This window comes from Nonomuraea sp. NPDC049750, from assembly GCF_040659625.1.
Taxonomy (GTDB): domain Bacteria; phylum Actinomycetota; class Actinomycetes; order Streptosporangiales; family Streptosporangiaceae; genus Nonomuraea.
The window spans coordinates 55,691-109,764 of sequence record NZ_JBFANB010000033.1; the positions used below are offsets into that span (position 1 = coordinate 55,691).

Here is a 54,074-nt window from a genome sequence, read left to right on the forward strand (position 1 = left end):
CAATCTGCGCCAGATGATCGACAAAGGCCAGCCCCAGATGCACGAGCCGGCCTTTCACCCTGACCCGGCCGACTACGTGACCTGGGAATACGCCAGAGGCTACGTCGACGGTGTCATCGACACCGAGGAGCGCCGCTGATCCACGTCGTCCAGCAGCGCGGCGAGCAGCCGCGCGGCCGGATCGCGTGAATCGGGCAGCTCGCCGCGGGCCAGCACGTCGAGGAGCGCGTCAGTCTGCTCCTCCGGCGTCAAGCCGACTCCAGTTCGGCCATCTGCCGCAGCCTCGCCAGCGCTCGATGCTGAGCAACACGGACCGCACCTGGTGACATACCGAGTACATTACCGGTCTCCTCCGCCGACAGCCCCGACACCACCCGCAACAACAGCAACTCGCGCTGGTTGTCAGGGAGCCTGGCGAGCAGCCTGCGGGCGTACTCCACCTCGATGTAGCGGACCACCGTCTCCTCGGGCCCCGGTCCGTCGTCGGGCCCGTCCGGTAGATCCTGAGTCGGTACGGCCGAGCGGACCGAACTCCGCAACGCGTCGGCCACCTTGTGCGAGGCGATACCGAAGACGAAGGAGGCGAAAGGCCGTCCCATGTCGCGGTATCGCGGCAGCGCGGACAGGACCGCGATGCACACCTCCTGGGCTACGTCATCGGCAATGTGATATTGCCCTGAAACCCTGCCCAGCCTGGCGCGGCAATAGCGCACCACCATCGGACGCAACTCGCCGAGCAGGGATTCGATCGCACTGCGATCTCCCTGTACGGCGAGGCTCGTCAGTTCCCTTAGGTCGGAGTCATCCGTCCGTGCCGGAAGTCTCGACGCGAGCCTTACCCCAATTTTGGCGTCGGCGACGCTTCCCTCGCTCACGATAGGCATGATGCCCGCACTGATCGGGCCTGTCGTCATCGCGAACGGCTACGGATTGGTCACATTGACGCGGCGATAACGGGCAGTAATCAACCGGCCACACTAAGCCTTTATTACGGAAGAATATTTCATCCCATAACCCAAAATGTGCAGAAATTGTCAGACGCCTAGACGCTTAAGCCACACATCCGGTTTACCCGAATAAACCACTTTCCCGGTTCATCGCCCTTCGCTCACCCTCTCAGCAGCATCGACTGGATTGCCCGTATGTCATATGCCATACATGGCTTTGCGGGGGTAGGAGGCCAGGGGCGCGCCGGAGAAAGCACACGACCCGCACCTGTAATCAGGCACGGGTCGGGTGAGGAAGGAAGGGCTCAGTGGCCGTGGCCGTGACCGTGGCCCTGACCGGCGGCGGCCGGCTCCTCCTCCGGCTTGTCGACGACGAGCGCCTCGGTGGTGAGGAGCATGCCGGCGATCGACGCGGCGTTCTGGACGGCCGAACGGGTGACCTTGACCGGGTCGATGACGCCCTGGTCGAGCAGGTTGCCGTACTCGCCCGTGGCGGCGTTGAGGCCGTTGCCCGCCGACAGCTCCGAGACCTTGTGGGTGACCACGTAGCCCTCGAGACCGGCGTTCTCGGCGATCCAGCGCGTCGGCTCGACCAGCGAGCGGCGGACGATGGCGACACCGGTCGCCTCGTCGCCCGTCAGGCCCAGGTCGTCGAGGTCCTTGGCGACGTGGATCAGCGCGGAGCCACCGCCGGAGACGATGCCCTCCTCGATCGCGGCGCGCGTAGCGGAGATCGCGTCCTCGAGGCGGTGCTTCTTCTCCTTGAGCTCCACCTCGGTGGCGGCGCCGACGCGCAGCACGCACACGCCGCCGGCCAGCTTCGCGAGGCGCTCCTGCAGCTTCTCGCGGTCCCAGTCGGAGTCAGACTGCTCGATGGCAATCTTGATCTCCTTGACCCGGTCCTCGATCGCCTGCTGGTCGCCGCCGCCGTCGACGATGGTCGTGTTGTCCTTCGTCACGACGATGCGGCGGGCGTTGCCGAGCACCTCAAGGCCGACGTTCTCGAGCTTGAGGCCGACCTCCTCGCTCACGACCTGGCCACCGGTGAGGATGGCGATGTCCTGCAGCATGGCCTTGCGGCGGTCGCCGAAGCCCGGCGCCTTGACGGCGACCGAGGTGAACGTGCCGCGGATCTTGTTGGTGACCAGGACGGCCAGGGCTTCGCCCTCGACGTCCTCGGCGACCACGAGCAGCGGCTTCTTGGTCTGCGCGATCTGCTCGAGCAGCGGCAGGAAGTCGGAGATCGAGGAGATCTTGCCCTGGGTGAGCAGGATGTAGGCGTCTTCGAGGACGGCCTCCATCCGCTCGGGGTCGGTCACCATGTAGGCCGACAGGTAGCCCTTGTCGAACTGCATGCCCTCGGTGAACTCGAGCTCCATGCCCATGGCGTTGGACTCTTCGACGGTGAGAACACCGTCCTTGCCCACCTTGTCGAACGCCTCGGCGATCAGGTCACCGATCTTGGCGTCCTGAGCGGAGATGGTCGCGACGTTCGCGATCTCCTTCTTGTCCTCCACCGGGCGCGCGCTGGCCAGCAGCTTGTCGCTGACCGCCTTGGCGGCCTTGTCGATGCCGCGCTTCAGCGACAGCGGCGAGGCGCCGGCGGCCACGTTGCGCAGGCCCTCGCGGACCATCGCCTGAGCCAGGACGGTCGCGGTGGTGGTGCCGTCACCAGCGACGTCGTTGGTCTTGGTGGCGACTTCCTTGGCGAGCTGGGCGCCGAGGTTCTCGTAGCGCTCCTCCAGCTCGATCTCACGAGCGATGGTCACGCCGTCGTTCGTGATCGTCGGAGCACCGAACTTCTTGTCGATGACGACGTTGCGGCCACGGGGGCCGAGGGTTACCTTCACGGCGTCCGCGAGGGCGTTGACGCCACGCTCAAGCGCGCGGCGTGCGTCCTCGTCGAACGCTAGGATCTTCGCCATGCTGAAAGTCCTCTCCTAGCGTCGAAAGCCCCGGCCGCACGCGCTCAGAGGAGACGCGCGCCCGGGGCCTGACGCATCCGGCTTACTTCTCGATGATCGCGAGAACGTCGCGGGCGGAGAGCACGAGGTACTCCTCGCCGCCGTACTTGACCTCAGTGCCGCCGTACTTGCTGTAGAGGACGATGTCGCCCTCAGCGACGTCGAGCGGAATACGCTTGTCGCCGTCCTCATCCCAGTTGCCCGGGCCCACCGCGAGGACCTTGCCCTCTTGCGGCTTCTCCTTGGCGGTGTCAGGAATGACCAGGCCGGAAGCGGTCGTCTGCTCGGCCTCAAGCGGCTGAACCACGATGCGGTCGCCGAGCGGCTTAACGGGAACCTTGGTGGCGGTCGTCACGATCGGACCTCCCCTTCAGATTTGAATGATCTAGAAGAGGCGACCAGCGGGGCCTGCCGTCGCGGGTGTCAGACCTGCCTCGTCGCACGTTGGCACTCTCAAGGGGAGAGTGCCAACAGGAAACATATGCAAGAGGGGCTTGACAGTCAACACGAACGCGTCTGCTCAGAGCGATAAGGCCCAAGAGCTTGCCCAAGGTTGAGGGTAATTGGGGTGACACGGGCTGTTGGCGCAGGCGAACGCCTGAGCCCCCACCTCCGCGTACAGCGGACCTTCCAGCCACCGCGCCCGCGCATGGCGGCCGTTCCAGCCGTCCGCCGTACGCGCACGGCGAACGTTCCAGTCCACCACCGTACGCGCACGGCCGCAGGCTGGAGTGCGGCGGGGAGACGCTAACGTCGGGTGACGTGGATCTCGACGCCTTCACCGAGTTGCTCACCCCGCGCGGGCAGCGCGCACTCGCCGAGGCCGTCGAGGTGGTGGGCGCCGATCCGGTGGTCGCGGCGACGAGGCTGCGCAGGTCGTACGACGCCGACCTCACTTCGGCCGCGCTCACCCAGGCGGCGCTGCGCGAGCGCGCCAAGGCCAAGTTCGGCGCCGACGCGGCCCACATGTACTTCACTCCGCACGGTCTGGAGCAGGCCACCCGAGCCGAGGTCGGCGCCCACCGGGCCCGCCGCCTGGCCGGAACCGCCGGCGGGACGCGGGTCGTGGACGTCTGCTGCGGCATCGGCGGCGACTTCCTCGCCCTGGCCCGCGCCGGCTGCGTCGTGGACGCCGTGGACCTCGACCCGCTGACCGTCGCCGTCGCCCGGGCCAACGCGGAGGCGCTCGGACTCGCGGATCGGGTCACCGTACGCCAGGCGGACGCCGCGACGGTCTCGCCGGAGGACTACGACTGGCTGTTCGCCGACCCCGCCCGCCGGACGAGCCGGGGCAGGACGTTCGACCCCATGGCCTACTCGCCGCCGTGGCCGGTCGTGCTCGACCTGGTCGCCAGGGCTCGGCGGGCCTGCTTGAAGGTGGCTCCGGGCATCCCGTACGAGTTCATCCCGGGCGAAGCCGAAGCTGAGTGGGTGTCGTACAAGGGCGAGGTGAAGGAGGCAGCCCTCTGGACCGGCCCCGCCGAAGGGCCGGCGCAAGCCGAAGGGCCGGTGCGAGGCGAGGGGGCGGCGCGAGGCGAGGGGGCGGCGCGAGGCGAGGGGCCGGTGCGGCGGGCGACGTTGCTGCCCGGCGGCGAGACGCTCGTCGCCCGCGGGGCCGAGGCGCCGACCGGCCCCGTCGGCCGCTTCGTGTACGAACCCGACGGGGCCGCGATCCGCGCGCACCTCGTCGGGGAGGTCGCCGAGATGGTCGGCGGCCGTCTCCCCGACCCGATGATCGCCTACATCACCGGCGACGAGCCGTTCGACACCCCATGGGCCGCGCGTTACACGGTGGAAGAAGTGCTGCCGTTCTCTCTGAAGCGCCTCCGCGCCACTCTCCGCGAGCGGCAAGTCGGAAATGTCGTCATCAAGAAGCGAGCCTCGGCGGTAGACATCGAACGACTCAGAAATGACCTGCGACTTTCGGGTGACAAATCTGCGGTAATCATACTTACCCGCATCATGGATAAGCCTTCCGTCCTGATTTGTCACCCATCCCCACCTGCGCAAATAGCAAACTAGGGCATTATCGGGTCAACCCCGATCTTTTACTTCGCTCCTGACGGACCTTGATCGAGCGGCTAAGGTGAGCACGCGGGAGTCCTCCCCCTTTGGCGGTTAGCCGCGTTCTCGTTTCATCTGCAAACCGGACCTGTCCCACCGCTGCGCGGCAGACCGTCGGCGAGCGAAGGAGCCTTTCGGTGGATCACGCCAACCACACCACCCTTCTACAGGCAGGCGGCGATTCCGCCATCTCCGAAAGGATGCGGGACCTGCTCGCGCGTGCGTCCCAGGACCACGTCTACGAGCAGCGGACCCAGGGGGCCGTCCTCGACGAGATCCGCCAGCGCCTTGAGGGTATGGAGTGGCTGCTCAGGGAGGTTCGCGAGCGGGAGCTGGGGGGTCTGAGCGGCACGCTCGAGACGGTGAGCGGGCGGCTTGACGACATCGCGGCCAAACCGCCGATGTGGGCGGAGGGCCTGGCCCAGCATGTCGAGGCGGTGCGCGACCATGTCGACGCCGTCGGCGAGCAGGTGGGCACCGTTGACGCGCATGTGGAGTCGGTTCACCAGCGGGTCGCGCCGGTGGCGGAGCTGCCGGGGCTCTGGGCCGAGGTCGGCACCGTCGGCGACAACGTGGACGAGGTGCTCAAGAAGCTGCAGGCGGTCCTCGACTTCACGGAGGGCATCACCAAGCGAATGAGCGACCTGGGTGTCAGGCTGGGTCACCTCAACACGGGCATGGAGGCCGCCGCCGGCCGCTTCAGCCGCATCGACAAGTCGCTCGCCGAGCTGACCGCCCGTACGGACCGCATCGAAGGCGCGCTGCTGGAGCTGCCCGACAGCTTCGACGGCAAGCTCGCCGCCAACGCCGAGCAGCTCGACGGCAAGCTCACCGCCACCGCCGAGCAGATGACCGAACAGCTGGACGGCAAGCTCGACGCGGCCACCGACCAGCTCGACAGCAGGCTCACCGCCGCCGCCCACCAGCTCGGCGGCAAGCTCACCGCGGCCACGGACCGGCTCGTCGCCCAGGTGGACGGCACCGAGCAGCGCCTCTCCGTACGCCTGGGCGAGACCGAGGGCCTACTGACCGACCTGGACCAGCGGCTCACCGGCCGCCTGGACAGGACCGAGCAGAGCCTGACCACGCACCTCGACCGGGCCGAGAAGGGGCTCACCGCCCGTCTGGGCGAGTCCGAGCAGGGCCTGGCCGACCGCCTGGACGAGGCCGAGCAGGCGCTGACCGCCCGGCTCCACGAAACTGGGCAGACCCTGACCGAGCACCTGGACGACACCCGGCAGAGCGCGGCAAGCCGCCTCGACCAGACCGAGCAGCGCCTGGCGGGCCGCCTCGACGAGAGCGAGCAGCGCGTGGCCGGGCGCCTCGACAGCGTCGACGGCAAGCTCCTCGACGTCCACGGCGCCCTCGACAGCCGGCTCGGCGGCGTCGACGAGCACCTGGCCACGGTCGACGGCCACCTGAGCACGGTCAGCGGCCATCTGACCACCGTGAACGGCCACCTGTCCCGCCACGACAACCGCTTCGACACGCTCGACGGCCGCGTCGACGGCCACTTCATCCGGCTCGACGAACGCCTGGCCGCCGCCGACCGCCACCTCATCGACTCCGCCACCCGCAACGAGGGCCGCTTCAACCAGCTCGACAACGGCATGGACACGCTCGACGAACGCCTGGGCGAGGTGGAGGAGCGGGTGACCACCCGCTTCGACGGTCTCGGCAGCCAGCTCAACGGCGTGGAGACCCACCTGACCGGCCTCGCCCAGCACGCCGAGCAGGCCGGCGAGCACCTCGAAGCCGTCGACGACCGGATCGAGGCCGTCAACCAGCGCATCGGCCAGTTGCCCGCGACGCTCAGCATCGGCGAGCGGGTGGGCGAGCTCCTCGACTCCCAGACCACCCACCAGGGCGAGCGCCTGGCCGCCGCCGCGGCGGTGCTCACGGAGCTGGTCGCGGCGCGCCCTGACCGCACCGAGCTCACCCAGACGGTGACCGACATCGTCGAGCCCGCCACCACCGACCTCACCAGGCGTCTGGGCGCTCTGGAGGAGACCATGCTCGCCCTCGCCGAAGCCCTCCTCCGCCCTACGCGAAAAGACTGAGCTACCCGTCCGGCACAGCCATGGCGCGCGACCCAACGCGAGCAGGTCGACGCACATGTGCAAGTTTGTCCGGGTTGACCAGCGCATACAGCCCGCCCGCCCGAGTGCCCGTTTCGTCCGGTTCCACGGTGAGCGCGACCCGGACCTGGCCCCCGGCCAGCAGCAGGAACATCGGCCCAGCCGTCCAGAGGAGGTCCAGGTCCACGTACCTGGGCGCGATTCCCATGAGTACGCGGGACACCCTGTCCGAGCCGTGAATCGGGCGTAGTGAGGCGTGCACGCGGCCACCGCCGTCGTTCCACATGGTGACGTCCGGAGACAGCACCGCCAGCAGGTCGGCGAGGCTGCCGCCCGCCATCGCCGCGACGAAGCGCTCCGCCACCTCGCGCGCCACCCGGGGGTCGGCCGGGTAGCGCGGGCGGCGGGAGCGGACGTGTTCGCGGGCCCGGCGGGCGAGCTGGCGCGCCGCCGCCGGTGTGCGGTCGAGGATGCGGGCGATCTCGGCGTGCTCGAACCCGAACGCCTCCCGCAGCACGAACGCCGCCCGTTCCAGAGGCGACAGCGTCTCCAGTACGACCAGCAGGCCCGTGGTGACGTTCTCAGCGGCCGTCACCGGGTAGTCGGCGGTCACCACCGGCTCGGGCAGCCACGGGCCGGTGTAGTCCTCTCTGGCGGCGCGCAGGCCGCGCAGCCGCTCCAGGGACCGCCGGACGGCGATGCGGATCAGGTAGGCCCGCGGATTGCCCACCTGGGCCAGGTCGACACCGGCCCAGCGCAGCCAGGTGTCCTGCACGACGTCCTCGGCGTCCGCCACGCTGCCGAGCATGTCGTAGGCCAGCGTGAACAGCAGGCTCCGGTGCTCCCCGAACACCGCCTCAGCATCGGCCACGGTCCCCTCCAGATCCCCCTGCGGCTCCGCGGGAGACGGTTTCGGCCCACCGTAACGGGCACGTGGACCAGACGCGCAACGGGCATCTGGGCCACATACGAAAGAGGCCAGTGGGCCACATGACGGCTCGGCATGTCACATCCGGCACCCCGCCACGCATCCGTTGAAAGAAGACCCCACACCGCACAAGGAGACAGAGCAGGCATGAAGGTACTTCTGGCAGGAGCCACCGGCACCGTCGGCACCGAGCTGATCCCCCAGTTGCTCGCCGCCGGCCATGAGGTGCTCGGCCTCACCCGTTCCGAACGCGGCGCCGCCAAACTGGCGGAGGCGGGCGCGACGGGCCTGGTCGCGGACATGATGGACCGCGACGCCCTGCTCGCCGCGGTGCGGGGCCACCAGGCCGACGCGGTGATGCATCAGGCGACGGCGATCACCGGCCTGCCGCTGTTCCACCGCCAGCTGTATCCGACGGGCGCGCTGCGCGACCGGGGCACGGCCAACCTGATCGCGGCCGCCAAGGAGGTCGGCGCGCACCGCTTCGTCACGCAGTCGTTCTTCCTCGGGTACGGCTACCGCGACCACGGCCCGGAGCCGGTGACCGAGGACCGGCCGTTCGCCGAGCCCGCCAGAGGCCCCTTCGGCGTGCACATGAGGACGATTCGGGCCAACGAGGAGCAGGTGTTCAATACGCCGGGCATCGACGGCGTCTCCCTGCGCTACGGCCTGTTCTACGGCCCCGAGGTGACGACGCGGAAGATGATGGCCATGGCGAGGCGGCGGATGCTGCCGGAGGTCCACCCGGCCAGCGTCATCTCGCTCGTGCACGTCCACGACGCCGCCTCGGCCGCCGTCGCCGCGCTGGACCGGGGCCGGGCCGGGCGGGCGTACAACATCGCGGACGACGAGCCGGTGAGCTTCGACGCCTATGTCCGGGCGCTGGCCGAGGCGGCGAACGCGCCCGCGCCGCTTCGGGTGCCCGGCTGGCTGCTGCGACCGACGCCGTACATCCACGCCTTCATGACCGGCGTACGCATCCGGCTCTCCAGCGACCGCGCGAAGCGGGAACTCGGCTGGACCCCCGCCTACCCCACCTATCGCACGGGGCTCAAACGTGAACGGTCGTGATCGGCATCGACGAGTCGGCGGGGATGTCCAGCCTCGACGGGGTGATGCCCGCCGCGACCAGGTCGGAGCCCAGGGCGGCGACCATGGCGCCGTTGTCGGTGCACAGTCCGGGCCGGGGCACGCGCAGGCGTACGCCCGCCGCGTCGCACCGCTCCTGGGCCAGGGCGCGCAGCCGGGAGTTGGCCGCGACGCCCCCGCCGATCAGCAGGTCATGAACGTCGTACTTGCGGCAGGCCTGGAGTGCCTTGCGGGTCAGCACGTCGACCACGGCCTCCTGGAAGGAGGCCGCCACGTCGGGTACGTGAATGGACTCACCGGCCGACTCGCGGGCCTCCACCCAGCGCGCCACGGCGGTCTTCAGCCCGGAGAAGGAGAAGTCGAGCGTGCCGTCGTCGATCTTGCCCCGGGGGAAGGTGACGGCCGTGCCCGACCCGGAGGTGGCGGCCTTGTCGATGTGCGGGCCGCCGGGGAACGGCAGACCGAGCACCCGCGCCACCTTGTCGAACGCCTCCCCCGCCGCGTCGTCGACGGTGGAGCCGAGCGAGATCACGTCTTCGGCCACGTCGGGCACGAGCAGCAGCGACGAGTGGCCGCCCGAGACCAGCAGGGCGATGCACGGTTTGGGCAGCGGGCCGTGTTCGAGCTGGTCGACGGCGACGTGGGCGGCCAGGTGGTTGACGCCGTAGAGGGGTACGCCGAGGCCGAGCGAGTAGGACTTGGCCGCGGCGACGCCGACGAGCAGCGCCCCGGCCAGCCCGGGACCGGCCGTGACGGCTATGGCGTCGATGTCGGAGAACTTCAGCCCGGCCTGCGCCAGCGCGGCCTCCACCGTCGGCGTCATCGCCTCCAGGTGGGCGCGTGAGGCGACCTCCGGCACGACGCCGCCGAACCTGGCGTGCTCCTCCATGCTGGAGGCGATGGTGTTGGCCAGCAGCGTGTGACCCCTGACGATGCCGATGCCGGTCTCGTCGCAGGACGTCTCGATGCCCAGAACAAGAGGGCCCTGAGCCAGCGGTGCGTCAGCCATCCAGCTTCCTTCTCATCATGATCGCGTCGGTGCCGTCGTCGTAGTAGCGGCGGCGCCGGCCGATCACCTCGAACTCGAAGTGCTCGTAGACCCCCCGCGCCTGCGGGTTGTCGGCCCGTACTTCCAGGAAGATCTCCCGCACCGCGCGCCGACCGGCCTCGGCCAGCAGCTCCGCCAGCATCGCGCCGCCGACGCCGGTGCCCTGGTTCGGTTGGACGACCGCGATGGTCTGGACGTCGGCCTGGTCGGCCGCGGCGGCCAGGCCCGCGTAGCCGACGATCTCCTGATCGACCAGGGCCACCACGTAGTGCCTGGTCCGCGGCTGGTCGGCCAGCTCGCCGCGGAGCATGGCCTCGCTCCACGCGTCGAGCGGGAAGGTGTCGCGCTCGATCGCCATGACCGCCGGCAGGTCGGCCTCGGTCATCTGCCGCAGCCGCACGTCCACCTGCCGGGGTTTCACGCCGTCACCCTCTTGGGGGCGCCGGGCACCACCGCGTCGGGCCGCCGCAGGTAGATCGGGCGCGGCGGGCCGAGTGGCTCCCCCGCCGCGATGCGCTCGGCCGCCAGGGCGGCCAGGAATCCGGCATAGGGGTACGGCGGAGCGTCGGACTGCCCCAGGATGTCGGGGTAGAGCCCGGCACCGGCACCCACCACGGGCAGGCCCTCCACCGGCACCTCGGCGGGCCGGTCGACGAACGGCCCGTCGAGCCGGGTGCGCGCGTCGGAGTAGCGGGCCCAGAACACCTCCTTGCGCCGCGCGTCGGTGGCGACCAGGAACGGCTCGGCGAGCCCGCTGCCGTAGGCGACGGCGTCGAGGGTGCAGATGCCGTACGCGGGGACGGCCAGCGTGGTGGCGAGCCCCTGCGCGGTCATCAGCCCGACGCGCAGCCCGGTGTAGGGGCCCGGTCCGCTGCCCGCCACGACGGCGGTGACCTCGGACAGGGCCGCACCCGCCTCGCGCAGCACGGTCTCGATGGTGGGGATGAGCAGCTCACCGTGTCGCCGGGCGTCGATCGTCGTCGACTCGGCGAGGACACGCCGCCCGTCGTGGAGCGCGGCCGTGACGGCGGGCGTCGCGGTATCAAAGGCCAGGACCAGCACGACTGTTTAGCCTACCCGCCCGCCGGGTCACGCCCAGCCGGTGCGCTGTTTCAGCCAGTCAAGAGCCACGGCCCCCTGCGCCCGCTGGAACGCCCTGACCGTGGGCAGGCCGGGTGGCGGCGGCTGCCGGCCCTGCCGTACCAGGTAGCCGGTGAACGCCGCGATCACCGCCGTGGCGGCGGGATCGGGGTCGGGGAAGAGCTCCTGCGACGCGGGGCCGCCCTGCATGGCGACCGAGGGCAGCATGGCCACGGGGTCGAACCAGGCCGCGCCGACGCAGGCCCACGGCCAGTCGACCACGTAGACGCGCTCCTCGGTGAGCAGCACGTTGTCAGCCCGCAGATCGGCGTGGAGCAGCGTGTCGCCGGCGGCGGCCGCGGCCCAGCCGGACTCCAGCTCGGCCAGCGCGCCGAGGTGACGCAGCGCCCACGGATCGAGACCGGTGGTGTCCTCCCCGAGCAGCCTGTGCCAGCCCCGGAACGCCTCGCCGAACACCTCCGCGACCGGCGGCGCCTCGATCGGGGCGGGCGTGAGCGCGGCCGACATGCGCCGCACGGCCTCCCTCACCCGGTCGAGCTCGGCGCGGCGCCAGGGCAGCTCGGGGTGGCGGCCCTCGACGTCCTCGAAGACGAGCACCACCCAGCCCTCGATCTCGAAGGAGGTCAGTAGCCGCGGCGCGGGCACGGACGCGGGGAGGGCGGCGGCGATTTTGCGCTCGGCCTGGTAGATGCGGACGCTGTCGGGGTTCGGTTCCGGGCCGACGGCCTTGACGAAGACGCGCCGGCCGTTCGCGGCGCGCAGTCGTACGGCCGCCGCGGGCGAGAACCCGCCCGGCTGCGTCACGGCCTCGGTCACCGGGGCGCCGAGGAACTCCTCGACGGCCGCCCGAGCCGCCGGATGCACCTCCGGCCAGGGAACGCGCGCGCCCGACGCGGGCGGATGGGTCTGCTCGCTCACGCTCTGGAAGCGTAGACGATGATGTTGTCGACGTATTCGCCCTTGGCGTAGTCGAACTTGCCGCCGCAGGTCACCAGCTTGAGGCCGTCCTCGATGTACACCCGCTTGGCCGGGAAGTGGTCCTTCGACACCTGCTCTACCGAGTCGACCTTGTACTTGACGACCTTGCCGTCACTCCGCTCGACCTTGACGATCTCGCCCTTGCGTACCTGCCTGAGCTTGAAGAACACCGCCGGGGCCGTCTTGGTGTCGACGTGGCCGATGATCACCGAGGCGCCCTTGTCGCCGGGCACCGCGCTGCCGGTGTACCAGCCGGCCATCTTGGGCTTCTCGTACGGCGGCAGCTCGACCTCGCCGTCCTTGCTCAGGCCGAGCTTCATCAGCGGCGCCTCGACCTCGATCGACGGGATGTCGATGCTCTCGGGCACGACGGAGCCAGCCGTCTTGGTGGTTTCCTGATAGGTCTTGCCGAACGCGACCAGCACCAGGCCGGTCACGGCGCCCGCGATGACCACCCGTCCAGGGCGGGCCATCGGCTAGCCCCGGACGCGGCGCTTGATCAGCAGCCCGGCCGCCGCCAGCACGGCCGCGCCGACCAGTACGCCACCGACCGGCATGCCCGAACCCTCGTCCACGTCCTTGCCGAAGGTGCCGCCGCCGCCCGCTCTGGGCGCCTTCGTGGGCGCCTTGGTGGAGCTGTCGTCGGAGGTGTCAGCGGTCGCGCTGACGACGCGCAGGGTGGCCTTGCCGGTGTCGTTGGTGCCGTCGCACTTGACCTCGACCGGGTAGTTGCCGCGCTTGACCGTGCCCGACACCTGCGCCTCGCCGCGTACCCACGGGTTGCCGGCCGCGGTGCCGGTCGGGGCGGGCGTGGCCGTCGAGGACGTCGGCGCGGTGGTCAGCGACACGCCGTTGATGAACGCCTTGGACGTGGCGGTGCCGGTGTGCGCGGGGCCGCCGCTGGGGACGGGGCAATTGGCTAAGATCCACACCTTCGAGGTCTCACCCGCGGTGACCTTGGCGGGGCTGAGCTCGACCAGGATGGGTTTCCTGCTCACGGTGGCGGTCGGTGTGGCGCTGACCGACCCGGTGGCCGAGGCCGAGGGTGTGGGTGTGGGTGTGGGTGTCGATGAGGTCTGCGCGGAGGCCGAGCAGCCGACCGCACCGATCATGACGATGGCTCCCGCGTACGCGACTCGCCTGACCCTGAGCACCGCCGCACCCCACTCCGCGCCGTCCTGCACCAAGCATCCACCAAAAAAGTGGACGCCGCCCCTCCTGATACCCAGAATTTCTGGGCGAATCCCTTACCAATGATCATGTTTTCTATCGATGGTGAGGTACGTCAAGGGTGGCAGCTTTGCCGGAAGACAGGGCGGATTTTACTTTTCCGCAGGTTCGGACGGCGTGTCGGCCCACCGCGCGCCGACGCCGCGCAGCGTCACCAGGCGGGCGTCGTCCCCGCTCTCGCGGTCGATGTGGATCTCCAGGCGGTCGTCGGAAAGCCCCTCGACCAGTCCCTCGCCCCACTCCACGACCGTCACCGACTCCTCCAGCGAGGCGTCGAGGTCGAGGTCGTCGACCTCCAGGTCACCGCCCAGCCGGTAGGCGTCGGCGTGCACGAGCGGCGGTCCCTGGCGCAGCGACGGGTGCACTCTGGCGATCACGAACGTGGGCGAGGTGATCGGGCCGCGTACCTTGAGCCCTTCGGCGATGCCCTGCACGAGCGTGGTCTTGCCCGCGCCGAGCGGGCCGGACAGGATCAGCAGGTCGCCCGCCCGCAGCCCGGCGGCCAGCCGGGCGCCGTAGGCGAGCATGTCCTCGGCGGTCGCAAGCCTTTCGGCCACTACAGCTCCACTCGCTTGATCAGGTCGCGCAGCGCGTCGTTGACCACGCCCGGGCGCTCCAGCTGGATCAGGTGCGAGGTGTCGGGCACCTCGGTGAGCTGGGCGCTGGGCAGCGCGGCGGCGATCGCCTTGCTGTGCTCGGGCGGGGTGAGCCAGTCCTTGTCGCCGACCAGGATCGCGGTCGGGACCGGGTCGAGCACGTCGAGGGCGGCCAGTTTGTCGTGGTTCATCAGCGCGGGGTAGAAGTTGGCGAACACCTCGGTCGGCGTCGCCCTGATCATCGTCTCGGCGAAGTCGACCAGGGTGGGGCTGACGTTCTTGGAGTCGCCGAAGCCCATGTAGCGGGTCATCAGGAACGCGATGTCGCTGCCCGCGCTGCGCGTCTTGTCGACGAACGAGCCCCGCCGGCCCAGCAGCGAGATCGTCGACGGGGCGACCTTGTGCACGGCCTTGGACAGCAGCGCCGGCAGGCCCAGGGTGAGCTCGGCCAGCTTGCCCGCCGAGGTGGCGATGAGGGACACCGCGCGGATCTTGTCACCGAACAGCTCGGGGTGGCGGTCGGCCAGCGCCATGATCGTCATGCCGCCCATGGAGTGGCCGACCAGCACGCATGGGCCGGGCACCAGCTGTTCGATCACCTCGGCCAGGTCGTCGCCCAGCCGGTCGATCGTGCAGTCCTCGGCGGTGGCGCGCTGCGAGCGGCCGTGTGAGCGCTGGTCCCACAGCACCATGCGGTGGTTGTCGCGCAGGTCGCGGCGCTGGTAGTGCCATGACTCCAGGCTGAGACAGTAGCCGTGGCAGAACACGATGGTCAGCGGCGCGTCCTCGGGCCCGTCGATCTCGACGTGCAGCTCCGTGTTGTCGGAGGTGACCAGCGTGAGGTCCCTGCCGCGCAGCTCGCCGAACGGCTCGCTCGCCTCGGCGTCGGGGCGCAGCCTCATGCGGCCCACCGCGTAGCGCTTGGCCAGCGCCGCCGCCGCGACACCGGCCGAAGCGGCACCGACGATGGCGCCGGCGATCCCGACCTTCCGCCGTGTTGTCGTCGTCATGTCCCTGATCCCCTATACACCCGCGGCACCCGCGAACCGATCCTGGTCACGATCTCATGCGTTATCGTGCCGAGGTTATCCGCCCACTCCTGAGCGGTCGGCTCACCCCTCCCACCAGGCCCGAACAGGACGACCTCGTCCCCCGCGGCGAGCGGCTCGTCACCCATGTCGATCATGAACTGGTCCATGCACACCCGACCGGCTATCGCCCTTCGGCGACCTCCCGCCAGAACCTCTGCCCGCCCCGTCGCGTGCCGGAGGATCCCGTCTGCGTACCCGAGCGGCACCAGGCCAAGCGTGGTCTCGGAACTCGTGACATAAAGGTGCCCATAGGACACTCCCGAGCCCTCCGGCACCCGCTTGGCCAGAGCGATCCGCGCCACGAGCGTCATCGCCGGTCGCAGCCCGAAGTCGCCCAGCTCGGGGACCGGGCTGAGCCCGTACATGGCGATGCCGGGCCGGACCATGTCGTAGTGGGTGCGCGGCAGCGTCAGGATCGCGGCGGAGTTGGCCAGGTGCCTGATGACGTGGGACCCGGCGGCGCCGGCCTGCTCGGCCTGCTTGAGCGCCGCCTCGTACGCCTCGATCTGCCGGTCGATCGAGCCATGCCCCGGCACGTCCGCGCAGGCGAAGTGGGACCACAGGCCGACGATCTCGATGACGCCCTCGGCCTGGAGGGCGAGCGCCCTGGCCAGCAGCTCCGGCCAGGCGGCGAGCGGGGCGCCGCCCCTGCTCATGCCGGTGTCGGCCTCCAGGTGCGTCTTGGCGGTGCGTCCGGTGCGCCGCGCCGCGGCGGCGATCTCGTCGAGCACCGGCACGTCGGCCGCCGACAGCTCGATCTCGGCTTCTAGCGCCTCGTCGAGCGGCTCTCCTGGTGTGATGATCCACGCCAGCAGCGGCGCGGTGATGCCACCGGCGCGCAGCGCGAGCGCCTCACGGATGAAGGCGGTGCCGAGCCTGCTCGCGCCACCCCCCAGCACGGCCTCGGAGGTCGGTACGAGCCCGTGCCCGTAGGCGTCGGCCTTGACGGCTCCCAGCACTTCGGCGCCGCCCGCGCGCTCCTTGAGCAGCGCCACGTTGTGCCTGATCGCGGCCAGATCGACCTGCGCCTCCGCGGGCGTCGCCATCGGGGATGTCATCCCTCCAGTCTGGCAGCTCGCTCACGTGGTCGAGCGCGAATCGCCCCTGTCGAGGTCAGCCGACCGAACGGGATTCGCCCCCTCGACGGGAAAGCCGCACGACGTGCTCACCGCGAAGACCCGCGCGACGTGCTCACTTCGAAGAGCCGCGCAGCGCCCGGATGGCCGCCGGAACCGCCGAGGCCACGTCCGCGGCCGTCAGGGGTGCGTCCTCGGCCGCGATCCGGCCGGCCAGCCCGTGCAGGTACGCCCCGCACGAGCCCGCGTCGAAGCAGTCGAGCCCCTGGGCGAGCAGCGCGCCGGCCACCCCGGACAGCACATCCCCCGTGCCGCCCGTGGCCAGCCAGGCCGTGCCGGTCGGATTGACCCGTACCGGCCGGCCCCGCTCGGCCACGACCGTGGTCGAGCCCTTGAGCAGGACGGTCACGCCCAGCTCCGCCGCCGCCTGGCGGGCGTACCGGAGCCGGCCCGCCTCGATCGCCTCGCGGTCCACCTCAAGCAGCCGCGACAGCTCGCCCGCGTGCGGCGTGATCAGCACCGGGGCGGTACGCCGGAGCAGCGCCCGGTCACGGGCGACCAGGGTCAGGGCGTCGGCGTCGACCAGGACGGGCACATCACTGGCGAGCACTCTGGCGGCCAGCTCGCGCGCCCAGTCGCCGGTGCCGAGACCGGGCCCCAGCACCCATGCCTGCACCCGGCCGACGTCGTCGATCGACGGCTCGTTCAGCTCGGTGATGACCGCTTCGGGCCAGTGGGTGCGTACCTGGGCCACCGGCTCACTCGGCCCCACGTAACGCACCATCCCCGCGCCCGCGCGCAGCGCGCCGCCCACGGCGAGTACGGCGGCGCCCGTGTAGCGGTCGCTGCCCGCCGCGACGCCCAGGACGCCCCTGCGGTATTTGTCGGACTCGCCCATCGGCTGCTTCAACCGGCCGTCGACGTCGCGGTGGGTGAACGCCACGACGTCGGGGTCGGGCAGGTAGGGGCCGAGCCCGATGTCGATCAGCTCGATCTCGCCCACGTTGCCCGCGCCCGGATCGACGAGCAGCCCGGTCTTGGGCGCGCCCATGGTCACGGTCACCTGCGCCGCGATGGCCGCCCCGTCCACCTGACCGGTGCTCGCGTCGACGCCGCTGGGCACGTCCACCGCGACGACCAGGCCGGGCGCGGCGTTGGCCGCCTCGGCCAGCCCCGCGTACGGCTCCCGCAACGCCCCGGTCGCCCCGATCCCCACCAGCCCGTCGACGATCAGCTCGGCCCGGTCGACGGCGTCGGGCCCGGCGATCGTGCCGCCCGCCCGGAGGAATGCCTCCAGTCCCGCCTCATGGGTCTTGGAGCCCGCCAGGACGGCCTCGACCCGGGCGCCACGCCCGGCCAGGCGGGCCCCGGCGTACAGGGCGTCGCCGCCGTTGTCGCCGCTGCCGATGAGCAGCAGCACGCGCGTGCCGTACACCCTGCCGAGGAGGCCGGCGCAGACGGCGGCGAGGCCGGTGGCGGCGCGGTCCATGAGCGTGCCGTCGGGCAGCCGCGCCATCAGCGCGCGCTCGGCGGTCCTGATCTGGTCGGCGGTGTAGGCGGTACGCATGATCTGAAGCTATCCCTCCGCGATCACGTAGGCCATCGCCACACCGGCGTCATGGCTGAGCGAGATGTGCCAGCGCTTGACGCCCAGGCCGTAAGCGACCTCGGCGGCCTTGCCGGTGACGCGCAGCTCGGGTTTGCCGCTCTCGTCGCAGCGCACCTCGGCCTCCAGGTGCCCGAGCCCCTTGGGCGCGCCGAGCGCCTTGGCGACGGCCTCCTTGGCGGCGAACCTGGCGGCCAGCGAGTGTACGGCGAGCGGCCGTTCGACCTCGGTGAACAGCCGCTCGCGCAGCCCCGGCGTGCGTTCCAGCGCCGACTCGAACCGCGCGATGTCGACCACGTCCACGCCGATGCCCAGGATCATCCCCTCAGGTTAACCGGGCGCGCTCCTACAGCCAGCTGGCCCGCACGCTGTCGGTCGGCCCGTCACCGGGCGCTCTGCCGAGCTCGCCCTTCGCCACCCTGGTGAGCAGGCGGCTGACGCTCTCGACGATCTCGGGGACGCACACGCGCAGCTCGGCCACGTCCGCGGCGATCGACTCGTCACGCTCCACCCCCGCCCTTTCCAGCACGGCGTCCAGGTCCGCCAGCTTGCCCGCCAGCCACTGCAGGGGATCACTCGACAGCTCCCTGTCGAAGACACGCGGGCCCGGGTCCCATCCGGTGAAGGCCGGATGGTGGTGGGTGCGGTCAAAGCTGCCGGGGCTGCCGTCGACCGATTCCAGCAGGTCGACGCGCCAGATGGGCCGGTCGAGGTTGATGGGCCGCGCCGAATAGATGGAACCCTTCAGCTGCCCTGGTTCGAGCATCCGCACTTCGAGGCGGACGCCGTGCTCGGCGCCCTCCTGGCCCTTCATCGGTTTGGGGTCGACGAAGTAGAGATCGCTCACGGCTACGCCGATCCGGTCGAAGCCGAAGATGTACAGCACGAGGAGCCCTCCTGTCGCGAGTGTCCTCTTCGAGTATCAACAACCTCCTGGGCGGCTTCAATCAGGGGGTCTCAGCCAACGGATCTCCGCCGTACGCGGGGTCGGCCTCAGCCTACGTAGGGGCGATCTCAGACGCGGGCCAGCCGCCGTACGCCCTCGACCAGCTCGGCGGCGTCCGCCGTCTCGGCGAACCCGAGGCGCAGCCACGCGGCCGGCACCTCGGTGGCGAAGTAGCGGCTGTCCCTGCGCCAGCGCTTCGGCGTGCGCGTCGTGCACGCGCCGGACGCGCCGGAGGGCGGCGTGGACGTGGCGGCGATGGCCGCGCTCATGCGGGAGCACCGGCCCCGGCTGGTGAGCGCCACCCACATCCCCACCAACTCCGGGCTGGTCCAGCCGGTCGCCGAGATCGGCCGCCACTGCCGCGAGCTGGACCTGCTGTACATGGTCGACGCGTGCCAGTCGGTCGGCCAGTACCCCATCGACGTGGCCGCGATCGGCTGCGACCTGCTCACCGCCACCTGCCGGAAGTTCCTGCGCGGCCCGCGTGGCTCCGGCTTCCTCTACGTGTCGGACCGGGTGCTGAAGGCGGGGTACGAGCCGCTGTTCATCGACATGCGCGGCGCCCGCTGGACCGGGCCGGGCCACTACCAGCCCGCCGAGTCCGCCGCGCGGTTCGAGGAGTGGGAGTTCCCCTACGCGACCGTGCTGGGCTGCGCGGCCGCCGCCCGCTACGCCCGCGAGGTCGGCGTCGAGGCCATCGCGCGCCGCTCGCCCGTGCTGGCCGCCCGGCTGCGCGTCCTGCTCGACGCCGTTCCAGGGGTACGCGTCCTCGAAAAGGGCCCCGAACTGGGCGCCATCGTCACCTTCACCATCGAGGGGTGGCGGCCGGAGCCGTTCAAGGCGGCCATGGACGCGAAGGGGATCAACTCGGCGCTCAGCTTCCGGGAGTTCGCCCAGTTCGACTTCGGTGACAAGGACGTCGACTGGTGCCTGCGCCTGTCACCGCATTACTACAACACCGACGAGGAGGTGGACCAGGTGGCCGCCGCGGTCGCGGAGCTGGCCGGCTAGAACGAGCCCCGCTGCCAGGGCCCCCAGATGGCGAACGAGGTGCCCTCTTTGGACTGGACGTTGACGTACAGGGTGTGACCGCCGGGGCCGAAGGTGGAGCCCGCGAACTCCGCGCCAGGGTCGCCCGCCACCGGCTCCAGGCGGCAGAAGTCGAAGATCTGGCCCTGCTTGGTGAGGCCGCGCAGGAAGTTGTCGCCGTCGCCGTCCTCGCAGAGCACCAGCGTGCCGCGGGTGCTGGCCGTCACGTTGTCGGGCAGGTCCAGCACCGACGAGCGCGGCGACTCGTACACCAGCCGGAGCCGCCCGGTCCACGTCTCGTACGCCCACACCTGCCCGCGTCCCTGGCCGAACCCGGACGGCGGCGTGTCACCCTCGGCGGTGGCGCCGCCCTGGGTGGAGCAGAAGTACACGGTGCCCTGGTGGTAGATGGCCCCTTCGAGCCTGGCGAAGATCGCCGCGCCCTCGGCTCGCCCCTGTTTGCCGACGGCCTGGACGGCCTCGTCGTTCGACGGCTTGCCGGTGAAGGTGGGGTCGGGGTCGTCGATGGTCACCCATACGGTGTTGTACGTCGCGCCGGGCCGCTGTCCCTTGGACAGGTCCTTGCGCGGCGAGCCCTTGATCGCGAGCATCTGCAGCCGGCCGCCGTCCAGCAGCCGCCCGGCCTTGAGCGGATGCTTCGGCGGCGTGTAGCGGTAGAAGCCGGAGGCGAAGGAGAAGCAGTCTTCGGTCAGGTAGAGCGCCCCCGCCTGCGGGTCGAACGCGGCCGACTCGTGCGCGAACCGGCCTGCGGCCTTGATCGGCTTGGCGTTGGAGGTGCCCGACACCGGCACCTCGAAGATGTAGCCGTGCTTGCGGGTCAGCTTGCCGTTGTCGCCGCCGGAGAAGTCGTTGGCCACGTCGGGGCCGTTGACGGTCTCCTCGCAGCTCACCCAGGCGTTCCAGGGCATCGGGCCGCCCGAGCAGTTCATCATGGTGCCGTTGAGCGACGGGGCGCTCTTGAGCACCTCGCCGTAGCGGGTGACGTGGAGGGTCGAGGTGCCGCCGCCGGCCGCGGGGTCGTAGGCCTTGGCCTTGTCGCCGAAGGCGCCGACCGCTCCGCTGACCTCGTGGTTGCGCACCAGGATCGCGGTGTCGCGCGGCCCGCGGAACGCGGCCATCCCGTCGTGCCTGCCCGGCACGATGGAGCCGTCGGAGTATTTGCTGCCCGCCGGGCTGAAGGAGCGGTATTTGAACCCGTCGGGCAGGTGCAGCCTGACCTTGCCGTCACGCGCGTCGCGCACCGCCTTCAGCGGCCCGTAGCCGGTCGCCCGCGTGACCCCGCCCCTGGCGCCCGCGCAGGCCACCCCGGCGAACGGCCCGGTGATGCCGGCCGCGGCGGCCAGCCCTGCTCTGGTCAGAAAGCGACGACGGTCCACAAGCCCTCCCGAAGGTCAGGTCTCCGAACAGTAGCCGCTGACAAATCGCCGCATGCCCGGTTTGATGAGATCCCCGGGCGCAGGCCACCGCCTTACCCCAAACTGGTCATAAGTAATCCCATGTATTTATCCACAGGCTGTGGATAGAGAGTGCCACCCGGTCGGGAGCGCGTTTGTCGGCCGTCGATACGCTGCCAAGGTGAACAACGGCTACGTTGAACTGAGCAGGGAGCAGTGGAGCGAACTCCGCAAGAACACGCCCTTGACTCTCACCGAGGCAGAGCTGGAAGAGCTGCGTGGCGTCGACGACCCCATCGACCTCGCCGAGGTCACCGACATCTACCTCCCCCTGACCCGGCTGCTGAACCTCCACTACACCGGGTCCAAACAACGCAGTAGCGTGCTGAGCGCTTTTCTCGGGCATCCCGGGCAGCACGTGCCGTACATCCTGGGCATCGCGGGCAGTGTCGCGGTCGGGAAGTCGACGACGGCGCGGCTGCTGCACACACTGCTGGCCCGCTGGCCCGAGCATCCGCACGTGGAGCTGCTCACCACGGACAGCTTCCTCTATCCCAACGCGGTGCTGGAGTCCGAGGGGATCATGCATCGCAAGGGCTTCCCCGAGAGCTACGACCGCAGGGCGCTGGTCAGGTTCGTCGCCGAGGTCAAGGCCGGGCTGCCTGAGGTGCAGGCCCCGGTCTACAGCCACCTCGAATACGACATCGTCCCCGGCGCCAAACAGGTAGTGAAAAATCCGGATATCTTGATCATTGAGGGGTTGAACGTGCTGCAGCCCGCTCCGCCCACATCCCTGGCGGTCAACGACTACTTCGACTTCTCGATCTACGTCGACGCCAAGGTGGAGGACATCCGGGCCTGGTACGTCGACCGCTTCCACAAGCTCCGCCGCACCGCCTTCGAGGACCCCAAGTCATACTTCAAGTACATCGCCGACCTCTCCTACGAGGAGGCGACGGAGTTCGCGGTCAACGTCTGGCGCGACATCAACGAGCGCAACCTGATCGAGAACATCGCCCCCACCCGTGGCCGCGCCGGCCTGGTCATGCAGAAGGGCGCCGACCACTCCGTCAGGCGGGTACGGCTTCGCCGTACCTGAACACCTCCTCGAACAGGTAGGTCGCGAACCTGCCCGAGCACCCCTGATCGTCTATGTCGGCGAACCAGCAGTCCTCGCCGTCCTCGTGACACCTGAACGTCTGCCTCATGTGAGAGACCCTCGCGTACGGTAGTCAACGCCCCATCAACATCCAATGGACAAGAATGACCCAGTGCTACATCTGCGATTGATCACCCCGTCCACCCGTACGGGGGAGGTGACGGCCGTGCTCGACGAGTGCACGGGCGTCACCAACGTCGCCGTGCTGCCCGGCGCGGCCCGCGAGCCGAAGGGCGATCTGATCCTCTGCGACGTCGCGCGCGAAGCGGCCAACGAGGTGATCGACCGGCTCAAGTGGGTGCAGGACGAGGGGTCGATCGCCGTCGAGCAGGTGCATCTGGCCCTGTCCAAGGTCGCCGCGGACGCCGTCGAGGAGGCCCCCGGCGACCCCGACGACGCGGTCATCTGGGCGGAGCTCGCCCAGAGGGTGCAGGCCGAGTCGCGCATCACGTGGGCGTACCTGGCGTTCCTCGCGATCGCCACGCAGCTCGCGGGCATCGGCGTCCTGCAGAACTCACCCATCCTGATCGTCGGCGCGATGGTGCTCGGCCCCGAGTTCGGCGCCATCGCGGCCATCTGCTTCGGCCTGCTCCGTGGCCGGGGCCGGCTGATCATCACCTCGCTCAAGACCCTGGTCGTCGGGTTCGCGGTGGCGATCGCGATCACGTTCGCCTGCGCGCTGGTCTCGCGCTGGATGGGCTGGATCGACCTGAGCAACCTGCGCGTGAACCAGGAGGTCCAGTTCATCGTCAAGCCCGACCGCTGGTCGTTCATCGTGGCGCTGCTGGCGGGCGCCGCCGGGGTGCTGTCGATCACGGCGGGCAAGTCGTCGGCCCTCATCGGCGTCTTCATCTCGGTCACCACGGTCCCCGCCGCTGGCTACGTGGCCGTGGCGCTGGCGCTCAGCGATTGGGGCGAGGTCGGCGGGTCGGTCGCGCAACTCGCGCTGAACATCGCCGGCATGATCATCTCGGGCACCGTCACCCTGGCCATCCAGCGGAAATTCTGGCCTCAAGTAGGACATCGTTCATCCGTGTGAACGAGGCCACACCTCATGTCCGGCCGGTAGGGTCCGGACCATGCACATCCTCGCTACCGAGGGGCTGACCAAACGCTTCCCGACCGTCACGGCACTCGACCAGCTGACGGTCACCGTCGGGTCCGGTGTCACCGGCCTGGTCGGGGCGAACGGCGCGGGCAAGTCGACGCTGATCAAGATCCTGCTGGGCCTGCTGCCCCCGACCCAGGGCGGCGCGCGGGTGCTCGATCTCGACGTGACCACGCAGGGCGCCGAGATCCGCAGGTTCGTGGGCTACATGCCCGAGCACGACTGCCTCCCCCCTGACGTGTCCGCCACCGAGCTGGTCGTCCACCTCGCCCAGATGTCCGGGTTGCCGCGTACGGCGGCCCGCGAGCGCGCCGCCGACGTGCTGCGCCATGTCGGCCTGGCCGAGGAGCGCTACCGCGCCATCGGCGGCTACTCCACCGGCATGAAGCAGCGGGTCAAGCTGGCCCAGGCGCTCGTGCACGACCCCAAGCTGGTATTCCTCGACGAGCCGACCAACGGGCTCGACCCGCGCGGCCGGGACGAGATGCTGGCGCTGATCAGGCGCATCGGCACCGACTTCGGCATCAGCGTGCTCGTCACCTCGCACCTGCTCGGCGAGCTGGAGCGGATCTGCGACCACGTGATCGTCATCGACGCGGGCCGGCTGCTGCGCTCCTCCGCGATCGCCGAGTTCACCCAGGCCACGCAGACCGTCACGGTCGAGGTCGAGGAGGGCACGCAGCCGCTCGCCGAGCGGCTGTCCGAGCTCGGCCACAACGCCGTCCAGCACGGCCGCCTGCTGCTGGTCAAGGTGGCGGGCCCGGAGACGTTCGACGCGATCCGCGACGCGGCCGTCGATCTCGACCTCTGCCTGATCCGGCTGGAACAGGGCCGCCACCGCATCGAGGACGTCTTCAGAGAGGAGGTCGACGCGGGTGTCTGAGATCTATGACATCGGATACCGCCATTACGACGGTCCGCGACTCGGCCGCGGCTACTCGACGCGCGCACTCACCGTCCACAGCCTGCGTGGCGTGTTCGGCCTCGGGCGTACGGCACGCAGCAAGATCATTCCGTTCGCCCTGGTAGTCATCATGCTGCTGCCCGCGGTCGTGTCGATCGCGATGATGGCCCTGTTGAAGCAGCGCGGCATGGCCTACAGCGGCTTCGCGGTCTACATGCAGACGGTCGTGGCGATCTTCCTGGCCTCACAGGCGCCGACGGTCGTCGCGCCCGACCTGCGTTTCCGGGTGCTGCCGCTGTACCTGTCACGTCCGGTCACGATCGCCGAGTACGTGGCCGCCAAGGTCATCGCCATGACCGCGGCGCTGTTCCTGCTGCTCGCCGTGCCGCTCACACTGATCTACGTGGGCGAGCTGCTCATCGACATGGACGGGCCGCCGCAGACCAAGGAGTACTTCGGGGCCCTGGCCATGGCGCTGGTGCTCGCGCTCCTGCTGTCGTCGTTCGGCCTGGCCATCGCCGCGCTGACGCCCAGGCGCGGGCTCGGCGTCGCCTCCGTCATCGCCCTCTACCTGCTGACCTCGGCCTCCGCCACGGTCATCTTCGCCACGCTGTACTCGTCGGGCAACGATACGGGGGCCGGCTGGGCCTGGCTGATCAACCCGTTCTGGCTGGTCGACGCCGTACAGGTGTGGCTGTTCAGCACGACGGCCAACGTTCCGGACGGTACCTACCCGCCGGGGCCCGTCCCGGCGATCCTCGTGCTCGTGCTCATCGGGATCGGCCTGGCGGCGCTCGCGGCGCGCTATCGGAAGGCGGCCGCCCAATGAACATCGAGCTCGCACAGGTCTCTCGCTGGTACGGCAACGTGGTGGCGGTCAACGACGTCACGATGACGATCGGCCCCGGCGTCACCGGGCTGCTCGGCCCCAACGGCGCGGGCAAGTCGACGCTACTGCACCTGATGGCCGGGTTCCTGGCCCCCTCGGGCGGCACGGTGACGATGGACGGCACCCAGATCTGGAAAAACCACCACATCTATAAGAACATCGGCCTGGTCCCTGAACGGGAGGGTGTCTACGGGTTCCTCACCGGCTGGCAGTTCGTCCTGTCCGCCGCCAGGCTCCACGGTCTGCCCGACCCGATCGAGGCCGCTCGCAAGGCGCTGGCCACGGTCGAGATGGAGGAGCCCAAGGACCGCCGGGTCGAGACCTACTCCAAGGGCATGCGGCAGCGGGTGAAGGTCGCCGCCGCGCTCGTCCACGACCCGCCGGTGCTGCTGCTCGACGAGCCGTTCAACGGCATGGACCCGCGCCAGCGGCTGCACCTGATGGACCTGATCCGCGCCATGGGCACGGCGGGCAAGACGATCCTGTTCAGCTCGCACATCCTGGAGGAGGTCGAGCGGGTCGCCCAGCAGATCGAGGTACTGGTCGCGGGCCGGCACGCCGCCTCGGGCAACTTCCGCGAGATCCGTCGGCTGATGACCGACCGGCCGCACCTGTTCAGAATCCGGTCGAGCGACGACAGAAAGCTCGCCGCCGCCCTGATGCTCGACAACTCGGCGGGCGGCGTCTCGCTCGGCGCGGGCGGGCTGGAGGTCCAGGCGGTCGAGTTCCGGCGCTTCGCGTGGCTGCTGCCGCGCGTCGCCCGCACCGAAGGGATCCGCCTGCACGAGGTCTCCCCCGCCGACGAGGACCTGGAGAGCGTCTTCGCCTATCTGATCAACCGGAGCACCTGATCCAGGCGACTGAGGCGCCGAACGGAGTGAGGCAATGAATACAGTCGTCGCAGGTATTACCTACCGGGCTCTGCTGGGCAGGCGGAGGATCTTCCTTCTGCTCCTGCTGCCCCTGGCGCTGATCGGGTTGGCCGTCATGCTGCGGGTGTTCGCCGGCTACGACCCGCGCTCGGCGGCGCTGCTGATGGACAAGTTCGCCATCGGCACGATGCTCCCGCTGCTCGGCCTCATCGCGGGAACCGGGGTGATCGCCCCGGAGATCGACGACGGCACGATCATCCACCTGATGTCCAAGCCGATCTCGCGGCCGGTCATCGCCCAGACGAAGTTCCTGGTGGCCGCCTCCCTGCTGGCGGTGTTCTCGGCGGTCCCGACGTACTTCGCGGCCTGGCTGCTGGTGGGCAACGAGGACGGTCTCGCGGTCGGCTTCGCGCTCGGCGCGCTGGTCGCGGGCATCGCCTACGCCGCGGTGTTCCTGCTGCTCGGCATCCTGACCCGGCACGCGGTCACGATCGGGATCATCTACGCGCTGCTGTGGGAGACGCTGGTCGGCACGTTCGTACCGGGGGCGCAGAAGTTCTCCATCCAGCAGTGGGCCAAAACGATCGCCGACCAGATCTCCGACACGCCGTTCCTGACGGCCAACGTGACGCTCGGATTCGCCGTACCAGCGCTGATCATCGTGACGCTGGGCGCGGTGCTCTTGGCGGGACAGCGCCTGCGGGTCTTCACGCTGACGGGCGACGAATAGCGCCTCGCCTGCGGGCGACGCTCACAGGCGTCACCCGCAGGTGACGAACAGCTCACGGGCGGCCGATGGCCGCGCGCAGCGCCGCCCGGTCGAGCTTGCGCCGGCTGGATCGCGGGAAGTCCGGCAGCACCGCGATCCGGTCGGGCAGCGCGCCCGCGTCGACCAGCGCGGGCAGCCGGGCGCGTACCGCCGCCTCCTGGAAGCCGTCGCCGGGCACCAGCGCCAGTACGACCTCCTCGTCCCCGGTGACCGGATCGGCCAGGCCGACGATGGCCGCGTCGGCTACGCCGGGCAGTGCGGCGATAGCCGGTTCGTACAGGCTCGGGTAGATGTTGAACCCATCGCGAAGGATCATGTCCTTCTTCCGGCCGAGCAGGACGAGACGGCCCTGTCCGTCCAGGCGGACCAGGTCGCCGGTGGCCACCTCGTCGTGCGGCGGCTCGCCCAGGTAGCCGCGTGCCACGTGCGGGCCGCTGACGACCAGCTCCTGGTCCTCGGTGAACCGCACGCCGACTCCCGGCAGCGGCGCGCCGAGCAGGTCTCCCTCGGCGCAGGCCAGCTTCTCGGCCGCGCTCGCCAGCGCGATCGGCAGCGCCTCCGTCATCGCGTACACGCTCAGCACCTCCGCGCCGGGCGCGGCGGCGATCGCCTTCCGCAGTACGGCCGGGGGCGCGGGAGCCGAGCCGAGCAGCAGGTGGCGCAGGCTGTGCGGCAGCCGTTCCACCCGGGCGACGAGCCCGGCCAGCTCGACCGGCACGCAGTACAGGTGGGTCACCCGGCGTTCGAAGATGAGCTTGGCCGGGCCGGGCATCGACCAGGTGGCGCCGCCGATGAGCGCGGGCAGGCCGAGCATGAGGCCGTCGGTGTGGACGACGTCGCCGGGCTCGACGGGGAAGCGGTCTCTGAAGATCTCCAGCCCGGCGGCGAGGGACGCGCGAGTGTGGACGACGGCTCTGGGATGCGCGGTGGTGCCGGAAGTGAAGATCACCGCCGCCGGATCGTCCACCTCACCCCGGCTCGCGCCGGCCGTCGGCATCGGACCGTCCAGGCCGCGTAACCGTACCGCCGCGCTCGGCACGCCGGGCAGCCACCGGCCGGTGTAGGCGTGGCGCAGTTCCAGCTCCGGCAGCGGATCGCGAAGGCCGGGCAGGAGCACGCCCCGCCTCCTGGCCAGCGCGCGCAGCGGCGCGAACGACGTGACCGCGTACAGCAGCGACCCCGCCACCACCCAGCGCGGCCGGGCCAGCCGGAGCCGGGCCCGCAGGATCTCCGGCGCGAGGCCGGGATCGGCCAGCACCAGCACCCCGCCCGCGGCGACCACGCCCAGCGCCACGGCGATCGCGTCCGGCGAGGGCTCGACGGCGTACAGCACGCCATCCCCACGCCCGAGCCCTTCCGCCACCAGCCGGTCGCGGATGCGCAGCGCCCGCTCGCGCAGCCCGCCGAACGTCAGCTTCCGCCCGCGCGCCCCCACGATCGCCGTCGCCCGGGGCGTACGCTCGCACGCGGCGAACACCTGAGCCAGCAGATCACTCCGCATCCCACTCCCTCAAAAGCCCTCAAAGCTCGTAACGCCGCATGATCGGCACCGCGACCCGGTCGAGCAGCCAGGCCAGCACCACCCACCCTGTACGCCGCCGCCACGGCAGATGCCCGACATACACGGCCCGATACTCGATCTCCGGCACCGCCCCACGCAGCCGCTTGAACTCCCCCGCACCCGCACTGTCGTTGACCGACAGCCTCTCGTCCACAGCGATCTGGTAGACCAGCGCGCTCAGCATCCGGTACAGCCCGATCCCCTGCGGCAGCGCGGTGTCGTAGCCGAAGATCGGCGTGGTCAGCGTCCCGTCGCGGTGGAAGTAGCCGAGCACCGCGTCGATCCGCCCGTCCCTGGTCAGCGCCCAGTAGGTGATCGTCCCCGCCCGCATGGTCTCGCGCACGAACCGCTCGGTGAACTGCGGATTGTTCCGTGAGTACTTATCCAGATAAAGCAGGTCATAAAGCTCGACCACCCGAGCCGCGTCACCCTCGCCCGGCCGCACCACCTCGTACCCCCTGCGCCCGACCAACCGCAGATCGCGCCGCCACCGCTTGCGATGCCGGGCCTCCTGATCCCCCGGCCGCACCAGGTAGATCCGCCGCCCCGGCACCATTACGCAGCCGTCGATCCGCCGGTTCACCGAGCAGAACCCGACGGCGTGCCCGGGGAACCGCTCCCGCAGGAAGCGGATGGCGGCCTGCTCATGGGCGGGCTCGATGGCCGGATAGAGGTTCGTGGACAGCAGCCAGTTGTTGACCAGCACCACCCGGTCCAGCTCCGCCCACCGGCACAGCGCGCCCAGCGCGGCCAGCGCCGCCGCCAGCACCGCGCGCAGCGCCCCGCTGCCGAGCACGCGCAGCTCCTCACCGGCATAGGTCACATAGTGCGTGTACGGCGAGCACACCCACGCGTTCCCCTGTTCACCGTCGTTGACCGACACCGGCAGGACAATGCGCCCGTCCACCAGCAGCACCCCGTAGGTCGTGGTCACATTGGCGACGAACGCCTCGGTCCCGTGCTCGACCAGCGGCACCAGGTAGTCACGCGCGTAGGCGCCGTCCTCGGTGTCGGGCCAGGGCAGCTCGCCGAGGGTGTCCTTCGTGAACAGCTCGGCCTTCACCGGCCGTCCCACTCGATGTCGTACGTCGAGCACTCGATCAGTGACCGCCGCGTCCACAACGAGCGGATCCAGTTCTCCCACAGCACCCCGAACTGCGCCAGGAACGGCCCCCGGTCCCCGTCCACCGCGATCACGTCGTCAGCGGCCGACACCACGCTCGCCCACCGGCGCAGCTCCGGCCAGGACCGTACTCCCGCCAGGCCGAAGCCCAGCATCGCCAGCCCGATCATCGCCCGCGTGCCCGGCGCGGGCCGCAGCGGCCGGTCGGGCACGTCACCGAGCAGCACCCCGGCCAGCTCGTCGCCCAGCAGATGGACCCCGCTGGTGGCCCGTGGATTGCACTCCATCGGCAACACCCGATCGCCGGCCATGAAGTCGAAGGCGATCTGCCCACTGAACCCGACTCGCGCGACGAACTCCGTCACCCAGGCGTCCACCTCGGCATGCTCCACCGGCTCGAAGCTGACACAAGCCCCGGAAGCCGTGAACTCCACCGCGTAGGCGGCATGAGCCACCAATCGCCCCTTCACCGCCACGGAGTAGGTGCAGACCTGCTTCCCGTCGAGCAGTTCCTGAGCCACCCAGGGCCCCTCGCCCGCCCTTAACGCGATATTTCCCCGAACAACCCGCACTTTCGTACCAAAGCGCGAAAAAACAGGCTTCAGGATGAACGGGCGCCGGATCCCGGCCAGGTCGGCCTGCGACGTCACCAGCGCCGTCTCGGGCGCCGGCAGCCCGAACCCCTTCGCCAGCTGGACGAACTCCCACTTGCTGTGCAACGCCCGCAGCGTCCCGAGCGGCTCGGCCAGCACCTCACAGGGCAGCCGCTTCCGCCCCCGCGCCACCCAGAAGATCTCCTCGCACGTGGGCACGACCAGCCGCACGCCCTCCAGCTTGACGATGTCGGCCAGCGCGTCGGCGAACGCCTCGGGCGCCCGGTTGGGCGGCGGCACCCGATAGCTGACCGCCACGGCCGAGGACCGCGCGCAGAGCTGCGCCCGCGAGCTCTCGGCCACCACGACCCGCGCACCCGACCTGGCGAACTTCCTGGCCAGGTCCAGCGCCACGGGCGCCCGCCCACCGGTGATCAGCACAGTCACGCTCACCAGCCGCAGGATACGCGTGAGGGGCACGGCGCCGCCGTGCCCCTCACTGGAAAAGCCTCAGACGCAGGCGGCCCGGACCACGTCGGCCAGCCGGCCGGCGACCTCGGAGGCGTGCTCCTCGGACGAGGCCTCGACCATCACGCGGATCATCGGCTCGGTGCCGCTGGGCCTGATCAGCACCCGGCCCGTCTCACCCAGCTCCTTCTCCGCCAGCGCCACGGCCTCGGTGAGCTCGGGCACCGACGCCTTGCCCCGGTCCACGTCCTTGACGTTGATCAGGATCTGCGGCAGTGGCGTCATCACCGCGGCCAGCTCGCGCAGCGACTTGCCCGACCTGGCCACGACCGAGAGCAGGTGCAGCGAGGTGAGCAGGCCGTCTCCGGTGGTGGCGTGGTCGAGCATGATGACGTGCCCCGACTGCTCACCACCCAGGTTGTAGCCGTCGGACTTCATGCGCTCCAGCACGTAGCGGTCGCCCACCGCGGTCTCCACGACGTGGATGCCCGCCTCGCGCATGGCCAGCTTGAAGCCCAGGTTGGACATCACGGTCGCGACCACAGTGTCCTTGGCCAGCGTGCCCTGGGCGTGCATGTCGGCCGCGAGGATCGCCATGATCTGGTCGCCGTCGATGATCGCGCCGGTGTGGTCGACCGCCAGGCAGCGGTCGGCATCGCCGTCATAGGCGATGCCGAGGTCGGCGCCGCGCGAGACGACGACCTGCTGCAGCTTGGGCAGGTGGGTGGAGCCGTAGCCGGCGTTGATGTTGAGGCCGTCGGGCCGCGCGCCGATGGCCTCCACCCTGGCTCCGGATCGCACCAGCGCCTCGGGGGCGACCATGTGAGCGGCGCCGTGGGCGCAGTCGACGACGATGTCGAGACCGTCGAGCCGGCCACTGACCGTGGTCAGCACATGGGAGATGTAGCGGTCGGCCTCACCGTAGGCGTCACGCACCCGGCCCACGGCGGAGCCGACGGGAAAGGTCCAGTCCTCGCCGAGCCGCCGCTCGATCTCGTCCTCGACCGCGTCGGACAGCTTGAAGCCGCCCCGGGCCAGGAACTTGATGCCGTTGTCCGGTGCCGCGTTGTGCGACGCCGACAGCATGACGCCGATGTCGGCGCCGAGCGCCGCGGTGAGGTAGGCGACGGCCGGGGTGGGCAGCACGCCGAGGCGCAGCACATCCACTCCGGACGACGCAAGGCCGGCGACCACTGCGGCCTCGAGGAACTCCCCCGAGGCACGCGGGTCCCGGCCTACGACGGCCACAGGACGACGTCCTGTGGCCGTGAACGCGCCCGCATCGCCGAGGACGTGAGCCGCCGCGACCGAGAGGTCCATGGCGAGCTCCGCCGTGAGGTCGCGACCAGCGACCCCACGAACCCCGTCGGTGCCGAAAAGACGCGCCAATTTAGCGCTTGCTGTACTGCGGAGCCTTACGGGCCTTCTTGAGGCCGTACTTCTTCCGCTCCGTGGCGCGGGCGTCACGGGTGAGGAAGCCGGCCTTCTTCAGAGGCGCTCGGTTGGTCTCGACATCAAGGATCGCCAGCGCACGGGACAGGCCCATGCGCAGCGCGCCGGCCTGGCCGGTCACGCCGCCACCGTCGATGCGCGCGATGACGTCGAACGCCTCCTCGGCGCCGAGCACAACGAAGGGCTCGTTGACGATCTGCTGGTGGACCTTGTTGGGGAAGTAGACGTCCAGCGAACGACCGTTGATCGTCCACTTGCCGGTGCCGGGGACGATGCGCACGCGGGCGATCGCCTCCTTACGGCGACCGGTGCCGTACGAGTTGCCCGTGGTGACGGGCTTGCGCACGGGAGCGTCAGCGCTGGCGGTGGACTCGGTGGTGTACTCGGAAGGGAACTCCTCGCCGGAGAATTCTTCCACCTCGGCCTCGACGGCCGTCTCGACACCGGTGGGCTCAGCCACGGTTCTCCTCTAAATCTTTCGGACTACTACTGGGCGATCTGGGTGATCTCGAACGGCACCGGCTGCTGGGCCTGGTGCGGGTGCTCGGACCCCGCGTAGACCTTGAGCTTCTTGGCCATCTTCCGGCCGAGGGAGTTCTTCGGCAGCATGCCCTTGACGGCCTTTTCGACGGCCTTGTCCGGCCGCTTGTCCATGAGCTCGCCATAACTGACGGAACGCAGACCGCCCGGGTAACCCGAGTGGCGGTAGGCCTTCTTCTGCTCACGCTTGTTGCCGGTGAGCGCGATCTTGTCCGCGTTGATGATGACGACGAAGTCGCCGGTGTCGACGTGGTTGGCGAAGATCGGCTTGTGCTTGCCGCGGAGCAGGATCGCGACGTGGCTGGCCAGCCGGCCCAGCACGACATCGGTCGCGTCGATGACGTACCACTGACGCTGAACGTCGGCGGGCTTCGGTGAGTACGTGCGCACGGTCGTAGCCTTCTTTATGCTCGCGTCTTCGGCGCTGTCGGGAAGCGACAGCTCTAGGGTCGGTCGGTGCGGGCACACGGCAGCCCGGACCTTCCGTCTCCCTGGCCCGATGGGCTGATGATGGGAGATGACGCCGGACGCGCCGCGCATCGGTCGCGCTGGACCTATGCACACAACGATTGATTAGGCTACCCGCATTTAAGGGTGCTGGTCAAAAGACCGGTAACCTGCGATCAGTCTACCTGACACAGAACGGTTCGATTTCGGTTCCCTGGGATCCCTTCTTTCCCAGGACCAGACATCTCTATCGTTGGGTGTGGCATGTGGCACACCTCTCTCACCCGGCACACCCAGCGGAGCGCACGGCGCCGGAACCATCTGGGGGTGCTCGCCTGTCTTATGGCGGTTCTGTTCACGGGTGTGCTGATCGGGCGGTTGACGGACAACGTCGAAGAAACCGGCCACATCTACCTCAACGAGACAGCCCCGCCCGCCGCCGCGGCCAAGGCCGAACCCACGGTCACGCCCACGGCCAAGAAGGCGCAGCCGTACGCGGGCCGCATCCCCAGGGAGAGCACCGCCGGGGTCCCGCGCGGCAACGTCAGGGCCAAGCCCACCAAGAGCCCGGACGGCAACACAGTGCCCGGCTTCACCGCCGAAGATCCCACGCGGGTGCTCGGCGAGCAGACCGCCGAGATGTCGCCGGCGATGGCGGCCAAGGTCGTCAACCTCACCAACGCCGCCAGGCTCAAACGCGGCTGCGGCCGCCTCCGGACCGACGCGAGGCTGACTCGCTCGGCCCGCGCGCACTCCCTTGAGATGGCGAGCAGCGGCCGCTTCACCCACGACTCCCCCGACGGCTCGTCGCCGTGGGACCGGATGGAGCGCGCCGGATACCGCGCGGGCGCCGCCGAGAACATCGGCCGCGGCTACACCTCTCCCGAAGAGGCGGTCCGCGGCTGGCTCGACAGCAAGGACCACCGCCAGAACATCCTCAACTGCCGCATCGAGTCCATCGGAGTCGGCGTGGTGGCGGGGGCCGGCGGTCCGTGGTGGACGCAGGACTTCGGTTACTCATGACCACTTCACGGTAATGTCGCCGCATGGGTTTTCCCGACGAACGTGACACCAGCACGGAGAGCACCCCCCGCCGTTCTCGCAGGGCCCGTGACACGGCCGAATCCGGCGGCTCCCGCAACCCCTTCGAACCGATCGGGGCTGCCACCGGTCGCAGGGCCAAGGAACCGGCCGCGGCCGAGCCGGTCGCCGAACCGGCGCGCCGCAGCACTACGTGGAGCCCCTACGACGAGGGCAAACGCTCGCGTGGGCCGCTCTGGTTCACGCTCGGCGGCGTCGCGGTGCTCGGCCTGTTCGTCGCGGGCCTCGTGGTGATGTTCAAGTCAGGCGGCTCCGACCAGGCCGAGACCCAGGCGGCCCGCCGCACCTCCGCGCCGCTGCCGTCCTCGCCTCCCGGCAAGTACAGCTACGCGGCCGATCGCAAGACCGACCCCGAGCCGCTCACGGTCAAGGAGCTGTTCGCGACCAAGAAGATCGCGGTCGCCGGCCGCTCGTACACGATGACCGTCACCAGCAAGGTCAAGAAGTGCTCCGACGGAGCCGTCGGCGACAAGCTGCAGAAGGCCCTCAAGGCCGGCAAGTGTACGCAGATCATCCGCGCGAGCTTCCGCGACAAGGCCGGCAAGCTGATGGGCACGGTCGGCGTGGCCAACCTCAAGTCCAGCAAGACCGCGACCAAGGTGCAGTCGGTCGGCAGCAAGACCGACTACGTCAAGCCGCTGGCCGGCAAGGACTCACTCACCAAGAGCCTCGGCACCGGGAGCGGCGGCACCCAGATGTGGATGCACGGCCACTACGCCGTCATGATCTGGTTTCAGAACAAGGACGGCAGCAAGCCCGACAAGAAGGGGCAGAAGAAGCTCTTCCAGGCGGTCGACGACATCACCAAGGCCACCGTCTTCAAGGCCCTTGACTCCCGCACGCTGACCGGCCACCCGGGCACCTAAAAGCCTCAAACCTTTTCATAGGTACCCAAACGGCATCGATGATCCAGTCGGGAACGCCCATACCGGCATAACGATCTCGCGACTCTCGCTAGGCTCCCCCTTATGCGTGGCCAGGAACCTGGGTCTGACAACGAGCGCAGGGACAAAGATCGTAGGGAAGCTGACGGCTCGGCCGCACCGGCGACGCCACCGCCGAGCTTCGGCCAGCCCCTTCAATATCCCGAGTCACGGGCGTCTCACGAGGCGCCCGGAGCTACTCCAGCATCGCCACCGGAGCCCGGCACGGGCGCTGACTCCGGCTCTGACAGCGCCGGTTACGAGAGTGCCGGTTACGAGAGTGCCGCCTACGGGAGTGCCGATAATGACGATGCCGGTCATGACATGCTGCCCGCTTTCCCGGGCACGCCATCGGATGCTGAGCAGACGGTGACCGGGGCATCGGACTTCGACTCGCCGTCCGAGTGGCAACCGTTCGAACCACAGCCGTCGGACCCGGCGTCGGCCGAGGACCAGTCCGACCTTCCTGGGCTGCCGGCCTTCCCCGGCGCGCAGCCGTGGGAGGTGGCGGGCGACGACGCCGCGCCGTACGACTGGTTCGCCGACCCCCAGGGCCCGCCCCGCCCCATGCGCGGCCGCCTGCCCCGCAACCTCGGCGCCCAGCCCGGCACCCCGTCCCCGTCTCCGCGACCTCCCGCCGCGGGCCCTCCGCCCGCCGGCTCCGCACCCACAAGGCCGCCCGCTCCGGGACCGGGCGCTCAGCCTCCGTCACATCCCCCCGGGCCAGGCGCTCAGCCTCCATCACACGCCGGCGGGCCGGGCGCTCAGCCTCCATGGCAGTCCGCCGAGTCCGAATCGGGCGGTCAGGCCTCCGGCCCCCAGCCCTCGTGGCCGCGCGCCGAGCCGGAGCAGGACGCCCCGGCTCCCGGCCAGCCCGGCGCCGGATGGTCTCCGGCGTCCGGCGTCTGGCCCGCACCCATCCCGGAGGAGCCCGCCACCTGGGCCCCCGAGGAGCCCGCCACCTGGGCGGCCGACCCCGTGGTGCCCGGTGCGCCGTCGTGGGAGCCGCCACCGGCCTTCACCGCGGCGGCCGCGGGCATGCAGGTATGGCCCGCCCCCGTGGCCGACCCGCCCGCCATGCCGCCCTGGCCCGCCGCCACGGGCGAACTCGCCGTGGAGCCGGATTCCGACGACGTGTCCGGCCCGACATCGCCCTGGAACGTCCCATCGGACAGCTCGCCCCCGGACGACTCCCCCACCCGCCCGGGGGGCATCATCCCGCCCGGAGCCCCCGCGTCCGACGACAGCGACCCCGCGCCCAAGAGCTCCGTGTACGGCGGGCCGACGACCAAGGGCCCCGCGTTCGGGCAACCCGCGGCCGACTACGAAGAGGCCGACCCCTCAGAGGACGCCGAGGACTACCAGACCGACCCGAACCTGACCGACCCGAACCTGACCGCCCCCTTCGACGCGAGGGGCGCGTCCGCCCGCCCCTTCGCCGCCAATGAGGCGGCCCCACCGGCCTTCGACCCGAACGCCACCGATCCCACCTTCGACGCGAACCCCACTACGCCCGCGTCCGGCGCGACGGCGCCCCACGCCTTCAACCCCAACACCGGCGCCCCCAGCACCTTCGACCCGAACGCCACCGGGCTCACCTTCGACCCGAACGCGACCGCGCCGGGGTTCGACGCGACGGCCCCCCACGCCTTCGGCCCCAACGCCCGCCCGCACGCGTTCGACGCCAGCACCCCACCAACCGCCTTCGACCCGGGCACCCCGCCGCCCGCCTTCGACCCGAACGCCGCCGGACACCCGGTCGAGCCGAGCGACGTCCCGGTCTGGCCGCCGATCCCCCCTGGCGGAACCCAGCAGAAGGGCAACGTCCCCGACCTCCCGTTCGAGGTATGGGGCCAGAAGCCCACCGCCGCCCTGCCCGTCCCGGCCTCGCAGGACCGCTCCACACCGCCCGCCGCCTACGGGCAGGGGCCGTTCAAGCAATCGCCGTTCCAGGCGACACCGCCCGCCACCGGCCAGCCCGGCAAGCCGGCGGGCCGGAAAGCACTCTTCATCACCCTGGGCGTGCTCGCTCTGGCAGGCGTCGCCACGGGCGGCTTCTTCGCTTACAAGTCGGTGAGCGCCCCATCAGCGCCCGCCGCCACGACGGCCGCCAAGGAGCCGCCGACGACGGCACCCCCGGCCATCGTCAGCCCCGATGCCTCCACGACCCCGGTCGTCCCCGCCACCTCGATCCTCAACTCCGAGCAGACCGACCCGCGCAAGATGTCGCTCTCCGAGGCGTTCCCGAAGAAGAAGATCGAGGCGGAGGGAGCCGTCTTCTCCAAGGTCAAGACCGACATGACGGGGAGCTGCGAGAAGGCCGCCTCCGGTCCCTTCGCCGACGCGCTGCGCGAGCAGAAGTGCAGCCGGATCGTACGGGCGACGTACGTCGACACCAAGCGCCGCTACGCCGTGACGACCGGCATCGCCGTACTGCCCACCAAAGAGGCCGCCATGAGCGCCGACAAGGCCAAGAACCTCGGCCGCAACGTCTGGTTCCGCGGCCTGCCCGCGGCGGCGGGCTCGGGCGGCGAACGCGTGGAGATCGCGGGCGGCTATGCCGCGGGGCTGGTCTGGGGCCGCTACATCGTCTTCAGCTACGCCACGTACGCCGACGGCCACACACCAGGCACCAAGGAGAAGACACTCGGCAAGGTCAGCGGCGCCTTCCGCGACCAGACCTCCCAGGCCCTGGAACGCCGCCTCACCAACGACTGACAACCCGCTCGGCACGGGGCTACGCACTCGCCGACAACAGACGAATCGACGCGCCGGGCTGCCGCAAGCGGGTCACCGCCCAACGCACGAACGCGCTGCACCATGGCTCGTCGGCAGCAGGCGGCCGGACGCGCTGACAGACGGCCCGCCGACCGCGGGCGGATCACCGCCCGGCGTACGGACAGGCCGGGTTACGGCGCGTCGACGGCGGGCGGATCATCGCCCAGCGTGCGGACGCGCCGGGTCGCGAGGGCGCGCGCGGCGAGTTCCGCGTCCGGCGGGTAGGTCACCTCTTCCAGGCACAGGCCGTGCGCGGGCGCCACATGCACCCCGGAGTCCCGTACGGCCCGCCCCAGCACCTGCCCGGGCCACTCGACAGGCCGGCGCCCATCGGCGGCCGACAGGAGGGAGCCGACCAGCGACCGCACCATCGAGTGGCAGAACGCGTCGGCGACCACGGTGGCGACCAGCACCCCGTCGCCCTCCCGCACCCAGTCGAGCCGTTGCAGCCGCCGGATCGTGGTGGCCCCCTCGCGCTTCTTGCAGAAGGCGGCGAAGTCGTGCTCGCCGAGCAGGTGCGTGGCCGCCGCGTTCAGCGCGTCCAGGTCCAGCGGCCGGTTGTGCCAGACCACCTCCCGGCGCCGCAACGGATCCACCCCACCGGCCGCGTCACTGACCCGGTACGCGTACCGCCGTGACAAGGCGGAGAACCGCGCGTCAAAGCCCTCAGAAGCCACGGAGACCCGATGAACGCGTACATCTGACTCCAGCACCCCGGCCAGCCGCCGCAGGAGTGTAGCGAGCCGCTCATCCACGTCCAGCGGCAACACCGCGCCGGCCCTCACAGAGCCGACAGCCGGAAAGAGAGCCGCGGAGTCGGCCGCCAGAAAAGCCGCCGTGGGGGCCGCCGCAGGCTCGGGCCCGGCGGATCTCCGGTGGTTGCGGTCGAGGGCGGAGAACGCCTCCACGGGAAGATCCACGTGCGCCACCTGCCCGCGCGCGTGCACCCCGGCATCCGTACGCCCGGCGACGGTCAACGCCGGTGGCTCGGCCAGCCGCAGGATCCTGCCGAGCGCCCGCTCGATCTCCCCCTGGACCGTACGCAGCCCCGGCTGCCTGGCCCACCCGGAGAAGTCGGTCCCGTCATAGCCGAGATCAAGCCGGAGCCGTACCACCATCGCCCTCCCCAAAACGCGAACAGGCCCGAACCCCCGCGAGAGGGGCTCGAGCCCGATTCAACTGGGCCCGGAATCCCCGCATAAAAGGGGGTCTGGGCCCGATTCAGCTGACCTGACGGATCAGGCCTCGTCCTTCTTAGCCTCGCCGGCCTCAGCCTCGGCCGAACCCGACTCAGCGGCCTCAGCCGTGGCGGCCTCGTCCGACGCGGCGGTCTCCGCGGCGGCCGGCGCCTCAGTCTCGGCCTCAGCGGCGGGAGCGGGAGCGGCAGCGGCGGCCGGAGCCTCCGTGCGCGACACGCGAACCGGGTTCAGCGGCTCGGTCACCAGCTCGATCACCGCCATGGGGGCGTTGTCACCCTTACGGGCGCCCACCTTGGTGATGCGGGTGTAACCGCCGGGACGCTCGGCGAACGTCACCGCGATGTCCGTGAACAGGTGGTGGACGACGCCCTTGTCCTTGACGACCGTGAGCACCTGGCGACGGTTGTGGATGTCGCCCTTCTTCGCCTTGGTGATCAGGCGCTCCGCCAGCGGACGGACGCGCTTGGCCTTGGCAACCGTGGTGCGGATCTTGCCGTGGCGGAACAGGTCCGTGGCGAGGTTCGCCAGGATCAGCCGCTCGTGCGCCGGGCTGCCGCCAAGACGTGCACCCTTGGTGGGCTTGGGCATTGCGTTCTCCTTGTGAGTTAACCCGCCCCGGCCGTACCAGGTACCGGAGTCGGGCCGGTCGCAGTCGCTCTAGGGGCGATGCGAGCCGTTACCGTCGCCCGCGCCGAACGGGAACCGTTCGGCGCGGGGAGTCGCGAGGCAGAGCCCTCGCGATGGCTTAGTACTGCTCGGTCTCGACGTACGCGCTGTCGTCGTCGTCGTAGCCGGCGCCGGCCACCGCGCTCGGGTCGAACCCGGGCGGGGAGTCCTTGAGCGCCAGCGTCATCTCGTGCAGCTTCTGCTTGACCTCTTCGATCGACTTGGCGCCGAAATTCCTTATGTCGAGCAGGTCCTGCTCGCTGCGGGCGACGAGCTCACCCACGGTGTGGATGCCCTCGCGCTTGAGGCAGTTGTAGGAGCGAACGGTGAGGTTCAGCTCCTCGATCGGCAGCGCCAGGTCGGCGGCCAGGGCGGCGTCGGTCGGCGACGGGCCGATGTCGATGCCCTCGGCCTCGACGTTGAGCTCACGGGCCAGGCCGAAGAGCTCGACGAGGGTCTTACCGGCGGAGGCCACCGCGTCGCGGGGCTTCATGGCCGGCTTGGTCTCGACGTCGAGGATCAGACGGTCGAAGTCGGTACGCTGCTCGACTCGGGTCGCCTCGACCTTGTAGGTGACCTTGAGCACCGGGGAGTAGATCGAGTCGATCGGAATGCGGCCGATCTCCTGACCCGGCTGCTTGTTCTGCGCGGCGGAGACGTAGCCGCGACCGCGCTCGACGGTCAGCTCCATCTCCAGCTTCGCCTTGCCGTTGAGCGTGGCGATGCGCAGCTCGGGGTTGTGCACCTCGACACCGGCCGGCGGCGCGATGTCGGCGGCGGTGACCTCACCCGGGCCCTGCTTGCGCAGGTACATCACGACCGGCTCGTCGTGCTCGGAGGAGACGACGAGCTCCTTGAGGTTGAGGATGATGTCGGTGACATCTTCCTTGACCCCGGGAACGGTCGAGAACTCGTGCAGCACGCCCTCGATCCGGATGCTCGTCACGGCCGCGCCCGGAATGGACGACAGCAGCGTGCGGCGGACCGAGTTGCCGATGGTGTAGCCGAAACCCGGCTCCAGCGGCTCGATGACGAATCGGGATCGGGTGTCGTCGATCGACTCTTCGAGAAGAGTCGGGCGCTGAGCGATCAGCATGTGGGGTCTCCCCTTTTCGTGTGGCGCCCGCTATATGACGCCACTCCGATACAAGCCTAGTTGAGGTGCGGCGAACCGCACCTCAACCACTACTTACTTCGAGTAGTACTCGACGATCAGCTGTTCCTGAACCTGGGTGTCGATCTGCTGACGGACCGGCAGCTGGTGGATCAGGACGCGGATCTTGTCCGGCACGACGCCGAGCCACGCCGGGACCGAGCGGTCACCGGCGGTGGCGCGAGCCACCTCGTACGGGAGCAGGTTGCGCTTGGTCTCACGGACCTCGATGATGTCGTGCTCACGCACGCGGTACGAGGGGATGTCGACCTTCTTGCCGTTGACCAGGAAGTGTCCGTGACGGACCTGCTGGCGAGCGGCGTCGCGCGACTGGGCGAACCCGGCGCGGTAGACCACGTTGTCGAGACGGCTCTCCAGGATCTGGAGCAGCGCCTCACCGGTCTTGCCGCTCTTGCGGGTGGCTTCCTCGTAGTAGTTGTGGAACTGCTTCTCGAGGACGCCGTAAATGCGGCGGGTCTTCTGCTTCTCACGAAGCTGAAGCTGGTACTCGGACTCCTTGGGACGTCCGCGGCCGTGCTCACCCGGCGGGTAAGGACGGATCTCGATGGGGCACTTCGCGGACTCGCACTTGCTGCCCTTGAGGAAGAGCTTGGTCTTCTCGCGGCGGCAGAGCTTGCAGTCCGCACCCGTGTAACGAGCCATTTCTCAGATTCTCCTGGGTGTCAGACGCGGCGGCGCTTCGGCGGACGGCAGCCGTTGTGCGGAACCGGGGTGACGTCCTGGATCGAACCCACTTCGAGGCCGGTGGCCTGAAGGGAACGGATCGCGGTCTCACGGCCGGAGCCGGGACCCTTGACGAAGACGTCAACCTTGCGCATGCCGTGCTCCATGGCGCGGCGGGCGGCGTTCTCGGCGGCCATCTGAGCGGCGAACGGGGTGGACTTACGGGAGCCCTTGAAACCCACGTGGCCGGCGCTGGCCCAGGAGATCACGTTCCCGTTGGGGTCGGTGATCGAAACGATCGTGTTGTTGAACGTGCTCTTGATGTGGGCGTGCCCATGAGCGACGTTCTTCTTTTCCTTGCGGCGCACCTTCTTGGGCGCACCCTGACGGCTCTTAGGAGGCATCCTTTGCCTTCACTCCTGAGGTGTTCGGTCCCGCGGCTGCGTGGACTACTTCTTACCGGGCTTCTTCTTGCCGGCCACGGTCTTCTTCTTGCCCTTGCGGGTGCGCGCGTTGGTCTGCGTGCGCTGACCGTGGACAGGCAGGCCCTTGCGGTGCCGAATGCCCTGGTAGCACCCAATCTCGATCTTGCGGCGAATGTCGGCCTGAACCTCACGGCGCAGGTCACCCTCGATCTTGAAGTTCGCCTCGATGTAGTCACGCATCGGGACGAGCTCAGCGTCGGTGAGCTGATGCACGCGGGTGTCGCCGCTGACACCGGTGGCCTCGAGGACCTCCAGCGCACGGGTGCGGCCGATTCCGTAAATGTAGGTGAGAGCGATCTCCAGCCGCTTTTCGCGGGGGAGGTCGACGCCAACCAGGCGAGCCATGGTCGGGCATTCTCCTTCGTTGTGGCGGAGGTCTTGCGCCTCACGTCCCCTCCCCATGCCCGGGGTGAGGGCCTCGGCCTCCGACCGAGGGTCTCCTGGGTGGTACGGCCCGGAAATCAGGCCGCCTGCTCAGGTGTGACGCGCGATTACTGTCTCAGGCTTCTCATGCGTCGAGCCCGCTCCCTGACTGGGGCGGACTCGGAGAAGCCTTACGGCGACTAACCCTGACGCTGCTTGTGGCGCAGGTTGTCGCAGATCACCATGACGCGACCGTGCCGGCGGATCACCTTGCACTTGTCGCAGATCTTCTTGACGCTCGGCTTTACCTTCATTGTCCTTCGTGTTCCTCAGACGTCTTACTTGTATCGGTAGACGATCCGCCCACGACTCAGGTCGTAGGGGCTCAGTTCCACGACTACCCGGTCGTCGGGCAGGATCCGGATGTAGTGCATCCGCATCCGTCCGCTGATGTGGGCCAGGACCTTATGGCCGTTGTCAAGCTGCACCCGGAACATAGCGTTCGGGAGCGACTCGACCACAGTGCCCTCGATCTCGATGGCGCCGTCTTTTTTGGCCAAAATTCCTCGCGTTTCACTGATCGATCGTCTGAGGCTCCGGTTCACTAAGCAGCCGCGACCTCACGCTTCGAAGAGAGCGGCGACCGGCAACGGGCGCCGACGCGTGATAGTCATAGTGAGCCGAGTAAGGAGTGTACGACACCTGAGACAAAAACGCGAAACGCGTGTCAGGTGTCCTGACACAACCACGAGTCAGCTTACCCCACCCGCGAACCCGTATGAGCCGAGCGGCACAGCGATTCGGGCGGCACAGCGATTCAGGCGGCACAGCGGTTCGGGTGGCACAGCAAAGGCCCACCGGCGAACCGGCGGGCCCTCGCGAGTCAGCACACCCCCTGGGATGACTCCCCCCTGATGTGCCGTGAAGACGCTGATGTGCTTAGAAGACGTCGTGCCAGCCGCCGCAGCCGCTGTTGCGCGAGCCGCCCTCACACACCTGGATCTTGAAGTCCCTCTTGAAGCGGATGCTGTCGAAGTGCCGGCGGTCGTCGGACCGGTACCAGTTGCGGTGGAAGTCGCCGTGCCGGTCGTAGTACTGGAACCACACGTAGCTGTAGTCGCCGTCGTTGTGGTGACGGTCGTACAGGTCGCCGTAGAAGTAGTAGTTGCCCCCGCGCTTCTGCCAGTAGCCCTTGAAGTACGACTCGTGGCCGCCGTTCTCGGAGCCGTTGGAGAAGTACGGGCCGAAGAAGTGCCTCGGGCCGGCCTGGGCGCTCTGCGCCTGGGTGGCGGTCGCGGCGTCGGCCTGGGCCGTGGGAGCGATGGCCAGCGCACCGGCGACCATCGAGCCGGCGAGAGCGGTGCCCGCGAGAAGGTGACGAATACCCACTGTGTCCTCCTGTAAGACGGTTCCCCGTACCGGACCGGGACTGCTCGGGTGAGCCCCTCTGTTGTCCGGCACCGCTTACGTTAGGAAGGACATTCGCCGCCTTCTGCGGACGAATACACACAGTGCACTACTACACACTCACTGACGCTTTTGACCGCCCCCGAAGATGGTGCTGATCAGCAGAATCGCACCCCAGGGACCCATCACCCACAGCGGCCAGGGGTAGATCATGTGCCCGGAGGTGACGCTCACGATCAGCCAGATCACCCAGTTGATCGAGCTCGCCGCGGCCCACGCGCTCCAGGCCGCGCGCATTCCCGAGTGCATGCCGCTCTTGGGCGCCGGGGTGGGCTCGGTCAGCTTGGCGGGCGGGTTGCGCAGGTCCACGTCCGGCAGGTCCGCGGTCAGCCGGGCCAACTCGCCGTAGGTCTTGCTCTGGTAGAGCTGTTCGAGCCGCTCGTTGAACTCGTCCATCGTGATGCGGCCCTGCGCGGTGTGCTCCCGGAGCACGCCGGCCACCCGATCTCTGTCGACGTCCGAGGCACGCATCTCGGGGCTCTGCGCCATACCCACCACTCCCGGCTCGTCTACGGCTGCGCCAAGCGCTCTTCGCCCCCATCGAGGGCGGTTAGCACCCAAGGACCATTATGTGTCACCGCGACGCTGTGTTCGAAGTGTGCGGATTGCTTCCCGTCGATCGTCACGACGGTCCAATCGTCGGCCAGTACGCGCGTGCGCTCCGTGCCCAGGTTGACCATGGGCTCGATCGCCAGGCACATCCCGGCCTCCAGCACGGGTCCCCTGCCGGGACGGCCGTGGTTGGCGATCCACGGGTCCATGTGCATCTCGGTGCCGATGCCGTGGCCGCCGTACTCGGGCGGGATGCCGAAGCGGCCCTGCGACTTGATGTAGCGCTCCACCTCGTACCCGATGTCCGACAGGTGGCGGCCGACGGTCAGCGCGGCGATGCCGCGCCACATCGACTCCTCGGTGATCCGCATGAGCTCGGTGAGCTTCGGGTCCACCTCCCCCACCGGCACCGTGACCGCCGAGTCGCCGTGCCAGCCGTCGAGGATGGCGCCGCAGTCGATGGAGATGACGTCGCCTTCGCGCAGCGCGCGGGCGCTCGTCGGGATGCCGTGGACGACTTCCTCGTTGACCGAGGCGCAGATCGTGGCGGGAAACCCCTGATAGCCCTTGAACGACGGGATGGCGCCCTCATCCCTGATCGCCTTCTCCGCGATGGCGTCGAGGTCCAGGGGTGTCATCCCCGGCTCGACGGAGCGCTTCAACAGATCGAGCGTTCGCCCGACCACCAGACCGGCCGCCCGCATCTTGTCGAGCTGCTCGGGCGTCTTGATCTGGATTCCATGCCGGTTCTTCTTGAACACGTGTGGCACCCCCCCGGGGTCTCAACGGGCAGATGTGGGAGCCCAATTCCCTCACAATAGCCGCGAGGTGGCACGGAAATCCGTGCCACCTCCGCAGTCGGCCATCGGGCTTACCCCATGAAAGGGCGGATGGCCTCCATGGCCCGCTGGGTGACCTCCTCGACCGGACCGGTCGCGTCGACACCCACGAGGATGCCCTCGTCCGCGTAGTAGGACACCAGCGGCGCCGTCTGCTCCTGGTAGACCTCCAGGCGATGCCTGACCGTCTCCTCTTTGTCGTCGTCACGCTGGAACAGCGTGCCGCCGCAGGCGTCGCACCGGTCGTCCTTCTTGTCATCGAACTCGACGTGCCAGATGCGACCGCACTGGCTGCAGGTGCGGCGGCCGGCCAGCCGCCTGACCACCTCGTCGTCGTCAACTACCAGCTCCAGGACCAGGTCGAGCGCCTGGCCCCACTCCTTCAGCATGTCGCGCAGGATCTCGGCCTGAGCGACGTTCCTGGGGAAGCCGTCGAGCAGGAAGCCGTCCTGCGCGTCGTCCTCGGCGAGACGGTCGCGGACCATGGCGATGGTGACCTTGTCGGGCACCAGGTCGCCGCGGTCCATGAACGTCTTGGCGAGCTTGCCGAGCTCCGTGCCCCCGGAGACGTTGGCACGGAAGATGTCACCTGTCGAGATCTTCGGGATGGACAGGTTCGACGCGATGTACTGGGCCTGTGTCCCCTTACCCGCTCCGGGGGGCCCGACCAGAACGAGACGCACTACCGCAGGAAGCCTTCGTAATTACGCTGCTGCAACTGGCTCTCGATCTGCTTGACCGTGTCCAGGCCGACGCCAACCATGATCAGAATGCTCGTCCCTCCGAACGGGAAGTTCTGGCTCGCTCCGGCCACCGCGAGCGCGACGATCGGGATCATGGCGATCAGACCCAGATAGAGCGCGCCGGGGGCGGTCAGGCGGGTGAGCACAAAACTCAGGTAACCAGCCGTCGGCCGTCCCGGGCGGATGCCCGGAATGAACCCACCGTACTTCTTCATGTTGTCAGCCACTTCAGTGGGGTTGAAGGTGATGGACACGTAGAAGTAGGTGAAGAACACGATCAGGACGAAGAACGTGATCATGTAGATGGGCGTGTCGCCCTTGGTGAGGTTCGCGGAGATCCACTGCACGACCGCGTTGGGGTTCTCCGCGTTGGCGAACAGCGAGGTCAGCAGCTGCGGCAGATAGAGCAGCGAGGACGCGAAGATGACCGGGATGATACCGGCCTGGTTGACCTTCAGCGGGATGTAAGTGGACGTGCCGCCGTACATCCTGCGGCCGACCATCCGCTTGGCGTACTGCACCGGAATGCGGCGCTGCGCCTGCTCGACGAAGACCACGGCGGCGATCATGAAGACGCCTACCACCATGACGACGGCGAAGGTGAACTTGTTGGCCTGGAAGATGCTGGCCAGCTCGGACGGGAAGACCGCGACGACCTGCGTGAAGATGAGGATCGACATGCCGTTGCCCACACCACGGTCGGTGATGAGCTCGCCCAGCCACATGATGACCGAGGTGCCGGCCGTCATGATGACGACCATCGTGACGATCATGAAGATGTTGTCGGGGTCGAGCAGGACGTCCTTGTCACAGCCCTGGAAGAGCTGCCCGGAGCGCGCCAGCGCGATGAACGCCGTCGACTGCAGGATGCCCAGACCGATCGTCAGATAACGCGTATATTGTGTGATCTTCGTCTGACCGGCCTGCCCCTCCTTCTTGAGGGCTTCAAGGCGTGGGATCACGACAACGAGAAGTTGGAGAATGATGCTGGCGGTGATGTACGGCATGATGCCCAGTGCGAACACCGACAGCTTCAGGAGCGCGCCGCCGCTGAACAGCTGCACCATCCCGTAGATATTGCCGTTTTCACCGTTGCGGACCTGATCAAAACAGGACGCAAGGTTCTGGACGTGAACTCCCGGAGTCGGAAGAACCGAGCCGAGTCGGAACAGCGCGATGATGCCCAGAGTGAAGAGCAACTTCTTGCGCAGATCCGGCGTCCGGAACGCCCGGGTAAACGCGGTCAGCACGGTCCCTCCTGCGCGCCTATAAGGCGGTGTGAGTATGCGATGGTGCGGGGATCTGCCATCAGAAGTCTCATGTCAAAACGAGCCGGACAGAATCCTGCCGTCTCGCGAACTCTAACGCACTACGGGCGTGGGGGCCCATGGTCAGAGCCCCCACGCCTCGTAATAGCTCTTACAGCTCGGTAACGGAACCCCCAGCAGCGGCGATTTTCTCCTTCGCGGAAGACGAGAAGGCATGCGCCCGCACGTTCACCGCGACCGAGATCTCGCCGGTGCCGAGCACCTTCACCAGCTGGTTCTTGCGGACAGCACCCTTGGCGACCAGCGTCTCGACGGTGACCTCGCCACCCTCGGGGAACAGCTCGCCGAGCCTGTCCAGGTTGACGACCTGGTAGGTCGTCTTGAACAGCGCGTTGGAGAAGCCCTTGAGCTTCGGCAGACGCCTCTGCAGCGGCACCTGGCCACCCTCGAAACCGAGGGGGACCGTCGTACGGGCGTGGCTGCCCTTGGTGCCGCGACCGGCCGTCTTACCCTTGGACGCCTCGCCGCGACCCTTGCGGATCTTGGACTTGTTGGCGCCGGGGGCCGGACGCAGGTCGTGAATCTTGAGCGGAGCCTTGTCAGTCATGACTAGTCGACCTCTTCCACCTCGACGAGGTGCGTCACCACGGAGACCATGCCGCGAATCTCGGGCCGGTCCTCCTTGACGACGACATCGCCGATTCGCTTCAGGCCAAGCGAACGCAGCGAGTCACGCTGGTTCTGCTTGCCACCGATCTTCGAGCGAACCTGAGTGATCTTCAGGCGTGCCATGACTAGCTCACCGCCTTGGCGGCCGCCGCTTCGGCGATGCCTTCGCGCTGAGCCTTCAGCATCCGGGCCGGAGCGACGTCCTCGATCGGCAGACCACGGCGGGCGGCGATCTCCTCGGGCCGGGAAAGACCCTTCAGAGCCGCCACCGTGGCGTGCACGATGTTGATGGGGTTGTCCGAGCCGAGCGACTTGGACAGGACGTCGTGGATGCCGGCGCACTCCAGAACGGCGCGCACCGGGCCACCGGCGATGACGCCGGTACCGGCGGAAGCCGGACGCAGGAAGACGACACCGGCCGCCTCCTCACCCTGCACGGTGTGCGGGATGGTGCCCTGGATCCTCGGGACCTTGAAGAAGTGCTTCTTGGCCTCTTCGACGCCCTTGGCGATGGCCGCGGGGACTTCCTTGGCCTTGCCATAGCCGACGCCGACCAGGCCGTTGCCGTCACCGACGACGACGAGGGCGGTGAAGCTGAAGCGACGACCACCCTTCACGACCTTGGCCACTCGGTTGATCTTCACTACGCGCTCGATGTACGAGACGCCCTTGTCGGCGGCGCCACCGCGGCGATCGTCACGACGGTCCCGCCGCTCGCCACCGGTGCCGCCACCGCGACGCGGAGCTGCAGCCATCAGTGGTTCCTCATCTCAGTTGCCATATCAGAACTCGAGCCCACCTTCGCGGGCGCTGTCCGCCAGAGCGGCGATGCGCCCGGCGTAGCGGTTGCCACCGCGGTCGAACACGACCGCCGTGATCCCGGCTTCCTTGGCCCGCTGAGCGAGGAGCTCGCCGACCTTCTTGGCCTTCTCGGTCTTGTCAGCCTCGAGCGTGCGCAGCGCGGAGTCCATGGTGGACGCGCTCACCAGCGTGTGGCCGACGGAGTCGTCCACGATCTGCACGAACAGGTGACGAGTCGAACGGTTGACGACCAAGCGCGGACGCGCGGCCGTACCGACGACGTTCTTGCGGACGCGGCGGTGACGGCGGGCCCGCGAGACGGTGCGGGCAGCCGTGTGCTTGCCGAACGCAGTCTTCGGAGCCATGCCTACTTACCAGCCTTTCCGACCTTGCGGCGGATCTGTTCGCCCTGGTAACGCACGCCCTTGCCCTTGTACGGGTCAGGCTTGCGCAACTTGCGGATGTTGGCCGCGACCTCGCCGACCTTCTGCTTGTCGATGCCGTCCACGTGGAACAGGGTCGGCTTCTCGACGCGGAAGGTGACGCCCTCGGGGGCGTCGACGATGACCGGGTGACTGAAGCCCAGTGCGAACTCCAGCTGCGCCGGGCCCTTGGCCTGAACGCGGTAACCGACGCCGACGATCTCCAAGGTCTTGGAGTAGCCCTGCGTGACGCCCTGCACCATGTTGGCGATCAGCGTCCGCGACAGGCCGTGCAGCGCACGGACCTTGTTCTCGTCGTTGGGCCGGGTGACGGCGATAGCGCCGTCGTCATCGCGACCCACCTTGATGGGATCCGCGACTGTATGAGAAAGCGTGCCCTTCGGGCCCTTGACCTGGACATCCTGGCCGCTGATCGCGATGTCAACGCCGCTCGGCACAGGGATGGGCAGCCGTCCGATTCTCGACATGCTGTGTTCCTCCCCTCTACCAGACGTAGGCGAGGACTTCCCCGCCCACGCCACGCTTGCCGGCCTGCTTGTCGGTCATGAGACCGGCGGACGTCGAGATGATCGCGACACCCAGCCCTCCCAGAACGCGAGGCAGGTTGTCCTTCTTCGCATACACCCGCAGACCGGGCTTCGACACCCGGCGCAGCCCCGCGAGCGACCGCTCACGGGTAGGCCCGAACTTGAGCTCCACCACGAGGTTCTTGCCAACCTTGGCGTCTTCGACGGTCCAAGCCTGGATGTAACCCTCCTGCTGGAGGATCTCGGCGATGTGCGCCTTGATCTTCGAATACGGCATGGTCACGCTGTCGTGATACGCCGAGTTCGCATTACGCAGACGCGTCAGCATGTCTGCGATCGGGTCGGTCATCGTCATGGCCAGTGGCCTTCCTCGCCGCGGTTTCCAGTCGGTGAAGCGGAGCTCTACCGGTGGACCTTCGGCGCGGTCATGGGCGCTCTCTAGGAGAGCACCCGGTTTGACAGGTTCAACATATGTACGGCGAGCAGCCCCCACGGGGGCGACACGTGGCCGCCCCCAAGGGTAACTACCAGCTGGACTTGGTGATGCCGGGCAGCTCGCCCCGGTGCGCCATCTCACGGAAGCACACACGGCAGAGCCCGAACTTGCGGTAGACGGCGCGGGGCCGGCCACAACGCGTGCAACGGGTGTACGCCCGGACTTCGAACTTCTGCTTACGCCCTGCCTTGGCGATCAGCGACTTCTTCGCCATGATCAGGCCTCCTTGAAGGGGAACCCGAGGAGCTTCAGCAGCGCCCGGCCCTGGTCGTCGGTCTTCGCGGTGGTCACGACCGTGATGTCCATGCCCCGCGGCCGGTCGACCTTGTCCTGGTCGACCTCGTGGAACATGACCTGCTCGGTCAGACCGAACGTGTAGTTGCCGTTGCCGTCGAACTGCTTGGGCGACAGGCCACGGAAGTCCCTGATGCGGGGCAGCGCCAGCGACAGCAGCCTGTCGAGGAACTCCCACATCCGGTCGCCGCGGAGCGTGACGTGCGCGCCGATCGGCATGCCCTCGCGCAGCTTGAACTGGGCGATGGACTTGCGCGCCCGGACGACGGCCGGCTTCTGGCCGGTGATCACGGTGAGGTCGCGCACAGCGCCCTCGATGAGCTTCGAGTCGCGAGCCGCCTCGCCGACACCCATGTTGACCTTGATCTTCACCAGGCCGGGGATCTGCATGACGTTCTCGATGCCGAAGTCCTCGCGAAGCTTGGCCGCGATCTCCTCGCGGTACTTCGTCTTGAGGCGCGGCGTCGGACGCTCGGTCTCAGTGGTCGTGGCAGTCATCAGCTGTCCTCACCCGTCTCGTCGGCCTTGTCCTCGGCCTTCTTGTCGGCGGGCTTGTCCTCGCGCTTCTCGTCCTTGAGCTTCTTCACGTTGCTCACGTGGATGGGAGCCTCCATGGTCTGCACGCCGCCGGTCTTGGCGCCACGCGGGCCCTGGTGGGTCTCCTTGGTGTGCTTCTTGATCATGTTGACGCCCTCGACCACCACGCGGTCTTCCCGCGGGAGGGTGGCGATGACATGACCCTTGGCACCCTTGTCCTTGCCGGTGATGACCTGGACGAGGTCACCCTTCTTCACATGCAGCTTCGGCATTACAGCACCTCCGGCGCGAGCGAGATGATGCGCATGAACTTCTTGTCGCGCAGCTCACGGCCCACCGGGCCGAAGATACGGGTGCCACGAGGGTCACCGCTGTCCTTGATGATGACGGCGGCGTTCTCGTCGAAGCGGATGTAGGAGCCGTCCGGCCGGCGGCGCTCCTTGGCCGTGCGGACGATGACGGCCTTGACCACGTCGCCCTTCTTGACGCCGGTGCTACCGGGCAGGGCATCCTTGACGGTGGCGACGATCACGTCGCCGATACCGGCGTAGCGTCGGCCCGAGCCACCGAGAACGCGGATGCAAAGAATCTCCTTGGCACCCGTGTTGTCGGCGACCTTGAGCCGCGACTCCTGCTGGATCACTGTTTTCTCCTGATTAGTCGCGCCGGTTCTCGTTACCGAGCCTGGCGGAACTCGTATGGTCTTGTTCCTCCGGCTACAGCCCCTGAGTGCCCTCCGAAAGCCCAGGGGCTTCGGGTGGCTCTGGAGCCGCACCGCAGGCGACGCGAGGCCGGAGCCTCGCGTCCTTGGACACCGTCATGGGGGCTTGGCGGCCCCCACGAGGCGCGTTATATCCGAGAAGCCGTTAGGTTACTTGGCCTTCTCGAGGATCTCCACGACCCTCCACCGCTTGGTGGCGGAGAGGGGGCGGGTCTCCATCAGCAGCACGCGGTCGCCGACGCCACAGGCGTTGGCCTCGTCGTGCGCCTTGTACTTGGTCGTACGGCGGATGACCTTGCCGTACAGCCGGTGCTTGACCCGGTCCTCGACGGCGACGACGACGGTCTTGTCCATCTTGTCGCTGACGACCAGGCCCTCACGGACCTTGCGGAAGTTCCGCGCGTCGTCGTTCGTCTCGGTGGTCTCTGTGGTCTCGGTCTCAGCCATCGCTCGTCTCCTTCTCGACCGTGATGATGCCAAGCTCGCGCTCGCGCATCACGGTGTAGATACGGGCGATCTCGCGGCGGACGGCGCGCAGCCGCCCGTGGCTCTCCAACTGTCCGGTCGCTGCCTGGAAGCGGAGGTTGAACAGCTCCTCCTTGGCTTCCTTGAGCTTCTGGACCAGGGTGTCCTCGTCCTCGACTCGCAGCTCGCCGGCGGTCAGGCCCTTAGCCATCACGCCTCACCAACTTCACGCTTAACGATCTTGCACTTCATGGGCAGCTTGTGGATCGCGCGAGTGAGCGCCTCGCGGGCAACCGACTCGGCGACACCGGAAAGCTCGAACATGACGCGACCCGGCTTGACGTTGGCGATCCACCACTCGGGCGAACCCTTACCGGAACCCATGCGGGTCTCAGCCGGCTTCTTGGTCAGCGGGCGGTCGGGGTAGATGTTGATCCACACCTTTCCACCACGCTTGATGTGACGGGTCATCGCAATACGAGCCGACTCGATCTGGCGGTTGGTCACGTAGGAGTGCTCAACAGCCTGGATGCCGAACTCGCCGAACACGACCCTGGTGCCACCCTTGGCGGCGCCACTGCGGTCGGGCCGGTGCTGCTTGCGGTGCTTGACCCTGCGCGGGATCAGCATGGTCAGCTCCCTTCAGCACCCGGCTGCGCAGCCGGGCCGGTCTCGGGGGCAGCCTGTGAGGCCGCCTCAGTCCTGGGGGCACGGTCGCCACGACCGCCACCGCGACGGGCGCCACCGGCGCCACCACGGCGCGGACGGTCGCCGCCGCCACCGCCGCCACCGCGACGGTCGTCACGCTCGCGACGCTGGCCGGCACGGGCGCCGGCAGCCGCCGCCTCGCGCTCGGCGCGGCTCGTGGGCGCCTCGCCCTTGTAGATCCACACCTTCACGCCGATGCGGCCGAAGGTGGTGCGGGCCTCGTAGAAGCCGTAGTCGATGTCCGCGCGGAGCGTGTGCAGCGGCACGCGACCCTCGCGGTAGAACTCCGACCTCGACATCTCGGCGCCGCCAAGACGACCGGAGCACTGCACCCGGATGCCCTTGGCGCCGCTCTTCATGGCCGACTGCATCGCCTTGCGCATGGCGCGGCGGAACGAGACACGGCTGGAGAGCTGCTCGGCGACACCCTGCGCGACGAGCTGGGCGTCGATCTCGGGGTTCTTCACCTCGAGGATGTTGAGCTGAACCTGCTTCTTGGTCAGCTTCTCCAGGTCGCCACGGATCCGGTCGGCCTCCGCGCCGCGACGGCCGATGACGATGCCCGGCCGGGCGGTGTGGATGTCGACCTGGACGCGGTCGGTCGTGCGCTCGATCTCCACCTTGGAGATACCGGCCCGCTCCATGCCCTTCTGCAGCATGCGACGGATCGACACGTCCTCGGCGACGTACGACTTGTACAGCTTGTCGGCGTACCACCGGCTCTTGAAGTCGGTCGTGATGCCGAGGCGGAACCCGTGCGGGTTAACCTTCTGGCCCACTATCGGGTCCTTCCCTTCGGCTCGCGGGACTCCACGATCACGGTGATGTGGCTCGTCCGCTTGTTGATCCGATAGGCACGACCCTGGGCACGCGGACGGAACCGCTTCAGCGTCGGGCCCTCGTCGACCCACGCCCGGCTCACGAAGAGCGTCTGGGGGTCGAGATCGAAGTTGTGCTCTGCATTTGCCATGGCGCTCGAGAGCACCTTGTAGATCGGCTCGCTCGCCGACTGGGGAGCGAACTGCAGCACGGCCTGCGCCTCCGAAGCGGGCAGCCCGCGAATAAGGTCCACCACACGGCGGGCCTTGAGGGGCGTGACGCGGACGAACCGCGCCTGAGCC

The 54,074-nt window shown here is 69.0% G+C and carries 68 protein-coding genes (2 of these 68 running past the window's edge); 14 read left to right on the forward strand and 54 right to left on the reverse strand.

The features are described from left to right. Positions 1–139, forward strand: partial view of a DUF5319 domain-containing protein gene (locus AB0J16_RS48650; RefSeq protein WP_358553014.1) — the final stretch only. It extends 239 nt beyond the left edge of the window; the window shows 139 of its 378 coding nt (coding positions 240–378); its start codon lies off the left edge, out of view; it ends in the stop codon at positions 137–139. Here the strand turns inward: AB0J16_RS48650 and AB0J16_RS48655 are convergent. From AB0J16_RS48655 to groES, 4 genes are all read right to left on the reverse strand, one after another. After that, complete coding sequence (locus AB0J16_RS48655; RefSeq protein WP_357650738.1) at positions 100–252, reverse strand: hypothetical protein; 153 nt, start codon at positions 250–252, stop codon at positions 100–102. The two genes, AB0J16_RS48650 and AB0J16_RS48655, sit on opposite strands and share 40 nt — an antisense overlap. Continuing rightward, positions 249–884 (reverse strand): sigma-70 family RNA polymerase sigma factor, encoded by a 636-nt coding sequence (locus tag AB0J16_RS48660; RefSeq protein ID WP_225293976.1) that lies wholly within the window; start codon positions 882–884, stop codon positions 249–251. The genes AB0J16_RS48655 and AB0J16_RS48660 overlap by 4 nt, the downstream gene beginning before the upstream one ends. A gap of 368 nt (positions 885–1,252) precedes the next feature. Next, positions 1,253–2,872 carry a chaperonin GroEL gene (groL, locus tag AB0J16_RS48665; protein ID WP_358553016.1) on the reverse strand — a complete coding sequence of 540 codons (1,620 nt, stop codon included), beginning with the start codon at positions 2,870–2,872 and terminating at the stop codon, positions 1,253–1,255. A gap of 82 nt (positions 2,873–2,954) precedes the next feature. Beyond that, entirely contained in the window at positions 2,955–3,269 is a 315-nt protein-coding gene (gene groES, locus AB0J16_RS48670; protein WP_214633886.1) for a co-chaperone GroES, read from the reverse strand. A 404-nt stretch (positions 3,270–3,673) separates the two neighbouring features. Between groES and AB0J16_RS48675 the strand changes: the two genes are divergently transcribed. Both AB0J16_RS48675 and AB0J16_RS48680 read left to right on the forward strand, forming a co-directional pair. Next, positions 3,674–4,933: a class I SAM-dependent methyltransferase gene (locus AB0J16_RS48675; RefSeq protein ID WP_358553018.1), complete on the forward strand. Its 1,260-nt coding sequence runs from the start codon at positions 3,674–3,676 to the stop codon at positions 4,931–4,933. Between the two features lie 179 nt (positions 4,934–5,112). Beyond that, on the forward strand, positions 5,113–7,035 hold the full coding sequence (locus tag AB0J16_RS48680; RefSeq protein ID WP_358553020.1) for a hypothetical protein: 1,923 nt from the start codon (positions 5,113–5,115) through the stop codon (positions 7,033–7,035). 1 nt (position 7,036) lies between these two features. Here AB0J16_RS48680 and sigJ read toward each other — a convergent pair whose 3' ends face one another. Next, on the reverse strand, positions 7,037–7,924 hold the full coding sequence (gene sigJ / locus AB0J16_RS48685) for an RNA polymerase sigma factor SigJ (RefSeq protein ID WP_358553022.1): 888 nt from the start codon (positions 7,922–7,924) through the stop codon (positions 7,037–7,039). Positions 7,925–8,128: 204 nt separating this feature from the next. On the opposite strand from sigJ, the gene AB0J16_RS48690 reads away from it, so the two are divergent. After that, complete coding sequence (locus AB0J16_RS48690) at positions 8,129–9,052, forward strand: NAD(P)-dependent oxidoreductase (RefSeq protein ID WP_358553024.1); 924 nt, start codon at positions 8,129–8,131, stop codon at positions 9,050–9,052. On the opposite strand, the gene tsaD is transcribed toward AB0J16_RS48690, so the two are convergent. The 13 genes from tsaD to AB0J16_RS48755 all read right to left on the reverse strand — a co-directional run bounded on the left by tsaD (position 9,033) and on the right by AB0J16_RS48755 (position 19,011). Next, positions 9,033–10,079 (reverse strand): tRNA (adenosine(37)-N6)-threonylcarbamoyltransferase complex transferase subunit TsaD, encoded by a 1,047-nt coding sequence (gene tsaD / locus AB0J16_RS48695; RefSeq protein WP_358553026.1) that lies wholly within the window; start codon positions 10,077–10,079, stop codon positions 9,033–9,035. The two genes, AB0J16_RS48690 and tsaD, sit on opposite strands and share 20 nt — an antisense overlap. Beyond that, the gene (gene rimI / locus AB0J16_RS48700; protein ID WP_358553096.1) at positions 10,072–10,503 is read right to left on the reverse strand and encodes a ribosomal protein S18-alanine N-acetyltransferase; all 432 of its coding nucleotides are present in this window, start codon (positions 10,501–10,503) and stop codon (positions 10,072–10,074) included. Before rimI ends, tsaD begins: the two co-directional genes overlap by 8 nt. A gap of 32 nt (positions 10,504–10,535) precedes the next feature. Beyond that, positions 10,536–11,180, reverse strand: coding sequence for a tRNA (adenosine(37)-N6)-threonylcarbamoyltransferase complex dimerization subunit type 1 TsaB (gene tsaB / locus AB0J16_RS48705; RefSeq protein ID WP_358553028.1), 645 nt, complete (start codon positions 11,178–11,180; stop codon positions 10,536–10,538). 27 nt (positions 11,181–11,207) lie between these two features. After that, the gene (locus AB0J16_RS48710; RefSeq protein ID WP_358553030.1) at positions 11,208–12,137 is read right to left on the reverse strand and encodes a phosphotransferase; all 930 of its coding nucleotides are present in this window, start codon (positions 12,135–12,137) and stop codon (positions 11,208–11,210) included. Beyond that, complete coding sequence (locus AB0J16_RS48715; RefSeq protein ID WP_358431450.1) at positions 12,134–12,670, reverse strand: class F sortase; 537 nt, start codon at positions 12,668–12,670, stop codon at positions 12,134–12,136. The genes AB0J16_RS48710 and AB0J16_RS48715 overlap by 4 nt, the downstream gene beginning before the upstream one ends. Positions 12,671–12,673: 3 nt before the next feature. Continuing rightward, positions 12,674–13,381, reverse strand: a complete 708-nt coding sequence (locus tag AB0J16_RS48720; protein ID WP_358553032.1) for a hypothetical protein — start codon at positions 13,379–13,381, stop codon at positions 12,674–12,676. Positions 13,382–13,519: 138 nt separating this feature from the next. Next, on the reverse strand, positions 13,520–13,984 hold the full coding sequence (gene tsaE / locus AB0J16_RS48725) for a tRNA (adenosine(37)-N6)-threonylcarbamoyltransferase complex ATPase subunit type 1 TsaE (RefSeq protein ID WP_358553034.1): 465 nt from the start codon (positions 13,982–13,984) through the stop codon (positions 13,520–13,522). Then, positions 13,984–15,033, reverse strand: coding sequence for an alpha/beta hydrolase (locus tag AB0J16_RS48730; protein ID WP_358553036.1), 1,050 nt, complete (start codon positions 15,031–15,033; stop codon positions 13,984–13,986). Before AB0J16_RS48730 ends, tsaE begins: the two co-directional genes overlap by 1 nt. Next, the gene (alr, locus tag AB0J16_RS48735; RefSeq protein WP_358553098.1) at positions 15,030–16,160 is read right to left on the reverse strand and encodes an alanine racemase; all 1,131 of its coding nucleotides are present in this window, start codon (positions 16,158–16,160) and stop codon (positions 15,030–15,032) included. Before alr ends, AB0J16_RS48730 begins: the two co-directional genes overlap by 4 nt. 145 nt (positions 16,161–16,305) lie before the next feature. Beyond that, positions 16,306–17,757 carry an NAD(P)H-hydrate dehydratase gene (locus tag AB0J16_RS48740; protein ID WP_358553038.1) on the reverse strand — a complete coding sequence of 484 codons (1,452 nt, stop codon included), beginning with the start codon at positions 17,755–17,757 and terminating at the stop codon, positions 16,306–16,308. 9 nt (positions 17,758–17,766) lie between these two features. Continuing rightward, entirely contained in the window at positions 17,767–18,117 is a 351-nt protein-coding gene (locus AB0J16_RS48745) for a holo-ACP synthase (RefSeq protein WP_225293879.1), read from the reverse strand. 25 nt (positions 18,118–18,142) lie between these two features. After that, entirely contained in the window at positions 18,143–18,682 is a 540-nt protein-coding gene (locus AB0J16_RS48750; protein WP_358553040.1) for a hypothetical protein, read from the reverse strand. 128 nt (positions 18,683–18,810) lie between these two features. Then, positions 18,811–19,011, reverse strand: a complete 201-nt coding sequence (locus AB0J16_RS48755; protein WP_358553042.1) for a hypothetical protein — start codon at positions 19,009–19,011, stop codon at positions 18,811–18,813. On the opposite strand from AB0J16_RS48755, the gene AB0J16_RS48760 reads away from it, so the two are divergent. Beyond that, positions 18,983–19,753: an aminotransferase class V-fold PLP-dependent enzyme gene (locus AB0J16_RS48760; RefSeq protein WP_358553044.1), complete on the forward strand. Its 771-nt coding sequence runs from the start codon at positions 18,983–18,985 to the stop codon at positions 19,751–19,753. The genes AB0J16_RS48755 and AB0J16_RS48760 overlap by 29 nt on opposite strands. Here AB0J16_RS48760 and AB0J16_RS48765 read toward each other — a convergent pair. Continuing rightward, positions 19,750–21,168, reverse strand: coding sequence for an alkaline phosphatase PhoX (locus AB0J16_RS48765; RefSeq protein WP_358553046.1), 1,419 nt, complete (start codon positions 21,166–21,168; stop codon positions 19,750–19,752). The two genes, AB0J16_RS48760 and AB0J16_RS48765, sit on opposite strands and share 4 nt — an antisense overlap. Before the next feature lie 199 nt (positions 21,169–21,367). On the opposite strand from AB0J16_RS48765, the gene coaA reads away from it, so the two are divergent. Continuing rightward, entirely contained in the window at positions 21,368–22,285 is a 918-nt protein-coding gene (coaA, locus tag AB0J16_RS48770; protein WP_358553048.1) for a type I pantothenate kinase, read from the forward strand. Here the strand turns inward: coaA and AB0J16_RS48775 are convergent. Then, complete coding sequence (locus tag AB0J16_RS48775; RefSeq protein WP_358553050.1) at positions 22,257–22,394, reverse strand: hypothetical protein; 138 nt, start codon at positions 22,392–22,394, stop codon at positions 22,257–22,259. The two genes, coaA and AB0J16_RS48775, sit on opposite strands and share 29 nt — an antisense overlap. Positions 22,395–22,439: 45 nt before the next feature. Between AB0J16_RS48775 and AB0J16_RS48780 the strand changes: the two genes are divergently transcribed. Genes AB0J16_RS48780 through AB0J16_RS48800 form a run of 5 tightly spaced genes read left to right on the forward strand, consistent with a single transcriptional unit; the run spans position 22,440 to position 26,848 of the window. Further along, positions 22,440–23,384, forward strand: coding sequence for a DUF389 domain-containing protein (locus AB0J16_RS48780; RefSeq protein WP_358553052.1), 945 nt, complete (start codon positions 22,440–22,442; stop codon positions 23,382–23,384). Between the two features lie 40 nt (positions 23,385–23,424). Continuing rightward, positions 23,425–24,336 (forward strand): ABC transporter ATP-binding protein, encoded by a 912-nt coding sequence (locus tag AB0J16_RS48785; RefSeq protein ID WP_358553054.1) that lies wholly within the window; start codon positions 23,425–23,427, stop codon positions 24,334–24,336. Further along, positions 24,329–25,186 carry an ABC transporter permease gene (locus tag AB0J16_RS48790; RefSeq protein ID WP_358553056.1) on the forward strand — a complete coding sequence of 286 codons (858 nt, stop codon included), beginning with the start codon at positions 24,329–24,331 and terminating at the stop codon, positions 25,184–25,186. The genes AB0J16_RS48785 and AB0J16_RS48790 overlap by 8 nt, the downstream gene beginning before the upstream one ends. Next, a complete protein-coding gene (locus AB0J16_RS48795; RefSeq protein WP_358553058.1) occupies positions 25,183–26,097 on the forward strand; it encodes an ABC transporter ATP-binding protein in 915 nt (304 codons plus the stop codon). The genes AB0J16_RS48790 and AB0J16_RS48795 overlap by 4 nt, the downstream gene beginning before the upstream one ends. Before the next feature lie 34 nt (positions 26,098–26,131). Next, complete coding sequence (locus AB0J16_RS48800) at positions 26,132–26,848, forward strand: ABC transporter permease subunit (RefSeq protein WP_358553060.1); 717 nt, start codon at positions 26,132–26,134, stop codon at positions 26,846–26,848. Between the two features lie 52 nt (positions 26,849–26,900). Here AB0J16_RS48800 and AB0J16_RS48805 read toward each other — a convergent pair whose 3' ends face one another. The 6 genes from AB0J16_RS48805 to rplM are packed head-to-tail and all read right to left on the reverse strand — an operon-like array spanning position 26,901 to position 33,014. Next, positions 26,901–28,388 (reverse strand): class I adenylate-forming enzyme family protein, encoded by a 1,488-nt coding sequence (locus tag AB0J16_RS48805; protein WP_358553062.1) that lies wholly within the window; start codon positions 28,386–28,388, stop codon positions 26,901–26,903. Positions 28,389–28,407: 19 nt separating this feature from the next. Further along, complete coding sequence (locus tag AB0J16_RS48810; protein WP_358553064.1) at positions 28,408–29,592, reverse strand: GNAT family N-acetyltransferase; 1,185 nt, start codon at positions 29,590–29,592, stop codon at positions 28,408–28,410. Then, entirely contained in the window at positions 29,508–30,617 is a 1,110-nt protein-coding gene (locus AB0J16_RS48815; RefSeq protein WP_358553066.1) for an ATP-grasp domain-containing protein, read from the reverse strand. The genes AB0J16_RS48810 and AB0J16_RS48815 overlap by 85 nt, the downstream gene beginning before the upstream one ends. A 57-nt stretch (positions 30,618–30,674) precedes the next feature. Then, on the reverse strand, positions 30,675–32,021 hold the full coding sequence (glmM, locus tag AB0J16_RS48820; RefSeq protein WP_358553068.1) for a phosphoglucosamine mutase: 1,347 nt from the start codon (positions 32,019–32,021) through the stop codon (positions 30,675–30,677). A 1-nt stretch (position 32,022) separates the two neighbouring features. Beyond that, entirely contained in the window at positions 32,023–32,544 is a 522-nt protein-coding gene (gene rpsI, locus AB0J16_RS48825) for a 30S ribosomal protein S9 (RefSeq protein WP_357948202.1), read from the reverse strand. A gap of 26 nt (positions 32,545–32,570) precedes the next feature. After that, entirely contained in the window at positions 32,571–33,014 is a 444-nt protein-coding gene (gene rplM / locus AB0J16_RS48830; protein WP_225293910.1) for a 50S ribosomal protein L13, read from the reverse strand. A 321-nt stretch (positions 33,015–33,335) separates the two neighbouring features. Between rplM and AB0J16_RS48835 the strand changes: the two genes are divergently transcribed. The 3 genes from AB0J16_RS48835 to AB0J16_RS48845 all read left to right on the forward strand — a co-directional run bounded on the left by AB0J16_RS48835 (position 33,336) and on the right by AB0J16_RS48845 (position 37,813). Then, positions 33,336–34,094 carry a CAP domain-containing protein gene (locus tag AB0J16_RS48835; protein WP_358553070.1) on the forward strand — a complete coding sequence of 253 codons (759 nt, stop codon included), beginning with the start codon at positions 33,336–33,338 and terminating at the stop codon, positions 34,092–34,094. 23 nt (positions 34,095–34,117) lie between these two features. Beyond that, positions 34,118–35,038 carry a hypothetical protein gene (locus tag AB0J16_RS48840; RefSeq protein ID WP_358553072.1) on the forward strand — a complete coding sequence of 307 codons (921 nt, stop codon included), beginning with the start codon at positions 34,118–34,120 and terminating at the stop codon, positions 35,036–35,038. A 426-nt stretch (positions 35,039–35,464) separates the two neighbouring features. Continuing rightward, positions 35,465–37,813, forward strand: a complete 2,349-nt coding sequence (locus tag AB0J16_RS48845; RefSeq protein ID WP_358553074.1) for a hypothetical protein — start codon at positions 35,465–35,467, stop codon at positions 37,811–37,813. A gap of 191 nt (positions 37,814–38,004) precedes the next feature. On the opposite strand, the gene AB0J16_RS48850 is transcribed toward AB0J16_RS48845, so the two are convergent. The 28 genes from AB0J16_RS48850 to rplV all read right to left on the reverse strand — a co-directional run. Then, positions 38,005–38,991 carry a tRNA pseudouridine synthase A gene (locus AB0J16_RS48850; protein ID WP_358553076.1) on the reverse strand — a complete coding sequence of 329 codons (987 nt, stop codon included), beginning with the start codon at positions 38,989–38,991 and terminating at the stop codon, positions 38,005–38,007. Positions 38,992–39,111: 120 nt separating this feature from the next. Beyond that, the gene (rplQ, locus tag AB0J16_RS48855; RefSeq protein ID WP_358553078.1) at positions 39,112–39,660 is read right to left on the reverse strand and encodes a 50S ribosomal protein L17; all 549 of its coding nucleotides are present in this window, start codon (positions 39,658–39,660) and stop codon (positions 39,112–39,114) included. 157 nt (positions 39,661–39,817) lie between these two features. Continuing rightward, positions 39,818–40,834 (reverse strand): DNA-directed RNA polymerase subunit alpha, encoded by a 1,017-nt coding sequence (locus AB0J16_RS48860; protein ID WP_214633194.1) that lies wholly within the window; start codon positions 40,832–40,834, stop codon positions 39,818–39,820. Positions 40,835–40,927: 93 nt separating this feature from the next. After that, entirely contained in the window at positions 40,928–41,554 is a 627-nt protein-coding gene (rpsD, locus tag AB0J16_RS48865) for a 30S ribosomal protein S4 (RefSeq protein WP_225293921.1), read from the reverse strand. A gap of 20 nt (positions 41,555–41,574) precedes the next feature. Then, entirely contained in the window at positions 41,575–41,979 is a 405-nt protein-coding gene (rpsK, locus tag AB0J16_RS48870) for a 30S ribosomal protein S11 (RefSeq protein ID WP_020542285.1), read from the reverse strand. A 45-nt stretch (positions 41,980–42,024) separates the two neighbouring features. After that, a complete protein-coding gene (gene rpsM, locus AB0J16_RS48875; protein WP_214633192.1) occupies positions 42,025–42,405 on the reverse strand; it encodes a 30S ribosomal protein S13 in 381 nt (126 codons plus the stop codon). Positions 42,406–42,623: 218 nt separating this feature from the next. After that, positions 42,624–42,737, reverse strand: coding sequence for a 50S ribosomal protein L36 (rpmJ, locus tag AB0J16_RS48880; protein ID WP_003956441.1), 114 nt, complete (start codon positions 42,735–42,737; stop codon positions 42,624–42,626). A gap of 24 nt (positions 42,738–42,761) precedes the next feature. Further along, entirely contained in the window at positions 42,762–42,983 is a 222-nt protein-coding gene (gene infA / locus AB0J16_RS48885) for a translation initiation factor IF-1 (protein WP_012887858.1), read from the reverse strand. A 379-nt stretch (positions 42,984–43,362) separates the two neighbouring features. Next, on the reverse strand, positions 43,363–43,812 hold the full coding sequence (locus tag AB0J16_RS48890; RefSeq protein ID WP_358553080.1) for a hypothetical protein: 450 nt from the start codon (positions 43,810–43,812) through the stop codon (positions 43,363–43,365). A 138-nt stretch (positions 43,813–43,950) separates the two neighbouring features. Continuing rightward, positions 43,951–44,379, reverse strand: a complete 429-nt coding sequence (locus AB0J16_RS48895) for a DUF1707 domain-containing protein (RefSeq protein WP_357948180.1) — start codon at positions 44,377–44,379, stop codon at positions 43,951–43,953. Positions 44,380–44,399: 20 nt separating this feature from the next. Continuing rightward, on the reverse strand, positions 44,400–45,203 hold the full coding sequence (map, locus tag AB0J16_RS48900) for a type I methionyl aminopeptidase (protein ID WP_357948177.1): 804 nt from the start codon (positions 45,201–45,203) through the stop codon (positions 44,400–44,402). Between the two features lie 110 nt (positions 45,204–45,313). Then, positions 45,314–45,964, reverse strand: a complete 651-nt coding sequence (locus AB0J16_RS48905) for an adenylate kinase (protein WP_225293929.1) — start codon at positions 45,962–45,964, stop codon at positions 45,314–45,316. Continuing rightward, on the reverse strand, positions 45,964–47,274 hold the full coding sequence (secY, locus tag AB0J16_RS48910) for a preprotein translocase subunit SecY (RefSeq protein WP_225293931.1): 1,311 nt from the start codon (positions 47,272–47,274) through the stop codon (positions 45,964–45,966). The genes AB0J16_RS48905 and secY overlap by 1 nt, the downstream gene beginning before the upstream one ends. Before the next feature lie 169 nt (positions 47,275–47,443). Continuing rightward, positions 47,444–47,899 carry a 50S ribosomal protein L15 gene (gene rplO / locus AB0J16_RS48915; protein ID WP_358553082.1) on the reverse strand — a complete coding sequence of 152 codons (456 nt, stop codon included), beginning with the start codon at positions 47,897–47,899 and terminating at the stop codon, positions 47,444–47,446. Between the two features lie 2 nt (positions 47,900–47,901). Beyond that, complete coding sequence (gene rpmD, locus AB0J16_RS48920; protein ID WP_080043226.1) at positions 47,902–48,084, reverse strand: 50S ribosomal protein L30; 183 nt, start codon at positions 48,082–48,084, stop codon at positions 47,902–47,904. Between the two features lie 2 nt (positions 48,085–48,086). Continuing rightward, positions 48,087–48,716, reverse strand: coding sequence for a 30S ribosomal protein S5 (rpsE, locus tag AB0J16_RS48925; protein WP_049572667.1), 630 nt, complete (start codon positions 48,714–48,716; stop codon positions 48,087–48,089). Between the two features lie 27 nt (positions 48,717–48,743). Beyond that, positions 48,744–49,127, reverse strand: a complete 384-nt coding sequence (gene rplR, locus AB0J16_RS48930) for a 50S ribosomal protein L18 (RefSeq protein ID WP_225293936.1) — start codon at positions 49,125–49,127, stop codon at positions 48,744–48,746. A 2-nt stretch (positions 49,128–49,129) separates the two neighbouring features. Next, the gene (rplF, locus tag AB0J16_RS48935) at positions 49,130–49,672 is read right to left on the reverse strand and encodes a 50S ribosomal protein L6 (protein ID WP_358553084.1); all 543 of its coding nucleotides are present in this window, start codon (positions 49,670–49,672) and stop codon (positions 49,130–49,132) included. A gap of 16 nt (positions 49,673–49,688) precedes the next feature. After that, positions 49,689–50,087, reverse strand: a complete 399-nt coding sequence (gene rpsH / locus AB0J16_RS48940; RefSeq protein WP_192789898.1) for a 30S ribosomal protein S8 — start codon at positions 50,085–50,087, stop codon at positions 49,689–49,691. Positions 50,088–50,256: 169 nt separating this feature from the next. Next, positions 50,257–50,442 carry a type Z 30S ribosomal protein S14 gene (locus tag AB0J16_RS48945; protein ID WP_090769707.1) on the reverse strand — a complete coding sequence of 62 codons (186 nt, stop codon included), beginning with the start codon at positions 50,440–50,442 and terminating at the stop codon, positions 50,257–50,259. A gap of 2 nt (positions 50,443–50,444) precedes the next feature. Then, positions 50,445–51,020: a 50S ribosomal protein L5 gene (gene rplE, locus AB0J16_RS48950; protein ID WP_225293940.1), complete on the reverse strand. Its 576-nt coding sequence runs from the start codon at positions 51,018–51,020 to the stop codon at positions 50,445–50,447. After that, the gene (rplX, locus tag AB0J16_RS48955) at positions 51,020–51,322 is read right to left on the reverse strand and encodes a 50S ribosomal protein L24 (RefSeq protein ID WP_225293984.1); all 303 of its coding nucleotides are present in this window, start codon (positions 51,320–51,322) and stop codon (positions 51,020–51,022) included. The genes rplE and rplX overlap by 1 nt, the downstream gene beginning before the upstream one ends. Before the next feature lie 8 nt (positions 51,323–51,330). Continuing rightward, positions 51,331–51,702, reverse strand: a complete 372-nt coding sequence (gene rplN, locus AB0J16_RS48960) for a 50S ribosomal protein L14 (protein ID WP_225293942.1) — start codon at positions 51,700–51,702, stop codon at positions 51,331–51,333. Between the two features lie 228 nt (positions 51,703–51,930). Then, on the reverse strand, positions 51,931–52,227 hold the full coding sequence (rpsQ, locus tag AB0J16_RS48965) for a 30S ribosomal protein S17 (protein WP_219539595.1): 297 nt from the start codon (positions 52,225–52,227) through the stop codon (positions 51,931–51,933). Then, positions 52,220–52,456, reverse strand: a complete 237-nt coding sequence (gene rpmC / locus AB0J16_RS48970) for a 50S ribosomal protein L29 (RefSeq protein ID WP_214633180.1) — start codon at positions 52,454–52,456, stop codon at positions 52,220–52,222. Before rpmC ends, rpsQ begins: the two co-directional genes overlap by 8 nt. Then, the gene (gene rplP, locus AB0J16_RS48975) at positions 52,456–52,875 is read right to left on the reverse strand and encodes a 50S ribosomal protein L16 (RefSeq protein WP_219539596.1); all 420 of its coding nucleotides are present in this window, start codon (positions 52,873–52,875) and stop codon (positions 52,456–52,458) included. The genes rpmC and rplP overlap by 1 nt, the downstream gene beginning before the upstream one ends. Positions 52,876–52,877: 2 nt before the next feature. After that, entirely contained in the window at positions 52,878–53,732 is an 855-nt protein-coding gene (gene rpsC, locus AB0J16_RS48980; RefSeq protein ID WP_357948170.1) for a 30S ribosomal protein S3, read from the reverse strand. Continuing rightward, positions 53,732–54,074: the 3' portion of a 50S ribosomal protein L22 gene (rplV, locus tag AB0J16_RS48985; protein WP_219539598.1), read on the reverse strand. The gene runs 11 nt beyond the window's last position; the window shows 343 of its 354 coding nt (coding positions 12–354); its start codon lies beyond the right edge, outside the window — the gene reads right to left on this strand; it ends in the stop codon at positions 53,732–53,734. The genes rpsC and rplV overlap by 1 nt, the downstream gene beginning before the upstream one ends.

Bases quoted from the DNA above. Each gene is read 5' to 3' on its own strand.
- rpsD (WP_225293921.1), bottom strand. From the start codon at position 41,554: ATGGCTCGTTACACGGGTGCGGACTGCAAGCTCTGCCGCCGCGAGAAG.
- AB0J16_RS48945 (WP_090769707.1), bottom strand. From the start codon at position 50,442: ATGGCGAAGAAGTCGCTGATCGCCAAGGCAGGGCGTAAGCAGAAGTTC.
- rimI (WP_358553096.1), bottom strand. From the start codon at position 10,503: ATGACCGAGGCCGACCTGCCGGCGGTCATGGCGATCGAGCGCGACACC.
- rpsQ (WP_219539595.1), bottom strand. From the start codon at position 52,227: ATGGCTGAGACCGAGACCACAGAGACCACCGAGACGAACGACGACGCG.
- rplP (WP_219539596.1), bottom strand. From the start codon at position 52,875: ATGCTGATCCCGCGCAGGGTCAAGCACCGCAAGCAGCACCGGCCCGAC.
- AB0J16_RS48785 (WP_358553054.1), top strand. From the start codon at position 23,425: ATGCACATCCTCGCTACCGAGGGGCTGACCAAACGCTTCCCGACCGTC.
- alr (WP_358553098.1), bottom strand. From the start codon at position 16,160: ATGGCGACGCCCGCGGAGGCGCAGGTCGATCTGGCCGCGATCAGGCAC.
- tsaD (WP_358553026.1), bottom strand. From the start codon at position 10,079: ATGGCTGACGCACCGCTGGCTCAGGGCCCTCTTGTTCTGGGCATCGAG.
- AB0J16_RS48895 (WP_357948180.1), bottom strand. From the start codon at position 44,379: ATGGCGCAGAGCCCCGAGATGCGTGCCTCGGACGTCGACAGAGATCGG.
- AB0J16_RS48840 (WP_358553072.1), top strand. From the start codon at position 34,118: ATGGGTTTTCCCGACGAACGTGACACCAGCACGGAGAGCACCCCCCGC.
- rplF (WP_358553084.1), bottom strand. From the start codon at position 49,672: ATGTCGAGAATCGGACGGCTGCCCATCCCTGTGCCGAGCGGCGTTGAC.
- rpsE (WP_049572667.1), bottom strand. From the start codon at position 48,716: ATGGCTGCAGCTCCGCGTCGCGGTGGCGGCACCGGTGGCGAGCGGCGG.
- rplQ (WP_358553078.1), bottom strand. From the start codon at position 39,660: ATGCCCAAGCCCACCAAGGGTGCACGTCTTGGCGGCAGCCCGGCGCAC.
- AB0J16_RS48795 (WP_358553058.1), top strand. From the start codon at position 25,183: ATGAACATCGAGCTCGCACAGGTCTCTCGCTGGTACGGCAACGTGGTG.
- rpsK (WP_020542285.1), bottom strand. From the start codon at position 41,979: ATGCCTCCTAAGAGCCGTCAGGGTGCGCCCAAGAAGGTGCGCCGCAAG.
- rplR (WP_225293936.1), bottom strand. From the start codon at position 49,127: ATGGCTCCGAAGACTGCGTTCGGCAAGCACACGGCTGCCCGCACCGTC.
- rplO (WP_358553082.1), bottom strand. From the start codon at position 47,899: ATGACTGACAAGGCTCCGCTCAAGATTCACGACCTGCGTCCGGCCCCC.
- AB0J16_RS48850 (WP_358553076.1), bottom strand. From the start codon at position 38,991: ATGGTGGTACGGCTCCGGCTTGATCTCGGCTATGACGGGACCGACTTC.
- rplE (WP_225293940.1), bottom strand. From the start codon at position 51,020: ATGACTGCCACGACCACTGAGACCGAGCGTCCGACGCCGCGCCTCAAG.
- AB0J16_RS48690 (WP_358553024.1), top strand. From the start codon at position 8,129: ATGAAGGTACTTCTGGCAGGAGCCACCGGCACCGTCGGCACCGAGCTG.
- AB0J16_RS48740 (WP_358553038.1), bottom strand. From the start codon at position 17,757: ATGCGTACCGCCTACACCGCCGACCAGATCAGGACCGCCGAGCGCGCG.
- AB0J16_RS48800 (WP_358553060.1), top strand. From the start codon at position 26,132: ATGAATACAGTCGTCGCAGGTATTACCTACCGGGCTCTGCTGGGCAGG.
- rpsH (WP_192789898.1), bottom strand. From the start codon at position 50,087: ATGACGATGACCGACCCGATCGCAGACATGCTGACGCGTCTGCGTAAT.
- AB0J16_RS48715 (WP_358431450.1), bottom strand. From the start codon at position 12,670: ATGGCCCGCCCTGGACGGGTGGTCATCGCGGGCGCCGTGACCGGCCTG.
- AB0J16_RS48780 (WP_358553052.1), top strand. From the start codon at position 22,440: ATGGACAAGAATGACCCAGTGCTACATCTGCGATTGATCACCCCGTCC.
- AB0J16_RS48835 (WP_358553070.1), top strand. From the start codon at position 33,336: ATGTGGCACACCTCTCTCACCCGGCACACCCAGCGGAGCGCACGGCGC.
- AB0J16_RS48755 (WP_358553042.1), bottom strand. From the start codon at position 19,011: ATGAGCGCGGCCATCGCCGCCACGTCCACGCCGCCCTCCGGCGCGTCC.
- AB0J16_RS48745 (WP_225293879.1), bottom strand. From the start codon at position 18,117: ATGATCCTGGGCATCGGCGTGGACGTGGTCGACATCGCGCGGTTCGAG.
- AB0J16_RS48805 (WP_358553062.1), bottom strand. From the start codon at position 28,388: ATGCGGAGTGATCTGCTGGCTCAGGTGTTCGCCGCGTGCGAGCGTACG.
- rpmD (WP_080043226.1), bottom strand. From the start codon at position 48,084: ATGGCACGCCTGAAGATCACTCAGGTTCGCTCGAAGATCGGTGGCAAG.
- AB0J16_RS48730 (WP_358553036.1), bottom strand. From the start codon at position 15,033: ATGACGACGACAACACGGCGGAAGGTCGGGATCGCCGGCGCCATCGTC.
- AB0J16_RS48860 (WP_214633194.1), bottom strand. From the start codon at position 40,834: ATGCTGATCGCTCAGCGCCCGACTCTTCTCGAAGAGTCGATCGACGAC.
- AB0J16_RS48660 (WP_225293976.1), bottom strand. From the start codon at position 884: ATGCCTATCGTGAGCGAGGGAAGCGTCGCCGACGCCAAAATTGGGGTA.
- rpsM (WP_214633192.1), bottom strand. From the start codon at position 42,405: ATGGCTCGCCTGGTTGGCGTCGACCTCCCCCGCGAAAAGCGGCTGGAG.
- AB0J16_RS48775 (WP_358553050.1), bottom strand. From the start codon at position 22,394: ATGAGGCAGACGTTCAGGTGTCACGAGGACGGCGAGGACTGCTGGTTC.
- groL (WP_358553016.1), bottom strand. From the start codon at position 2,872: ATGGCGAAGATCCTAGCGTTCGACGAGGACGCACGCCGCGCGCTTGAG.
- rpmC (WP_214633180.1), bottom strand. From the start codon at position 52,456: ATGGCTAAGGGCCTGACCGCCGGCGAGCTGCGAGTCGAGGACGAGGAC.
- rpmJ (WP_003956441.1), bottom strand. From the start codon at position 42,737: ATGAAGGTAAAGCCGAGCGTCAAGAAGATCTGCGACAAGTGCAAGGTG.